This is a genomic window from uncultured Dialister sp., from assembly GCA_900314595.1.
GTDB lineage: Bacteria > Bacillota > Negativicutes > Veillonellales > Dialisteraceae > Dialister.
In genome coordinates this window covers 1-57,671 of sequence record OMVW01000006.1, presented here as the reverse complement: position 1 = coordinate 57,671, position 57,671 = coordinate 1, and the positions used below count along the sequence as shown (strand labels likewise).

At 47.5% G+C, this 57,671-nt stretch carries 51 protein-coding genes, 4 tRNA genes and 1 other annotated feature (1 of these 56 running past the window's edge); of the genes, 14 read left to right on the top strand and 41 right to left on the bottom strand.

Annotated elements, in window-relative coordinates; genetic code table 11:
• On the bottom strand, positions 1–1,125 hold the 5' portion of the coding sequence (locus tag QZN42_RS03750; protein WP_296954391.1) for a PFL family protein. Its footprint begins 234 nt before the window's first position; 1,125 of the gene's 1,359 nt are visible here — the first part of the coding sequence; the start codon lies at positions 1,123–1,125; the stop codon falls past the left edge of the window.
• A gap of 11 nt (positions 1,126–1,136) precedes the next feature.
• Complete coding sequence (locus QZN42_RS03745) at positions 1,137–1,409, bottom strand: ACT domain-containing protein (RefSeq protein ID WP_296954390.1); 273 nt, start codon at positions 1,407–1,409, stop codon at positions 1,137–1,139.
• A gap of 350 nt (positions 1,410–1,759) precedes the next feature.
• Between QZN42_RS03745 and QZN42_RS03740 the strand changes: the two genes are divergently transcribed.
• From QZN42_RS03740 to QZN42_RS03725, 4 genes are read left to right on the top strand one after another with little or no spacing between them, the layout of a single operon-like run.
• Complete coding sequence (locus QZN42_RS03740) at positions 1,760–2,512, top strand: exodeoxyribonuclease III (RefSeq protein ID WP_296954439.1); 753 nt, start codon at positions 1,760–1,762, stop codon at positions 2,510–2,512.
• Positions 2,513–2,515: 3 nt separating this feature from the next.
• Positions 2,516–3,658 carry a cell wall metabolism sensor histidine kinase WalK gene (locus QZN42_RS03735; RefSeq protein ID WP_296954389.1) on the top strand — a complete coding sequence of 381 codons (1,143 nt, stop codon included), beginning with the start codon at positions 2,516–2,518 and terminating at the stop codon, positions 3,656–3,658.
• A gap of 2 nt (positions 3,659–3,660) precedes the next feature.
• Positions 3,661–4,380 (top strand): response regulator transcription factor, encoded by a 720-nt coding sequence (locus QZN42_RS03730; RefSeq protein ID WP_296954388.1) that lies wholly within the window; start codon positions 3,661–3,663, stop codon positions 4,378–4,380.
• Between the two features lie 10 nt (positions 4,381–4,390).
• Positions 4,391–5,311, top strand: coding sequence for an NAD-dependent epimerase/dehydratase family protein (locus tag QZN42_RS03725; RefSeq protein ID WP_296954387.1), 921 nt, complete (start codon positions 4,391–4,393; stop codon positions 5,309–5,311).
• A gap of 167 nt (positions 5,312–5,478) precedes the next feature.
• On the opposite strand, the gene QZN42_RS03720 is transcribed toward QZN42_RS03725, so the two are convergent.
• Positions 5,479–6,279 (bottom strand): HAD family hydrolase, encoded by an 801-nt coding sequence (locus QZN42_RS03720; RefSeq protein ID WP_296954386.1) that lies wholly within the window; start codon positions 6,277–6,279, stop codon positions 5,479–5,481.
• 82 nt (positions 6,280–6,361) lie between these two features.
• Here QZN42_RS03720 and QZN42_RS03715 point away from each other — a divergent pair, with 82 nt between their 5' ends.
• Together QZN42_RS03715 and QZN42_RS03710 are read left to right on the top strand one after the other, a co-directional pair.
• A complete protein-coding gene (locus QZN42_RS03715; protein WP_296954385.1) occupies positions 6,362–7,240 on the top strand; it encodes a DMT family transporter in 879 nt (292 codons plus the stop codon).
• Between the two features lie 48 nt (positions 7,241–7,288).
• Positions 7,289–8,233, top strand: a complete 945-nt coding sequence (locus QZN42_RS03710; RefSeq protein WP_296954384.1) for an NAD(P)-dependent oxidoreductase — start codon at positions 7,289–7,291, stop codon at positions 8,231–8,233.
• Between the two features lie 120 nt (positions 8,234–8,353).
• Here QZN42_RS03710 and QZN42_RS03705 read toward each other — a convergent pair whose 3' ends face one another.
• The 8 genes from QZN42_RS03705 to QZN42_RS03670 all read right to left on the bottom strand — a co-directional run bounded on the left by QZN42_RS03705 (position 8,354) and on the right by QZN42_RS03670 (position 15,504).
• The gene (locus tag QZN42_RS03705) at positions 8,354–9,316 is read right to left on the bottom strand and encodes an RluA family pseudouridine synthase (protein ID WP_296954383.1); all 963 of its coding nucleotides are present in this window, start codon (positions 9,314–9,316) and stop codon (positions 8,354–8,356) included.
• A 2-nt stretch (positions 9,317–9,318) separates the two neighbouring features.
• Complete coding sequence (locus tag QZN42_RS03700; RefSeq protein ID WP_296954382.1) at positions 9,319–9,837, bottom strand: transcription repressor NadR; 519 nt, start codon at positions 9,835–9,837, stop codon at positions 9,319–9,321.
• A gap of 87 nt (positions 9,838–9,924) precedes the next feature.
• Positions 9,925–11,262 carry an AMP-binding protein gene (locus tag QZN42_RS03695; protein WP_296954381.1) on the bottom strand — a complete coding sequence of 446 codons (1,338 nt, stop codon included), beginning with the start codon at positions 11,260–11,262 and terminating at the stop codon, positions 9,925–9,927.
• Positions 11,262–12,470, bottom strand: coding sequence for a thiolase family protein (locus QZN42_RS03690; protein WP_296954380.1), 1,209 nt, complete (start codon positions 12,468–12,470; stop codon positions 11,262–11,264). The genes QZN42_RS03695 and QZN42_RS03690 overlap by 1 nt, the downstream gene beginning before the upstream one ends.
• Positions 12,467–12,970: a hypothetical protein gene (locus QZN42_RS03685; protein WP_296954379.1), complete on the bottom strand. Its 504-nt coding sequence runs from the start codon at positions 12,968–12,970 to the stop codon at positions 12,467–12,469. The genes QZN42_RS03690 and QZN42_RS03685 overlap by 4 nt, the downstream gene beginning before the upstream one ends.
• Before the next feature lie 54 nt (positions 12,971–13,024).
• On the bottom strand, positions 13,025–13,561 hold the full coding sequence (locus tag QZN42_RS03680) for a biotin transporter BioY (protein WP_296954378.1): 537 nt from the start codon (positions 13,559–13,561) through the stop codon (positions 13,025–13,027).
• A 126-nt stretch (positions 13,562–13,687) separates the two neighbouring features.
• Positions 13,688–14,983, bottom strand: coding sequence for a glutathionylspermidine synthase family protein (locus QZN42_RS03675; protein ID WP_296954377.1), 1,296 nt, complete (start codon positions 14,981–14,983; stop codon positions 13,688–13,690).
• Positions 14,983–15,504: a hypothetical protein gene (locus QZN42_RS03670; protein WP_296954376.1), complete on the bottom strand. Its 522-nt coding sequence runs from the start codon at positions 15,502–15,504 to the stop codon at positions 14,983–14,985. The genes QZN42_RS03675 and QZN42_RS03670 overlap by 1 nt, the downstream gene beginning before the upstream one ends.
• A gap of 140 nt (positions 15,505–15,644) precedes the next feature.
• Here QZN42_RS03670 and queF point away from each other — a divergent pair, with 140 nt between their 5' ends.
• The gene (gene queF, locus QZN42_RS03665) at positions 15,645–16,139 is read left to right on the top strand and encodes a preQ(1) synthase (protein WP_296954375.1); all 495 of its coding nucleotides are present in this window, start codon (positions 15,645–15,647) and stop codon (positions 16,137–16,139) included.
• 123 nt (positions 16,140–16,262) lie between these two features.
• Here queF and QZN42_RS03660 read toward each other — a convergent pair whose 3' ends face one another.
• The 15 genes from QZN42_RS03660 to rplM form a co-directional block, all read right to left on the bottom strand.
• On the bottom strand, positions 16,263–16,946 hold the full coding sequence (locus QZN42_RS03660) for an energy-coupling factor transporter transmembrane component T (protein ID WP_296954374.1): 684 nt from the start codon (positions 16,944–16,946) through the stop codon (positions 16,263–16,265).
• A complete protein-coding gene (locus QZN42_RS03655; protein WP_296954373.1) occupies positions 16,943–17,761 on the bottom strand; it encodes an energy-coupling factor ABC transporter ATP-binding protein in 819 nt (272 codons plus the stop codon). Before QZN42_RS03655 ends, QZN42_RS03660 begins: the two co-directional genes overlap by 4 nt.
• Positions 17,754–19,241, bottom strand: a complete 1,488-nt coding sequence (locus QZN42_RS03650) for a tryptophan transporter (RefSeq protein WP_296954372.1) — start codon at positions 19,239–19,241, stop codon at positions 17,754–17,756. Before QZN42_RS03650 ends, QZN42_RS03655 begins: the two co-directional genes overlap by 8 nt.
• A 53-nt stretch (positions 19,242–19,294) precedes the next feature.
• Positions 19,295–19,508 (bottom strand) — a binding site (T-box leader).
• 268 nt (positions 19,509–19,776) lie between these two features.
• Positions 19,777–20,196 (bottom strand): hypothetical protein, encoded by a 420-nt coding sequence (locus QZN42_RS03645; protein WP_296954371.1) that lies wholly within the window; start codon positions 20,194–20,196, stop codon positions 19,777–19,779.
• A gap of 736 nt (positions 20,197–20,932) precedes the next feature.
• Positions 20,933–21,805, bottom strand: a complete 873-nt coding sequence (locus tag QZN42_RS03640; protein ID WP_296954370.1) for a mechanosensitive ion channel family protein — start codon at positions 21,803–21,805, stop codon at positions 20,933–20,935.
• 109 nt (positions 21,806–21,914) lie between these two features.
• Positions 21,915–22,763 (bottom strand): bifunctional 5,10-methylenetetrahydrofolate dehydrogenase/5,10-methenyltetrahydrofolate cyclohydrolase, encoded by an 849-nt coding sequence (locus QZN42_RS03635; protein WP_296954369.1) that lies wholly within the window; start codon positions 22,761–22,763, stop codon positions 21,915–21,917.
• Positions 22,763–24,430, bottom strand: a complete 1,668-nt coding sequence (locus tag QZN42_RS03630) for a formate--tetrahydrofolate ligase (protein WP_296954368.1) — start codon at positions 24,428–24,430, stop codon at positions 22,763–22,765. The genes QZN42_RS03635 and QZN42_RS03630 overlap by 1 nt, the downstream gene beginning before the upstream one ends.
• A 234-nt stretch (positions 24,431–24,664) precedes the next feature.
• Positions 24,665–26,635, bottom strand: a complete 1,971-nt coding sequence (locus tag QZN42_RS03625; protein WP_296954367.1) for a penicillin-binding protein — start codon at positions 26,633–26,635, stop codon at positions 24,665–24,667.
• On the bottom strand, positions 26,632–28,182 hold the full coding sequence (locus tag QZN42_RS03620; protein WP_363916193.1) for a CCA tRNA nucleotidyltransferase: 1,551 nt from the start codon (positions 28,180–28,182) through the stop codon (positions 26,632–26,634). The genes QZN42_RS03625 and QZN42_RS03620 overlap by 4 nt, the downstream gene beginning before the upstream one ends.
• Positions 28,183–28,327: 145 nt before the next feature.
• A complete protein-coding gene (locus QZN42_RS03615) occupies positions 28,328–29,542 on the bottom strand; it encodes an NADP-dependent malic enzyme (protein ID WP_296954366.1) in 1,215 nt (404 codons plus the stop codon).
• A 30-nt stretch (positions 29,543–29,572) separates the two neighbouring features.
• A complete protein-coding gene (gene speD / locus QZN42_RS03610; protein ID WP_296954365.1) occupies positions 29,573–30,355 on the bottom strand; it encodes an adenosylmethionine decarboxylase in 783 nt (260 codons plus the stop codon).
• Between the two features lie 139 nt (positions 30,356–30,494).
• A complete protein-coding gene (locus QZN42_RS03605) occupies positions 30,495–31,091 on the bottom strand; it encodes an XTP/dITP diphosphatase (RefSeq protein ID WP_296954364.1) in 597 nt (198 codons plus the stop codon).
• A gap of 10 nt (positions 31,092–31,101) precedes the next feature.
• Complete coding sequence (locus QZN42_RS03600) at positions 31,102–32,577, bottom strand: hypothetical protein (protein WP_296954363.1); 1,476 nt, start codon at positions 32,575–32,577, stop codon at positions 31,102–31,104.
• Between the two features lie 235 nt (positions 32,578–32,812).
• On the bottom strand, positions 32,813–33,205 hold the full coding sequence (rpsI, locus tag QZN42_RS03595) for a 30S ribosomal protein S9 (protein WP_296954362.1): 393 nt from the start codon (positions 33,203–33,205) through the stop codon (positions 32,813–32,815).
• Between the two features lie 22 nt (positions 33,206–33,227).
• Complete coding sequence (gene rplM, locus QZN42_RS03590) at positions 33,228–33,668, bottom strand: 50S ribosomal protein L13 (RefSeq protein WP_296954361.1); 441 nt, start codon at positions 33,666–33,668, stop codon at positions 33,228–33,230.
• A 341-nt stretch (positions 33,669–34,009) separates the two neighbouring features.
• Between rplM and QZN42_RS03585 the strand changes: the two genes are divergently transcribed.
• Positions 34,010–34,945, top strand: a complete 936-nt coding sequence (locus QZN42_RS03585) for an AEC family transporter (protein ID WP_296954360.1) — start codon at positions 34,010–34,012, stop codon at positions 34,943–34,945.
• Positions 34,946–35,072: 127 nt separating this feature from the next.
• Here the strand turns inward: QZN42_RS03585 and accC are convergent, their stop codons facing one another.
• From accC to QZN42_RS03540, 9 genes are all read right to left on the bottom strand, one after another.
• Positions 35,073–36,443, bottom strand: a complete 1,371-nt coding sequence (gene accC / locus QZN42_RS03580; protein ID WP_296954359.1) for an acetyl-CoA carboxylase biotin carboxylase subunit — start codon at positions 36,441–36,443, stop codon at positions 35,073–35,075.
• Between the two features lies 1 nt (position 36,444).
• Positions 36,445–36,879, bottom strand: a complete 435-nt coding sequence (locus QZN42_RS03575; protein WP_296954358.1) for a biotin/lipoyl-containing protein — start codon at positions 36,877–36,879, stop codon at positions 36,445–36,447.
• 5 nt (positions 36,880–36,884) lie between these two features.
• Entirely contained in the window at positions 36,885–37,886 is a 1,002-nt protein-coding gene (locus QZN42_RS03570; protein WP_296954357.1) for a biotin-dependent carboxyltransferase family protein, read from the bottom strand.
• Positions 37,883–38,596, bottom strand: a complete 714-nt coding sequence (gene pxpB, locus QZN42_RS03565) for a 5-oxoprolinase subunit PxpB (protein WP_296954356.1) — start codon at positions 38,594–38,596, stop codon at positions 37,883–37,885. The genes QZN42_RS03570 and pxpB overlap by 4 nt, the downstream gene beginning before the upstream one ends.
• Before the next feature lie 26 nt (positions 38,597–38,622).
• On the bottom strand, positions 38,623–39,828 hold the full coding sequence (locus QZN42_RS03560) for an NRAMP family divalent metal transporter (protein WP_296954355.1): 1,206 nt from the start codon (positions 39,826–39,828) through the stop codon (positions 38,623–38,625).
• Positions 39,829–39,874: 46 nt separating this feature from the next.
• Entirely contained in the window at positions 39,875–40,636 is a 762-nt protein-coding gene (locus tag QZN42_RS03555; protein WP_296954354.1) for a LamB/YcsF family protein, read from the bottom strand.
• Between the two features lie 203 nt (positions 40,637–40,839).
• Positions 40,840–43,725 (bottom strand): UvrD-helicase domain-containing protein, encoded by a 2,886-nt coding sequence (locus tag QZN42_RS03550; RefSeq protein ID WP_296954353.1) that lies wholly within the window; start codon positions 43,723–43,725, stop codon positions 40,840–40,842.
• A gap of 2 nt (positions 43,726–43,727) precedes the next feature.
• Complete coding sequence (locus tag QZN42_RS03545; RefSeq protein ID WP_296954352.1) at positions 43,728–45,311, bottom strand: DUF6020 family protein; 1,584 nt, start codon at positions 45,309–45,311, stop codon at positions 43,728–43,730.
• A gap of 38 nt (positions 45,312–45,349) precedes the next feature.
• The gene (locus QZN42_RS03540; RefSeq protein WP_296954351.1) at positions 45,350–47,086 is read right to left on the bottom strand and encodes a DUF6020 family protein; all 1,737 of its coding nucleotides are present in this window, start codon (positions 47,084–47,086) and stop codon (positions 45,350–45,352) included.
• Positions 47,087–47,344: 258 nt separating this feature from the next.
• Here QZN42_RS03540 and QZN42_RS03535 point away from each other — a divergent pair, with 258 nt between their 5' ends.
• Positions 47,345–48,355 carry a uroporphyrinogen decarboxylase family protein gene (locus QZN42_RS03535; RefSeq protein ID WP_296954350.1) on the top strand — a complete coding sequence of 337 codons (1,011 nt, stop codon included), beginning with the start codon at positions 47,345–47,347 and terminating at the stop codon, positions 48,353–48,355.
• 163 nt (positions 48,356–48,518) lie between these two features.
• Here the strand turns inward: QZN42_RS03535 and QZN42_RS03530 are convergent, their stop codons facing one another.
• Entirely contained in the window at positions 48,519–49,820 is a 1,302-nt protein-coding gene (locus QZN42_RS03530) for a dicarboxylate/amino acid:cation symporter (protein WP_296954349.1), read from the bottom strand.
• A 777-nt stretch (positions 49,821–50,597) separates the two neighbouring features.
• On the opposite strand from QZN42_RS03530, the gene QZN42_RS03525 reads away from it, so the two are divergent.
• The 4 genes from QZN42_RS03525 (at position 50,598) to QZN42_RS03510 (ending at position 53,715) form a co-directional block, all read left to right on the top strand.
• The gene (locus tag QZN42_RS03525) at positions 50,598–51,269 is read left to right on the top strand and encodes an amino acid ABC transporter permease (protein ID WP_296954348.1); all 672 of its coding nucleotides are present in this window, start codon (positions 50,598–50,600) and stop codon (positions 51,267–51,269) included.
• On the top strand, positions 51,238–51,915 hold the full coding sequence (locus QZN42_RS03520) for an amino acid ABC transporter permease (protein ID WP_296954347.1): 678 nt from the start codon (positions 51,238–51,240) through the stop codon (positions 51,913–51,915). The genes QZN42_RS03525 and QZN42_RS03520 overlap by 32 nt, the downstream gene beginning before the upstream one ends.
• A 1-nt stretch (position 51,916) precedes the next feature.
• Positions 51,917–52,678: an amino acid ABC transporter ATP-binding protein gene (locus QZN42_RS03515; protein WP_296954346.1), complete on the top strand. Its 762-nt coding sequence runs from the start codon at positions 51,917–51,919 to the stop codon at positions 52,676–52,678.
• Between the two features lie 146 nt (positions 52,679–52,824).
• Entirely contained in the window at positions 52,825–53,715 is an 891-nt protein-coding gene (locus QZN42_RS03510) for a cysteine ABC transporter substrate-binding protein (protein WP_296954345.1), read from the top strand.
• Positions 53,716–53,820: 105 nt separating this feature from the next.
• Here the strand turns inward: QZN42_RS03510 and QZN42_RS03505 are convergent.
• The 4 genes from QZN42_RS03505 to QZN42_RS03490 form a co-directional block, all read right to left on the bottom strand.
• A tRNA-Val gene (locus QZN42_RS03505) sits at positions 53,821–53,896 on the bottom strand.
• Between the two features lies 1 nt (position 53,897).
• Positions 53,898–53,972: transfer RNA gene (locus tag QZN42_RS03500), tRNA-Glu, on the bottom strand.
• Positions 53,973–53,974: 2 nt separating this feature from the next.
• Positions 53,975–54,050, bottom strand: a tRNA-Asn gene (locus QZN42_RS03495).
• 158 nt (positions 54,051–54,208) lie between these two features.
• Positions 54,209–54,284 (bottom strand) — tRNA-Val (locus QZN42_RS03490).
• Between the two features lie 199 nt (positions 54,285–54,483).
• Here QZN42_RS03490 and QZN42_RS03485 point away from each other — a divergent pair.
• Positions 54,484–55,824: an MATE family efflux transporter gene (locus QZN42_RS03485; RefSeq protein ID WP_296954344.1), complete on the top strand. Its 1,341-nt coding sequence runs from the start codon at positions 54,484–54,486 to the stop codon at positions 55,822–55,824.
• A gap of 243 nt (positions 55,825–56,067) precedes the next feature.
• Here the strand turns inward: QZN42_RS03485 and larA are convergent, their stop codons facing one another.
• Complete coding sequence (gene larA, locus QZN42_RS03480) at positions 56,068–57,312, bottom strand: nickel-dependent lactate racemase (RefSeq protein WP_296954343.1); 1,245 nt, start codon at positions 57,310–57,312, stop codon at positions 56,068–56,070.
• Between the last annotated feature and the right edge of the window lie 359 nt (positions 57,313–57,671).

Here is a 57,671-nt window from a genome sequence, read left to right as displayed (position 1 = left end):
AGTATCCCCGGGGATAGCAATCATATCAAGCCCGACAGAGCAGACACATGTCATGGCTTCCAGTTTTTCCAGGCAGAGGCTTCCTCTCTGCACTGCCTGAATCATTCCCAAATCTTCACTGACAGGGATGAAAGCGCCTGAAAGTCCGCCAACGCTGGAAGAAGCCATAAGGCCGCCTTTTTTTACCGCATCATTCAGAAGTGCCAGAGCGGCCGTAGTACCCGGCCCGCCGCAGCTTTCCAGTCCCATTTCCTCAAGTACCTGGGCCACGCTGTCTCCAACAGCTGAGGTCGGTGCCAGAGACAGGTCGATGATACCAAATGGCGCGTGAAGTCTTTTGGTAGCTGCTTCTGCCACCAGCTGGCCAAGGCGGGTAATCATGAAGGCTGTATTTTTTATAGTCCTGGCAACCACATTCAGCGGTGCGCCCTTCACATCCTCCAGTGCTCTCTTTACCACGCCCGGTCCTGAAACACCTACATGGATAGCTGTATCCCCCTGGGTGACGCCATGGAAAGCGCCTGCCATGAATGGATTATCTTCAACTGCATTGCAGAATTCCACCAGTTTCGTACATCCATAAGCATCCTGGTCCTTTGTGAGTTCAGCAGTTTTCTTGACTACTTCTCCCATCTGTTTCACAGCATCCATATTGATGCCTGCTTTCGTTGAACCTACTGCCACAGAACTGCAAATGGATGATGTAGACGCCAGTGCTTCCGGAATAGAATCAATAAGGATTTTATCCGATGCTGATATTCCACGGTCCACAAGAGCTGAGAATCCGCCAAGGATATCCACCCCCACCGCATCGGCTGCTTTCTGGAGTGTCTGCGCGATAGGTACATAACTGGATACATGGAGCCCGCCGGCTACAAGAGCCACAGGAGTGACGGAAATACGACGGTTAATAATAGGCACACCGTATTCCCTGGAAATATCATGACTCACCTCAGTTAAATGTTCCGCTTTGGTGCAGATTGTGTCATAAATTTTGTCACACAATGTTTTTTCATCATCTGAAACGCAGCCCAGAAGGGAAATGCCCATGGTGATGGTTCGCACGTCCAGTTTATTCTGGTCAAACATGCGCTCCGTTGCGAGGATTTCTTCTATATCGAGCATGGCTCCCCCTTTCAGATACGGTGCATGGCGTAGAAAATATCAGCCAGCTGGGCACGGACATCGACTCCCAGCTCTTTTCCCAGCCTGCCCATATCGTCCTGTACATCTTTCAAAGTACCCCTGGCATTTTCCATATCGCAAATGAGGACCATGTCGAAAATGTCTCCAAGAATAGTCTGCGAAATATCAAGGATATTTATATTTTCCTCTGCCAGGGCAGTGGCTACGCCGGCAACAATACCGACCCGGTCAGCGCCAATTACAGTGATAACAATCTTTTTCATATTGACTCCTTCTCCTTCCAGGAAATCAGCCAGGAAGAAACTACGCCCTGCCTGCTTTAACTGCCTACATTATAGCACACCGGGCCAGGTTTCCACGATATTTACACAGTAAGTTAAAATATATCCGGTATTTATTTCTTTCTGCTTATCTTTTATATTTCATTTATACTATAAGCCATAAAATTTAAATTCGTTGACGGGATTTCGAGTTTAATATTTATGCGAAAAAGTTATAAATAATAATTTAACTATGTCATTCTGCCTTTTAAAACGGTCACGGAAAGTTTATAATTATGATTATAAGAAATCATTATTTTTATTCCAAGCAGAAGGAGATTCCTATGAAAAAACTGAAGTATATTTCCTGGAATGTGAACGGTCTCCGGGCATGTCTGAAAAAAGGTTTCATGGATGCTTTCCGGACGCTTGACGCAGACTGCTTCTGCCTTCAGGAGACAAAACTGCAGCCTCACCAGATTGAACTGGAACTTCCCGGTTACCACCAATACTGGAACAGTGCTGTCAAGAAAGGTTACAGTGGCACGGCCCTTTTCACGAAGGAAGAGCCTCTTTCTGTAACTTACGGGCTGGGTATTGCCGAACATGATCAGGAAGGACGCCTCATCACTGCCGACTTTGGAGATCATTACCTTCTCTGCTGTTACACGCCAAACAGCCAGCGAGGTCTCGCCCGTCTTTCTTACCGGATGAAATGGGAGGACGAAATGAAGAAATACATGACAGGATTGGCCGAATCCAAGCCTGTCATACTTTGCGGTGACCTCAATGTGGCTCATGAAGATATCGACATAGCCAATCCGGCCGCCAATCATAAAAATGCCGGTTTTACTGATGAAGAGCGGGGCAAAATGACAGACCTGCTTGCTGCCGGATTTACGGATTCATTCCGTTATCGTAATCCCGATGCAAGGAATGCCTATTCCTGGTGGAGTTACTTTGCTAAATCAAGAGAGCGGAATATCGGCTGGAGAATCGATTATTTCCTTGTATCTGATGGCTGGAAGGAAAATATCAGGGATGCCTCCATCCATCCGGAAATTATGGGCAGTGATCATTGCCCTGTAGAGCTCGATCTGGGGTAACTCATGGACAGGGCCGCCAGAAAGATGAAAGAGGCTCCCTTTTCATCCCCGGAAAGTGGAGACCCGGGCAGCATGCTCCGGCATAAGATCGTACTTAAAGCGCTATTCTACATCTGTATTCCCTCTCTTATATGCATTGTTTCTCTATTGTCTTTCCTCATTTATTCCGCATCTATCGGTATAATTTTTAATTCCTTTATTTATGGCCTTTCTGCCTTGTTTATCCTTTTAATCCTGATATTCAGCGCCAGAATCAATCTTTCTTTTTACCGGTACATGCAGCAATCTTTCATCATACCTCTGCAGCAGCTTTCCATGGCTGCCCGTGCCATTCAATATGGAAATTACAATATGGCGGTAGATTACTATAGCAACGACGAAGTCGGCGAAGCCTGCAATGCCTTCCGGACGATGCAGCTACACCTGAAAAATTCTATCGCCGAACGGGCTATGTCCATGACAAGCAGGAAAATTGTTTTTTCCGGTATTGCTCACGATCTCCGGACACCCCTTACCACCATCATGGGTTATACGGAAGCTTTGCAGCTGGGTATGGCAAAAACACCGGAAAAAAAGCAGCAGTACCTGGGTGCTATTGCTTCCTGCTCTGATGACCTGTCACGGCTGATTGATGAACTCTCTCTATACAACAAGCTTTCCACAAGCCGGGTCATCTGCCATCCCAAGCCCATGAATTTCAGCAGAGTCATCCGCGAATTTATCGATGATGACAAACAATATCTGGATTCACGAAATGTCTGCGTCACCTTCGATATGGATGAAAACATCACGGCACTGGTAGACGAAAAAGAATTCCAGCGGATTATTTTCAATCTATTGTCAAATACGATAAAATATAGAATAAAAGATGCTTCCGATGTTCTCATTACTATTAAAGAAAAAGGGAAATATGCTGAATTCTCCTATCTGGATGACGGACCAGGAGTCCCTTTGGATAAACTTCCCCATATTTTTGAAGCCTTTTACCGTACTGATGAAGCCAGGAGCCGTACAAGTAACGGCAGCGGCCTGGGCCTAGCCATTGTGGCGGAAATTATTACCGCCCACAAAGGCCGCTACCGGGCTCTTAGTGAAAACGGATTAAAAATTGTTATTGATATCCCACTCGCAGAAGGGAGTAAGTAAGAATGACCAATGTACTGATTGTTGAAGATGAACCCAAAATTGCAAATATGGAAAGAGATTTTCTGGAAGGTTCCGGGTACAGGCCTTATGTGGCTGCCAACGGAGAAGATGCATTGGAAATCATGCGATTGGAAAAGATTGATGCTATCATACTTGACATCATGCTTCCCGGCGAAGATGACGGATTTTCCCTTTGCCGCAAGATACGCGAAATGACAGATGCGCCAATCATCTTTGCCACAGCTCGCACGGAAGATGCAGACATTGTCCGTGGACTGGGCCTGGGAGCAGATGATTATATCGTAAAGCCTTTCCGGGGTACAGTACTTATCGCCCATTTAAAAGCCCAGCTGGCTACTCATAAACGGCTTCTGGGAAAAGATGATGATACACCGGTTCCTGCAGTTGAAAAAGGACTCGTTATCGGAAACCTGACCATCCGCCCCAAAGCACGCCAGGTACTTATAGACGGCGTCAATGTAAACCTTACAGGAAAAGAATTTGAGCTTCTTTACTTCCTTGCCCGTCATCCAAATGAAGTTTTTTCCAAGGACCAGCTTTTCCAGCAGGTCTGGAGTTTTGAACCGGTCGGAGAATCCTCTACCGTCACTGTTCATGTCAACCGCCTCAGGGATAAACTGAAACATGCCTCTGGCAAGCCCTATGAACAGATTGAAACCGTCTGGGGTTCAGGTTATCGTTTTCACGCAAATCAGCAGTAAGGAGCATATTTTGAAGATTTTAGTAACCGGCGGTGCCGGATTTATCGGCTCACACCTTGTTGATGCACTGATTGATCAAGGTCATGAGGTAACGATCATAGACAACCTTTCCACCGGTACAAAGGAGTTCATCAACCGGAAGGCGGAATTTATTGAGGCTGATATACGCCATACAGACCTCATGGAAATATGTAAATCCCATTGCTTTGATGTCATTTATCACGAAGCCGCTCAAACCATGGTGCCAGTTTCCATTACTGACCCCCGTTTCGATGCTGATGAGAATATCATGGGCCTTCTTGCCATTCTGGAAGCAGCCAGAAAGACAGGAGTCAAAAAAATCATATTTTCCTCTTCTGCCGCTATTTATGGCGATAATCCGGCCCTTCCCCTGAAAGAAACAGAAATCCCCGCCCCCACCTCTTTCTATGGTCTCACCAAGTGGATGACAGAAAGGTACCTTGCTCTATACCACAGACTATACGGTCTCCACTATACAGTGCTCCGATACAGCAATGTGTACGGTCCCCGTCAGGGTGCCCATGGGGAAGGCGGAGTTATCTACATTTTTGCCAAAGCGCTGGCACAAGGAAAGGATATTACCATCTTTGGTGACGGAGGACAGACAAGAGACTTTATTTCCGTTCATGATGTTGTTTCAGCCAATGTGGCTGCCCTCACAAAGGGTGATGCAGAAACCTGCAACATAAGCACGAAATCGGAAATATCACTGAACGAACTGGCTCATGAAATGGTACGTCTCGCAGGAAGAGATGAATCTGTCATCCACTACGGACCTGAAAGGACAGGAGACATTTACCGCTCCTCTCTTGATAATGACAAAGCTTTCCGTATACTTGACTGGAAACCATCCTATCCCCTTGCCAGAGGGCTGAAAGATACCATTGAATTCTTCCAGAAACGGCAATGACCACGATAAGGAAATATAAAACTGTGACTCTCCTTTGAGACTCACAGTTTTTTTATGCATTTCCATTTGAATAATTTTTTAAGAATAGAAGATTCCGGTGAAGAACTGACACCGGACCACGAATAATGTACAACAATAAATGAAAATGTTCCCCGTAGGAATAAAATTTATGACAGCAATTTTTCTATTTCTTTTGCCACGCCATCTTCTTCATTGGAAAGACAGATTCCTTTGGCCGCCTTCTTTGCCACCTCATCTGCATTGGCCACAGCAAAAGATTGGCCCGCATATTTAAGAAGGGGCACATCGTTTTCCGTATTTCCAAAAGCAAGAATTTCATCATGCCCTATCCCTGCTTTTTCCGCCAGAAAACGGACCGCCTGCGCTTTATTCACGCCTTTTTTATGAACATCGACAAAATCATCCCCCGGAAAGACAATATCTACTGCATCCCCGAATTCCTTCTCAATAGCTTTTCTGATAACCATTCGCTGCTCATAAGAAGGGTCAGCAAGAATAACCCGGGTTACAAGCTGTGTCGGATGGAAAAAAGCATCGCCCAGAAATACAGGTTTCTTAGAACGATATTTCTGATACTTGATTTCCGTGCCGTCCGGCTTTTCCATATAGATCCGGTCATCCATGAAAATAGTGGTTCCCCAGCCCTTTTCCTTCGCAAAGTATAAAATGCGGGATGCCAGTTCCGGATCAAGGCCCTGCTGAAGCACGGGTTTACCGGTTTCGCTCATCATAATCCAGGAACCGGTATAGCAGATAACCGGCACATTGCCCAGATCCAGCAAGTCCACTTTGATTTTGGCAGAATCCCACATGCGGCCCGTAGCCACTACGATTTTAAATCCTTTGTCAAGAGCCCGGCGGATAACGGAACGGGAATAAGGTGAAATAGTCATATCATCATGAAGCAGGGTACCATCGAGATCGATGGCAATCATACGGATGGACATAAATACTCCTTTTACTAATAATGGAAAAGCGTTCTGTTTTCTTTTATAATAATTATTATAACATTACTAAAAGGAGTTTTTTATGAAATATCGTTTCCTTCTGCTTCTGACCGCACTCATCTGGGGTTTTGCCTTCGTGGCCCAGGTAGTTGGCATGGATACGGTAGGACCCTACACATTTAATGGTGTCCGGTTCATTCTCGGCTCATTTGCCCTTCTGCCGGTGATTCATATTCTTCACGAAGAAAAACCGCCCCTGACGACGAAAATTCCACTCTGGGCGGCTTTCATCATGTGCGGAGTACCCCTTTTTGCAGGAGCCACACTTCAGCAGGTGGGTCTTCAGTACACGACCGCTTCCAAAGCCAGCTTCCTTACAGCCAATTATATTCTTCTGGTACCGGTCACAGGACTCGCTCTTGGACTTTCTCTTCACCGCAATCATCTCATTGGCGCCCTGCTTGCCATCATAGGGTCCTACTGCATGTCTATTACGGAAGATTTTACCATCAGCCTGGGAGATTTCCTTATGCTCCTCTGCGCTCTGGGTTTTACCATCCAGATTCATGCCCTGAATTACCTGACCCAACGCTTTCCGCCGGTTCTTCTTTCTTCCGGTCAGTTTTTCGTGGCAGGCATCCTGAATCTCCTGCTGGCTTTTCTTTTTGAGACTCCCACGATTTCGGGTATCGAAGGTGCTCTATGGCCTATTCTTTACACCGGACTCTTTTCTACCGGCGTTGCCTATACGCTGCAGGCAGTAGGTCAGAAATTCCTGCCTCCTACGGAAGCTTCCATGATTCTCAGCATGGAAATGGTATTTGGTGGTATTTTCGGAGTTCTTTTCCTGAATGAATCTTTCACCTCCACTCAGGCGGCAGGCGCCATTGCCATGATTGCGGGAGTATTTTTCAGCCAGCTTCCCAGCCCCGTACTGATCAAAGGTCAATCTATTTTCTGATTAAATATTTCTATTTAAAATTTTTCTCTTTCAGAAAGGAGAAATCACATGAAAGAAATCGTTATCGCCCAGCCTCTTGGAATTACAAAGGAAATGCTTGAGAGTCTTTCCGCAAATCTGGAAAATAAAGGCTTCCACATCACCGCCTATGACTCTCTTCCGAAAAATCAGGAAGACCTGGGAAAGAGGATTGAAAAAGCCGACCTTCTGGTCATTGCCAATTATCCGCTGAAAAAAGAAGCCCTCCTCAAAGCTGCTTCTCTCAAATATATCTGTGTCGCATTCACCGGTGTGGACCATGTGGATATCGATACCTGTAAAGAAAAAGGAATCTCCGTTTCCAACTGTGCCGGCTACTCCACGGAATCAGTGGCAGAGCTTGCCTTCGGCATGATTCTTTCCCTCTATCGCAAACTTTCTGAAGGAAACAAAGCCACTAAAAATGGAAAAAACAATGCGGGACTTGTGGGAATTGAAATAAAAGACCGAACAATCGGCATTATCGGTACCGGTGCCATCGGCTCCCGGGTGGCAGAGCTCGCAAAGGTTTTTGGCGCTAAAGTCATCGGATATAACCGCTCTAAAAACAATCCTTCTATTGACTACACAGATCTGGATACACTGCTCAAAACAAGTGATATCATTACCGTCCACCTTCCGCTGACTCCGGAAACCCGGCATATTCTGGATAAGGAAAAACTTTCCCTCATGCGGAAAGATGCCATCCTTATCAATACCGCCCGGGGCGGAGTCATCGATAATGCTGCCCTTGCAGAACTTCTGAAAGAAGGAAAAATTGCAGGCGCAGGCATTGACGTATATGACGGAGAACCTCCGCTTCCTGCAGATTATCCTCTCCTTTCCGCCCCAAATCTCGTCCTCACGCCCCACGTCGGATTTGACACAAAAGAAGCCATGGCCAGAAGGGCAGTCATCGTATTTGACAATCTGGAAAGTTACCTTGCCGGAAATCAGAAAAATGTGATTTGCTGAAGGGTCCAAGACTGGCAGTCAGCCATAAACTGTTCAATTCCTTCAAAATAAAAACCGTCTCATCATGAGACGGTTTTTTATTTTGAAGGAAAATAGAATAATTCATCTCTCTGCCCACAGCTATCGGCTGATCACTTTCACAAAATCTTCCGGCAGCGGGGCTTCCACCACTTTTCCGGACAAATTGGAAAAGTTTCCATCCATTTCAGGAAACTCCAGCTGAAAGGCATGAAGCATCTGCCGCTTAATATGAAGCTTTTCGGAGGCAGAAATGCCCTCAGGGCTGCCATATTTCTTTTCTCCCAGAAGCGGATGACCGGCCGCCTGAAAATGGACACGAATCTGATGGGATCTTCCGGTGACAAGAAGGATTTTCACCAGGGAAAAAGTAATACCCTCTTTCCTCATAGTTTTTATCCGTTCATAACGAGTCTCCACGGGAACGCTCCCTCTAACCTGTTTTTCAGACCAAAAGACCCGGTTCTTCTCTCTGTCTTTAACCATGTACCCCTTAAAAACGCCCGCACTTTCGACTGTTCCCAGCACAAGAGCTTCATAATATTTATGCACTTTTCTGGATCTGATCAGTTCGTTCAGGACCTGCAGGGCCTCCATGGTTTTACCTGCCAGCACGAGACCGCTTGTATTCCTGTCCAGCCTGTTGCATATGGATGGTTTGAAAGCAGGAGTCATGAAATCTTTCAGATAAGCAAGAACTCCATCATTGAGCGATAAGCTGCCGGATGAATCTCCCTGAGAGAGGATACCGGCCGGCTTGTTCAGGACAAGGATATTTTCATCCTCATAGACAATATAATCACTGAGGTGAAAAATCCCCGTATCCTCCGGTGCTGATGGACCATTTCCAATAAATTTTGTTAAAGTTTCATCAGAGAACCAGATGGAAATCGTATCCCCCGCCCTTAGATGCTCTTTCCCTTCCATTTTCTTTCCATTAAGGGTGATATTCTTTTTCCGGATACTTTTACGAATGAGCCCCATGGATGCCGAAGGCAGGAGACGGCACACATATTTCAGAGCAGTTACCCCTTCTTCCGAAGGAGTCACATTCCAGGATTTCATTTTTACTTACCTTCATACAGGAAACCTGCATCCCGCAGGGCCTTTTCGATCTCATCCAGCTTCTCTTCATTCTCCGCTTCAATGAGATGACTGTGAATACCACCGCTGATGGAAGAAAGAAGAGTAAAATGAGTCTCCCTCATTTTTTCAAGGAAGAAGCGGATATCCTCTTCATTTTCAATTTCCAGTGCCGCTGTAATAATGCCATACATTTCATGATCTATGGAAACATTATGAATGATTCCTCCATGAGCCACAATAATTTCAAGCTCCTTTGCGGTCTGTCTTTTCTGATGGATGCAGACCAGGGTTCTTTCTGCATGGCTGCTCTTCCCTTTTTCCACATAGTAGCCCCGCGGCGTGGATATCACCGGAAGGCCGGACGCTTTCAAAAGAGCCACATCACCCACGACAATCTGCCGGCTGACCTGAAACAGATCCGCCAGATCGTTTCCTTTTACTTTGCCTTCACTTTTGTTCAGTATTTCCCGGATTTTCTCACGCCGTTCCTTTGCATTCATGGCAGCCTCCTGTAGAATGAACGTATTTTTATATCGTGTTCTATATTATTATATTAACCGTTCTCTTCTGTAAAGACAATATAAAAATCATTTGATAAGACTTAATAGTTTCTTTTTATCCGTCTTACCGGTAGAAGTTCGGGGAATCACATCTACAGAAATAAACCGGGAAGGTATTTCCCAGAAAAAAAGATTTTTTGAAAGAAGTCGTACCAGGCCGGAAGAATCGGGAACATCTCCCGCAAGGAATGCGATCATCCGGTCATCCCCATGATCCTTTTTAATCGCAAGCACTTCAGCCTCTTCCACACCGGGAATCATGAGAAGATGAGCCAGTACCTTCTGCCTGGCCACATGGTTGCCCTGGATGAAGTACATATCCTCCCGGCGGCCGAGAAAATGAAGATATCCCTTTTCGTCCATCCTGCCAAGATCATGGCAGGTGAAAGGACGCTCAATTCCCTCTACTCCATAGGGCGTATCCACCCATATTTCGCCATCCTTTGTAGAGACGGATATCCCGGGGAATGGCTTTCCCACGGAATCCGGCGCATGAAGGATATCCTTTCCTTCAATATATGAGATATAACTGAGCTCGGAAGCTCCATAGTACAGAATAACTTTTGAACAGGGAAATACTCTTTCAAGCCTTTCAAAAAGAGCCGCCGTCATGAGCTGGGAACCGGTAAGGATATATTTCAGGGAATCAGCTTTCCCCTTTACTTTTGACAGGGGAGACAGTTTCGACGGGATGAGGTAAACGTGAGTGATTTCCTCATTTTTTATGGTCTGCAGCCAGGATTTTGGGAGGAGCCGGCCCGTGCAGTATAGAGATACACCTTCGGCCAGAAAAGCCATGGCCATATTCAGATTTCCCGTAAAAGCCAGGGACCCATGAAGAAAGAGCCGGGCCTTCCCATCTACTTCAAAGATACGGTTCTGAATTGGGAAGAAATCGGACCAGCTTTCCCCCTTCCGGAAGAAGATCTTTGGAATCCCGGTAGAACCGGAAGTAAGAACGCCGAAATCACTGTTCCTCTTCCCGGAATTTTTATTTTCGAGGATAAAAAGAGAATCTGACTTTATCATTGGCAATGCCGGGAAATCCTTTTCGGAAATAAAGAGGTCAATTGGTCTTTCCGTTAGAAGTTCCCGGATATCCTCTGCCTTCAGATATTCATGAACAAGGACCGGTATGCCTCCAGCCGCCTGGACAGCCAGAAAATAAAGAAGCTGATCGGCAGGATTGGTGAAATAAAGACCGCTCACTTTCCCTTCGACTGGTAGTTTTTTGAGAAAAGCGCTTCTCTTATTGATTTCTTCTGCCCCTTCCCGAAAGGTCATTTTCTTTTCATCACCGGAGAAAAAAAGAACATTTCCTTTTTCCCTGGCAAACCGGAAAATATAATCAGAAAACTTCATCATCAAACCTCGACTGGAAATGGAATTTCTGCGGCAGCCCTGAAAATGGACCGTCCTTTCCATGCGTTTTCATCCACATGGGAAACAAGGATAGCTTCCGCCACTCCCCCGGCCGCCGGAATGGATGCCATCCCATAGCGTCCATCTTCATGAGAGAGGATAGCCATGAGGTGAATCATGATTTCCGCACCGCTTGCCCCATAAGGATGGCCATAGGCCAGGGCTCCGCCCCAGCGATTGAGCCTCTCTGCCACATCGGGGTGATTTTTTCTGAAATCCGCAGAAATCACCGCAAAAGCTTCATTGTACTCAAAAGCGTCGATATCTTTATAAAATAAACCTTTTTCCGAAAGGAGGGCCGATACCGCACGGTCTGCGGATAAAGGCGGTACCAGCGGGTCACTGCCCATCATCTTCATACCCAGAATTTCAGCGGAAGGCAGAATGCCATGACGTTTGGCCCACTTTTCTGATACGAGAACTACAAAAGCCGCTCCGTCATTGATGGTGCATGTATTTCCCGCCGTCAGGATGCCATCTGTAAAATCAGTCACCCCGGGTGCACGGGCAAGAAGTTTTTTACTCATCCTTTTCCGAATCGCTTCATCCCGTCTGCTTCCATATAAAGGAAGAATGACTGAATTCAAAAGTCCTGCTTCTTCCACTTTTTTTGCCCGATTCTGGCTTAAGAGAGCAGCATCATCGGCCATTTCTCTTGTGATATGGGCTTCTTTGGCCGCCCGTTCAGCGCCAAGAAGCATAGCATCATCGGAAAATTCTTCCGGTATGAACTGGGCTGCTGTGAATTCAGGATTTCTTTCATGAGCCCTTTCATCATTTTCAGGATAAATCCGCCTCGGCTGGAGAGAGGCGGATTCCGCGCCTCCTGCAAAGACCACATCATTTTCCCCTGTCATGATGGAAAGGGCCCCCATATGAATAGCTGCAAGACCCGAGGCACATTGAAGATCGATGGTCAGGGCCGGCGTCCTTTCCGGAAGTTTCCCTTCCAGTGCCAGAAGTCTCCCGATATTTCCGCCCGGACCCACCGCATTGCCGCAAAAAAGCGCATCGGGCCCTTTGATTTCATATTTCTCGCAGAGGGCCTTTACGATTTGACCGCCGAGGACTTCGGGCCTTACTCTTTTGAAAATGCCATTTCTTACACCGATATGGGTCCGAAGTCCGCCCAGTATATAAACCCTGTTCATAATTTCTCCATAGTGAAACATAAAACATCCGTAAATCCCTGAATCCGTGATCCCTCTTCTTTCAGATACAGCGGTTCCCCGCTGCAAAGCGGATGATGGAAACGAAGCTTCACACTTTCTGCAGGATAAAGCTTTGCCAGTTCTTCCAGAATCTGAAAACCGCTGACCACAGGATGGGAAGACTGATGAATTTCATTGTGGTCTCCCATGGAAAGACTATAGGCACGAACCTCCCCGGGAGAAAATATCTTCCAGTACTTTCCGGCCGGTTCCGCCGGAAGTCCTTTCTGATTACCGGAAAAAGGAAAAAGAATAATGGAAATAGTTTCTCCGGTATCCCGGTCTCTCACAGAAAGCTTTACGAAACGTCTTTCCGAAAAAGAAGTTTCAAAATTTCCTCTGGAAATTCCATTTCCTGTATTATATTTCAGTTCTCCCATCACCATGCCCTGCCATTCCGGTTTCCACAGAGTGCAGAGCTTTTGAATAATTCTATGCATAAAATGCCTCGAATAAAAAAGGCGGAAAGCCTGCGCTTCCCGTCTTGAATCGGATCAGAAATCTCCCAGCAGTTTCCTGCGATACTTGCTGACCAGGAAGGACGCAAGAAGGATTTTTGCGAAATCCCCGGGGAGGAATGGGAACATGCACATCACCATAGCCGGCCAGATGCCCGTACCCGTCAGGAACATGAACCAGCCGATACCCATGATATAGCATACGGCAGTCCCTGCCAGAGTAGCAAGAAACATATTTTTGAAGGTATAACCCAGTTTTTCAGAAACAAGGCCCACTGCGAAAGCCATAGGCGCAAAGCCGATGATAAAACCGCCGGAAGGGCCGGCCAGTACCGAAATACCGGCACGCATCATGGAAAAGACAGGAACTCCTGCTGCTCCCAGAAGAAGATAAATGACGATGGCAAGGAAACCATACCGTTTCCCCAGAAATCCCCCTGCCATAAGGACCGCAAAAGTACCAAGGGTAATCGGCACCGGCTGGATCGGGATGGTCAGCTGGGAACAAACTGCAGTGACTGCAGCAAAAAGAGCACATAAAACCTGCATTCGAATCGTATGATTGTTATTCATGGAAATAATCCGCCTCCTGTATGGATTCATTATAAGAGGGGATGATTTATTTGTCAACTGTTTTCATTTGTGCGTTAACAAATAAAGTTCCATTTTTTGAGTTCAAAAGTATCCCAAATGTTCACTTCAGTACAATACAGGAATCCAATAGGCTTCATTGCCTGCAATCTTTTCTTCGCTGAACCGGGCATAGATAGCAGATGGTTTTTCACCCAGCATGAAACAGGAAAGAGTGATATATCCCTCCAGGATTCCCACATCCGTTTTCGTCACGATTCTCGGCTGGTTCACAAAACGCTGGACCAGGTTCGATCCGCCGTCCCGGCAGATCACATCTTCCGGTTCTTCCACTTTTTTCCGGTAAATGACCTGCCCCCTGCCATTGATGATTTCAATGCCCTTTCCCTCGCGGCCCCAGATAGGTTTTCGGATCCACTCCGAATCTTCCGGCATATCTCCCAGTCGGAAATCCCGCTGGAAATAACTTTCCGGGATGTATTTACGGATCGTTTCCTTTTCCTTTCCATTAAAGAAACTTCCTTCTTCCATAAGAGCATAGAGAAGGGCCTGAAATCCCTTCGACTGCATGATGAGACATTCCGGAGGATTCATCATTTTAAATCTGCCTGCCTTGTACCCGTCCATCATAAGCTCGCCCAGAGAAGAGCCATCCTGGTCCGCCGTTTCTTCAATGAGGATTTCCATGGGATGCATGCGATAGAGAAAAGAAACGGTCCTTCCATCAGGAAGAGCCACAGAGCCGTCAGGCATAATAGCCAGATTGTAGAAAGACTCAAAAAGGATATGGTCCCGCACATCCGGAGGCACCGCTTCCTTCATGGCATTCATGAGGAACAGGGTAGTCCCATAGTCTTCGATATAATCATCAAAGCAGCTGAAAAGGATGGGATGAGCCGAAAGGTCTGCCATACTCATGGTTCCGCAGCAGCGAAGGTACACATCCATCATGAAACTACGAAGACCGTTCATTTCAAAGGAATTGGGATTGTCCTTTTTGAAATATTTTGCCGCCACTCCATTGGCATAGTAAGCTTCGATTTCCGCGCAGGGTGTATCCGCATTGATTTCCACCATCTGAATGCGGCCTGACTTTTCATCAATGACGAAGTCAAAACGAGAAAGCCAGGTGGGAAGATCCTTCAGCGCATTTCCGGAATGGAGATAATGCTTCATTTTTGGCGGCATATCCATACTATCAAAGAAATCATCGCTCATTTCCTGAAACCGGCGGACTGCCTTCACAAAAATTTGAAAAAGGTCGCCGCTTACCCGCCGTATTTCTTCCAACTGTTTCCGTTCCATAATGAGGGGCAGGTGAGTGGGATAACGGAAAGGATAGCCCGGGTACTCCACGTAAGGAAATATTTCACGGTCTATATCATCCATAAAAGTCTTTTCCATCAGGACGCTCCCCCTCTCACGCCGGCCCCGCCAAAGCCTGTCTTTCCGCCGGCGGGTGCTTTTACTGTAGATTTATTGGACGAAGTGCCGGACTTATAGGAAGGATTTGCCTGCTTTGCACTATTGGTCGTTCCGTACTGCGGATTTTTCTGCTGCGTATAGGCAGGACGGTCATTGATGACAGTGCCTGAATTCCTGTCATAATGACCCGACCAGCCGCCCATGCCATGAAACATGAAATAACTCATCATCATGAGGGGAAGCAGATTGGACATGCCGGAAATATAATGAAGATTATCATTCTCATCCCTGCGGAAAGTCACTTCCTCCCCATTCTCATAGCGGGCCGTCTCCGTACCGTCCGGATTTTTAATAAGGTAATAAGTTCTCCCATTTTCATCGGTCAGCTTTTCTCCCTGCACCTGTTTTTCCTGCCCGCAGCCGGAAATCAGGACTGCCGTTCCGTTCAAAGCCATAAATGCCGCGAGGATGGCCGCTGTCTTTGCACTTTTATGGATCATACGAATCTCCTTTTATATAACCTTAAGCTTTTGATTCAATCATATCATATGAGAGACTGCGGGGAAAACTCTTTTCAGATGAACCCGGATGTGATATTCTTAGTACATATTACATAGAATTTTATTGATACGAGGTACTTATGACAGAAAAACGAGAAGGCCTGGATGAATTAAAACAGCTGGGCAGCAAAAACACAAAATACACGTATGATTACGATCCATCTCTTTTGGAAAGAATCCCTAACAAACACACAGACAGGGATTTTTTCATCAAATTCAACTGCCCTGAATTCACAAGTCTCTGCCCGAAGACGGGGCAGCCGGACTTTGCCACCATTTATATTTCCTATATTCCTGACAAGTACATGGTGGAAAGCAAATCGCTGAAGCTGTATCTTTTCAGCTATCGCAATCACGGCGATTTTCATGAAGACTGCGTCAATATGATCATGACGGACCTCATCCGTCTCCTCCGCCCGCGGTATATCGAAGTGTGGGGCAAATTCCTCCCCCGCGGCGGTCTTTCCATCGACCCCTACTGCAACTATGGCATTCCGGGGACTGAATGGAGAGATTTCGCAAGGTTCCGTCTCCTTCATCATGACATGAATCCGGAAAAAGTGGATAATCGGTAGTTGCCAGCGGTCAGCCGTTAGCAGTTAGCCATTAGCTATTAGCCTTTTGCCATTTGCAGTTAATTTTTCCAACACAAAAAGACTGTGGAAACATGGATTTCCACAGCCTTTTTTATTTCTATTTCAATATCCCAGTCTGATACGGGCATATATCACAGCCACAGTGATGAGGAAAGTAATGACCATGAAGAAATAATCTTTTCCTTTCGGAGCTACGCTTTCCATAAAGGTTCGTTTGGAGCCGCCGAATCCGCGGAGTTCCAGGGAGAGAGCCATAGTTTCGCTGCGTCCCAAAGAACGAAGCATAAGCGGACGGACGATGGACATGTACCGTTTGACCTGCTTGAAGAAATTTCCCTTCACCGCAAGGCCCCGGCAGGCCTGGGCTTCAGCCACGGCCCGGTTTTCCTCGATGAAATCGGGGATGAAACGGAGACCGGCAGTGAACATGAAAGCATATTCATAGGGTACTTTCAACTGACGTACCATGGAAGCGGTCAGATCCTGCAGTTTGACAGTTCCCAGAAGGTAGATGAAAATAATGGTCATGCCCAGCATGCGGAGTGCTGCCACGACGGATTCATACAAGGTACCTCCGCCTAAAACTTCAATAGCTGCCAGCATAACAGCAAAAACAATCAGCATGATAAGTGCTTTGAGATTTTTGAAAAGCTCTTTGGAAATCAAAAGGATCAGCACTTCCAGAATGCAGAGGGCCAGGAGGCTTTCCGGCCGTTTGAGAACGATAGCCCATACGGCAGTCCCTAAAGTCAGAAGAATTTTCGTAAGTGGTACAAGATTTCTCATCTGGAAGCACCTCCTTTCAGTTTCAGAAATTCTTTACAGAATGATTCCATATCCCTGCAGTAGGGAGAACCGGGAAGGCGTCTTCCCAGAAGGACGGCAGGCGGATAGGCCAGGCCCCAGTCTTCAGGCCGGTTGGCATCGGAGAAGAGGATGTCCGGCGTATCATCAAAAGCCACCTTTTTATTGGCAATAACGATGACTCTTGTGCAGTCTCTGGCCACGATATCCATATCATGAGTGACAAGGATGATGGTAATTCCTTTTTTCTGAAGACTTTCCATAAGAGATACCAGCCGTTTCTTTTCGCGCCCGTCCTGTCCGCTCGTCGGTTCATCGAGTACCAGATATTCCGTATTCATGGCAAGGGCAGAAGCAATGGCGACTCTCTGCTGATCGCCTCTGGAAAGGGTTCTTGGATATTCATCAGCCATGGCCGTAGTATCTGTATCTTCCATAGCCTTAGTGATAGCTTCTTCCAGTTCTTCTCCCCTTTTTCCCTGATGGAAGGGGCCAAAGGCGATTTCTTCACGGACTGTTGGCATAAACATCTGGCGGTCCGGCTGCTGGAACACATAGCCGATAAACCGGCTGCGGCGGGCCGCATCTTCCTTTGTCACGTCTTTTCCGTTAAAGAGGACTTTGCCGGATTCCGGTTTTTCAAGGCCTGTGAGAATTCTTGTAATGGTCGTTTTCCCGGAACCGTTTCGGCCGGTAATGGCCACGAATTCTCCTTTATCGAAGGTGAGATTCACATGATCCAGTATGATCGGTGTATTTTTTGTATACCGGAAGCAGATATCTTTCATCTCAAGCATGTGTTTCCCCTCCTTCTGCGAAATATTCATTCACCGAATACTGTGCATCCTTAATATTCAGGAATGGCTTGTCAAAAGTAATTCCTTCTTTTTCCAGTTCCAGCTGAGCCCTGTACATGTCGGGAATGGCCTCTTCGTAAATGTGATTTTCCGCCATGGCCCGCATAACTTTCTCGGGATTTCCCTGGCTCACGATTTCACCCTTATTCATGAGCACAAATCTTGTCGCATAGGGAAGGGCCGCTTCCAGATGATGTTCAGCCACAATAACGGTGAGTCCTTCTTTCTGATTGAGTTCGCCCACCATTTCATAAAATTCGCGAATTCCTTCCGGATCCAGGGCGGAAGTCGGTTCATCGAAAACCAGGACATCCGGTTCTTCGGCCAGAACTGCAGCCGCCACCAGTCTCTGGGACTGACCGCCGGAAAGGGTGGAAACTTTTCTTTCTTCCAGTCCGTCCAGATGGACTTTTTTCAGCGCTTCCCTGGAACGGCGCCTGATTTCATCCGGCGGGAAACCATGGTTTTCCAGGGTAAAAGCCATTTCCTCCCCTACCGTAAGGGTAACGATCTGGGCTTTATAATCGGAAAGAATGACACCGATAGAAGAAGCGAGATCAGCAATGGTATGCTGTGTCACAGCTTTTCCGTCAGTGAAAACCATCCCCTGCATGGTTCCCCCATAGTACTGGGGAATGGCACCTGCCATAGACATGAGAAGGCTCGTCTTTCCTGCGCCGTTTGGTCCGGTAATAACGATGAAATCTCCCTTTTCGACGGAAAGATTCACATCTTTCAGGGCCGGTTCCTTAGCGAAAGGATAAGTATGAGTCAGATGTTCCACACTGATGACTCCTTCCTTCTGCTGCTTTAATACCAGTCCGGAATGATCGCTGTCTTCCACATCCGATTCAGCCATGTAGTGCATGGACTTGAAAAGTTTCAAAGCCGGGAAATAAAGAAATGGTGTAATAACAGCATTGCCGATAGCAATGAAGAAAAGGGCCGGCATCATGCCATAGAGATAAACCTTGAGGGGAATCCCCATGACCAGGGTCAGGATGGACAGGAAAGTCCAGCCGGAAACGATGGTGGTCACAAAACCTGCCAGCATTGGGCGGAGAGAAAGCTTCCCGATTTTAATGGGCGGCACAGAGTGGACAAAGAAACCGGCCACATAGGCGCCGAAGAATTCAGAAGCAAAGTCGCCATAGGGGAAAGCAGATTTGGAAGTGAAGACTTCCATAAGGGCCGCTACCATACAGATTCCCAGGCACTGCTTGTAGCTAGGCTTTGTGAGAAGGATGGCCACCACATAGCAGGCAATCATCCAGTTCGGCGTAAAGCCGAAAACCGACGGTGATACAAGATGAAGAATCATGCCGATAGCCAGCATCAATGTAGAAATGGTGAGCCAGCGGAATTTACCCCCTCTCGCCTTGGTGTAGACAAGCTCTGATACATCCCTGACCTGTTCCATAATAACCTCCTGAAAAATAGAAATTAAAAAATCCCTTCATCCTCTGCTCTCAGCAAAGGGACGAAAGGAATATTTCCGCGGTACCACCCAAATTGACATAAGTCCGGCTCATTCTTGTAACGGAAGCTTTCCGTCAGCCTCTACCCCGCACGGCTCGAAGCTGCGCCTCCCGGGCCCATTCATAAAGACCGCCATGCCGGACTCCCACTCTCCCCGGCTCCCTTGAATGGCTCCTTCTTTACTACTCTCCCCGTTCATCGGTTTTATATTGATTCGAGTATAGCATTACTCCTTTAGGATGTCAATGAGAGGAAAAAAGTGGAAATACAGGTTCAAAATCTATAAGTAATGCAATCGTCCCCAGCACCAGGCCGACTAAACCAATGAGGCTGCCGGGGGTAAAATATCTATTCATAGAACTTCCTATCCCATACAGGATGACCGACAGTCCTTCAGATGATTCATCTCACCGGTTTCCATCTATCGGTCAGAGCGGTTTATTCCAACTTTTCATAATCATTGAATCCTCTACGGATCATTCATACAGTACCAAAAATAGTAAAAATACAATCCAAAGAACTATCGGTACCGCACTTATTTTCCCGAAGTCTACCCAGCGGCTGTAGTCCCGGGGCAAATCCATGCCCTCATATTTTTTCCTGTACTCTGCATTGAGTATTTTAATCCTGTTACCATACAAGACGGCTATCGGAAATAGTATGCCCCATACAAAGAAATATACGAAAAAAACAAACTTCCCGGTTACCTGGGAATAATTCATTTCATGCACAAGGCATCCCAAAAGTACTAAAGCGCTGAAAATCAGGCCGCAGCTGATATTGAGTCTGATTTTAAAGGCTCTCGATGCCATTTCTCCGTAGCACTTTTTCCATTCATAAAGCATGAAAATGCACGCCGTAAAGGAGCAAAGGTCCGGCATGATTTTCTGATCCATCTGATTTTATCCTTACCCGGTTCCTTCCCCTTTCATCACATTTTCACTTACTTGCTATAAATGAAAATGTGAAATGCATATAGAAAAATTTTATTTAAATTCTGCAAAAATATTTTCCTCTTTTTGTACTATATAGGCAGAGCGATGAGAAAGAGCTCCGGAGAAATTCTTCAAAAACCTGTATGTACACAAATCGATCGAAGCGGGCGGAAGGATGGATCCGATTAATTTTTTCAAAGCTCCCTTGCGCGCAAGAAACAAAAACCAAAACAAAATCCGGTCGAAAGACAGGAAATTCCAGAATTACACAGTTCTCTCACGACATGAAAAACTTGTCGGCCACCACTGTTCATACGGCAGCTCCGTCCCTGCATGTTCAGGCCAAAGTCCCTGCAGCCGATTGATTGCATACTGCTATTCCTGGATTTCCCGGTCTTTCGGCTGGATTTTTTGTGTTATTCATCTGTTTTATAGTTTGCGTCCATTTCCATTTTTGGATTGGAGATTTCGGGAAAGCGGCGCTGCTTTTGCAGTGCTTTTTTTATGGGACTTTTCCAGGCAGGTGGAAGATATCTCCTGACGCAATCCATAGCATGTCCCACATGATTATACCCGCTTTGCTGCTCCGATGGGAGTGGCAAAGCGGGTATAAGGATTGATCTGGTGATTTGTAAAATTTTTAACTCTGTCCGGATAGTTTTATGATGGTCAAAAAGATATCCGTCTCTATCCGGCTTTAGTCTTTTGCCTGATGGATGACCACCTGGGGGAAGGGAATATCGATACCTGCTTCATCAAAGGCCTCTTTGACTTTGATATAGAGATCATTCTGGGCATCGAAATATTTGACCCGGTCCACCTGGGCCCGTACGTAGATTTTGATGGAAGATTCTGCCATGGAATTCACGAAGATGGCAAGATTTTCTTTGTCTAGTACATAATCATTGGCGGTAAAGACTTCTTTCAGGAGGGCAATGCATTTACGAAGGTCCGTATCATAGCCTACGTCGAAAGTAAATTCCAAATTTCTCGTTTCAAAAGCGGAATAGTTGGTGATGACGCTGCTGATGAGTTTGGAATTCGGGAAGACGATCATCTGGTTGCTTAAGGTAGCCACATTGGTGTACATAATTCTGATTTCCTTTACCGTTCCCTGGGCGCCTCCGATAGACACATAATCGCCCACCTTGAAAGGCCGGAAGATAAGGATGAAAATGCCGGAAGCCACGTTTCCGATATTATCTTTAAGACCAAGGCCAATGGCAAGACCGATGCCGCCAAATGCAGCGGCCAGGGTCCCTGCGGCGACTCCGGCAGTCCCCAGGGCCACAATGGTCACAATCGCGAGGCAGAAGAAATAAATGATATCGGAAATAAATGTCTTTGCCGACGGATCCACCTTGGAGCGGTCCAGGATGTGTTCCACCACTTTTCTAATATACCGGCAGATGATGTAGCCGATACAGAAAAGGATGATGGCTTCCACGATGTCCATCCCCTTATTCAGGACAAACATTTTCATATCTCCGATAAATTTGGCGGTGATGCTGATTTCATCGGTCACCACTTTGGTCACTGCATTGGTTTCCATATATTTCCTTTCTATCATAAATGAAGAGAACTCCAGAAAAGTCCTATCCATTTTACCACAGAATACAAAGAAAAAGAATGTACCGAAGACAAATCGGTACATTCTTTTTGATTTCTTGGAGGAAATATTACTGTGCCAGCTGTTTCTCTCCGGCTGCAATGATATTTTCAATCACCATAGTGGTCGTAACGCTTCCTACTCCTCCGGGAACGGGAGTGATGGCTCCGGCGATTTCGGAAACTCCTTCGTAATCTACGTCGCCTACCGTTTTTCCTTCTACCCGGTTGATGCCTACGTCAATGACTACGGCTCCCGGTTTCACCATATCTTTTGTCACGCAGTTCGCATGACCCACGGCAGCTACCAGGATATCTGCCTCCCTGGTGATTTCTGCCAGATTCTTCGTATGGGAATGGCAGATGGTGACCGTGGCATTTTTCTTCAGGAGCATAAGGGACACCGGTTTCCCGATGACATTGCTCCGGCCGATGACCACTGTTTTTTTACCGTCAATATCGATATGGTAATAATCAAGAATGGCCATGACGGCTCTCGGCGTACATCCAAAGAGTCCTGCCTTTCCGCAGGAGAGACGGCCTGCATTGGTATCGGTGAGTCCGTCCACATCTTTATCCGGATGGATGAGGGCAATCATCTTTTCTTCGGAAATACCCTTCGGAAGAGGCATCATCATAAGGATGCCCGTGTATTTCCTGTCTTTAGACAAATCGGTAATGAGCTTTCCCAGCTCTTCTTCTGTCACGTCATCGCCTTTGCGGAAAATATCCGCTCCCATGCCATAGCCTTTGGCCACTTTCTGCATGAAGGACGCATACATGGCGGAAGGTTTGCTGCTTCCTGCCAGGATGATGGCCAGTTTGGGTTCATAGTCTCTGGCCCGCAAAGCTTCCAGTCTCTCTTTAAGAACCCCTTTCAGGTGCTCTGCGGTTTCTTTGCCATCCAGAACCAGTGCCATCAGAAGAGCCCCGTAATATTTCCGTCATCATCGACGTCAATCCGTTCTGCTGCAGGACGTTTCGGAAGTCCTGGCATGGTCATGACTTTGCCGGTAAGAACGACTACAAATCCTGCGCCTGCGGAAAGGCGGACTTCTCTTACATGAAGAGTAAAGCCGGTGGGTGCGCCAAGTTTTGTGGGATCATCGGTGAAGGATGCCGGAGTCTTTGCGATGCAGACAGGCACATCCCTGAATCCCATTTCTTCAATGTGTTTCAGTTCTTTTTCAGCAGCGCTGTCATACTGAACATTGGCTGCTCCGTAAATTTCTTTCGCAATGGTTTCAATCTTTGCCTTGAGCGGCTGGTTCACATCATAGAGCGGTTTATAATCGGAGCCTTTTTCAAGAGCAGCCAGGACTTTTCCGCCCAGTTCGAGTCCGCCTTTACCGCCGTTGACGAATACCGTGGATTCGGCCACTTCGACTCCTGCTTCTTTGCAGGCATCTTCGATGACTTTCTTTTCTTCCGGAGTATCAGCAGGGAACATATTGAGAGCTACCACTACCGGCAGGCCGTATTTCTTCAGGTTGGAAATATGACGCAGGAGGTTCGGCAGGCCTCTCTTCACGGCCTCCGGATCCGATTCGGTAAGTTCATTCTTTGCCTTACCGCCATTCATCTTGAGAGCCCGGATAGTTGCTACGAGGACAGCCGCTTCCGGTTTGAGGCCTGCAAAACGGCACTTGATATCCAGGAATTTTTCAGCGCCCAGGTCAGCGCCGAAACCGGCTTCCGTAACTACATAGTCAGCCAGGTGGAGAGCTGTTTTCGTAGCCAGGATGGAGTTGCAGCCGTGAGCAATATTCGCAAACGGTCCGCCGTGAATGAAGGCCGGTACATGTTCCAGTGTCTGGACGAGGTTCGGTTTCAGGGCATCCTTCATAAGGGCTGCCATAGCGCCCTGGGCATGGATGTCTCCTGCGGTAACCGGCTTATTATCATAGGTATAGCCGACGATAATCTTTGCAAACCGCTCCTTCATATCCCTGATGGAAGTTGCCAGGCAGAGGATGGCCATGATTTCAGAAGCTACGGTAATATCGAAGCTGCCTTCTCTGGGTACACCATCCGGATGACCGCCAAGGCCGACTACGATATGACGAAGTACACGGTCATTCATATCCATGACCCTGTTCCAGACTACTCTTCTGGGATCGATGCCAAGGACATTGCCCTGCTGGATATGGTTGTCCACCATGGCTGCCAAAAGGTTATGGGTAGCAGTGATAGCATGCAGGTCTCCTGTGAAATGGAGGTTGATATCTTCCATCGGTACGACCTGGGAGTAGCCGCCGCCGGCTGCGCCGCCTTTGATGCCCATGCAGGGCCCGAGGGACGGTTCACGAAGGCAGATCATGGTCTTCTTTCCAAGGAGAGCCAGTGCCTGTCCGAGACCTACAGTCGTAGTCGTCTTGCCTTCGCCTGCCGGAGTCGGGGAAATAGCGGTCACCAGAATGAGATGGCCCATCGGTTTCTTTTCCAGTTCCTTGGTAAATTTCAGAGAAATTTTAGCCTTGTAAGGGCCGTAATTTTCCAGATCTTCCGCCGGAATGCCGATGGAAGCGCCGATTTCCGTGATCGGCTTCATTTCTGCTCTCTGCGCAATTTCAATATCGCTTAACATTCTTACTTTCCCCCTTGAATAAAAACATGTTGAAATAAGAAAATAGCTATCTGTTTTAATTATAGCATAGTTATCATGGAATTTTACGAGCTGTAAAAGCCATGGCATTATTAAATTTTTCAATCTTTTTACATCGTTTTTCCCTCCATAAAAAATAAAAGCTGTGAAAATGTTCCTGCATCTTCACAGCTTTTTTGAAATTGAATTTTTTTAATTAATATTTCCATCCTGCCGTCAGTCATGATGGGTGAAATGAACTTTCACATTATCCCCTCTCCTGACTTTGGCGCCGATTCCCGGGGACTGGCTGTCTGCAAATCCGCTGCCTTCCGGCTGGAAGCCAAGACCTGCCCTGGTGAGCCATTCGCCCACATCCCGCATGGACCAGCCGGTAAAGCTGGGGAGGCGGAATTCTTTTGCATTTTCCGGTGGAAGTTTCGGCTTGTACAGCTCAATATCCCGGTTCTTCGGTTTTGCATGGACCTCTTTATCTTCAATCGTAGGCACTTTGAGGTAGCGCATGATCTGCGTCATGGCTTCCTTGAATACCGGCGCTGCGACCTGGCTTCCATAAAAGGCGCCTTTCGGCGTATCAAGGACTACAAGGCAGATGGCTTTCGGATCCTCTACCGGGCCAAATCCGCAGAATGAGGCGATATACTGATTCTTCAGATAACCGCCATACCGGGCATCGATTTTCTGGGCCGTACCTGTTTTGCCGGCCATATGATAACCCGGAACCTGGGCATTGTTACCGCCGCCTTCAGATATTTCCTTTTCCATCATATCTTTGACGTCATTTGCTGTTTTTTCAGAAACCGGTGTGCCGATGAAATCGACCGGTGTCACCTGATAATCGGTACCATCTGGATTTTTAATGGCATCGATGATATGCGGCTTTACCATTTTACCGCCATTGGCAAGGGCGCTGTAAGCCTGTACCATCTGGAGGGGAGTCACGGCTATGCCCTGCCCGATGGACATGGTCGCCACATCGATGGCCCGCATATCTTTCGGATTGAAAAGGATACCGCTTCCCTCACCGGGAAATTCAATGCCCGTAGGTTCACCAAAGCCAAAAGCTTTGGCAAATTTTGTCAAGGTTTCTCCGCCGGTCAGAAGACCGATATGGGCAAAACCGGTATTGATGGAGAATTTGATAATATCTACCAGCCGTACATCACCATAAGGTTCATCATTCCAGTTCCGGATGGCATGTCCGGAGGCCCAGACCTCACCGGGATCGTGCCAGACCCTTTCCGTATCATAGGTACCCGCTTCCAGAGCAGCGGCTGCAATGATCGGCTTGAATGTGGAACCGGGTTCATAAATATCCACCACTGCCCTGTTCTTGAATTCAGCCTCTGTCGCTTTATCAAAATGATTTGGATCGTAAGAAGGACGATTCCCCAGGGCCAGGATATCCCCGGTTTTCGGATCCATGACAATGATGATTCCCCCGTTGGCATGGGTGGAGGCCATAGCCCGGTCCAGGGCTCTTTCCGCATAAAACTGGATATTCTGGTCGATGGTCAGATATACGGACTTCTCTTTCTTTGCCTTGTAAGGAGCCATAGCGGATTTCAGGATCGGATTGCCTCTGGCATCGGTCAGGATTTTCTGTTTGTTTTCTCCGCCTTTAATGAGGGAATCGAGAGACATTTCCAGTCCATCCAGTCCCTTGTCATCAAGGCCTACAAAGCCAAGCACATTGGCTGCCATCGCACCGTTGGGGTAGAAGCGGCGACTCTCGTCCACAAAAGCAAAGCCCTGCCATTTATTTTTTTTGATCAGTTCAATGACTTTATCGGAATCTTCCGGATCCATCACCCGTTCCAGCCACACGAACCGGGTATCCTCCGACAAATCCCGGGCTAAACGCGCCTCATCTTTATGTAGAAGGGGAGCCAGTTCCCTGGCAGCTTCCTCAGGACTCACATTCATAATGCCGGGATCTGCAAAGAGGGATTTCACCATGACAGAAAAGGCAAGTTCCCTGCCATTTCTGTCATAAATCGTACCTCTCGGGGAATAGAGAGTCTGCAGGCCGGCGGTCTGATTGATAGCCATTTCCTCATAGCGATGTCCCTGCACCACCTGCACCCAGAGGAGACGCAATATAAGGGCAATCCCGATCAGGAAAAGAAATCCGTACAGCCAGATGCTCCTTTTCCTCATCAGTTTCCCCGGTGTGACTCTCTTCATGATCTCCTCCTCACATACCGCCTGGCCGCATCATACAGTGCTTCCGGCGTATTTTCCAGATCCCCGTTCTGCACGCGTAGAAGGAGATTGGCCATACCATCAGCTGCATGGCCTTCCAGTACCTTCGGTACTTCCTTATCGTAATTAAGCTCATGGGAAGAAACCGGAATGGTCATCGCCAGATCCTGCATATACCTGCCGAAAGCCGTATGACCTTCCGTCGCTGAAAGGGGACGGCCGCAGCCTATAATATCCGCGTTGCCCAGATCCGTCATCTCTTCAAAAGCTTCCGAGAGCTCCCGGGATGAGGGAAATGCTTTTTCCCTCGCCAGGGTGTGAACCCATTTCACCGCATTGGCTTCTTCAAAATTGGCAAAATAATGAAATTTCATATGATTTTCCACGAGCCATACCACATGATTCGTAAAACGGGCAGGCCTCTGCCAGCGGATAAGGATATCTCTCGCCATTTCGGCGCCTTTTGTATCATGCCCATAATCGGTATACCTGCCTTTGCGGATGGCCCGCACGCCGGGCATCCCTTTTCCCACATCATGAAGGAGCGCCGCCCAGCGGTTGAGAAGTACCGGTTTTGATGCTTCCAGCACGGCCAGCGTATGATACCAGCCGTCAAACTTATGAAATTCCTTCTGCTGCGGCAGACCTACCAGATGGGATAATTCCGGAAGGATGGGGATTTCCTTATATTCTCCATTCACTTTCAAACGGCAGGAAGTTTCATTGAGTCCCATGCGCACCATGAGATCAAAGCCCCGGGCCGCATGAGGAGAAACGATGAGTTTATCTATTTCATCTCTCACCCGCTCCAGAGAAAGTCCCGACACCCGCGGATAAGCTTCTTTCATACCATCCACGAGGGATTTATCTGCCATGAAGTCGAGCTGTCCCAGAAAGCGGCAGGCACGGAACAGGCGCAGCGCATCCTCCCGGAACCGCTGTGAGGAATCGCCTACGGTACGAAGCTTTTTATTTCCCAGATCTTTTAATCCGCCAAAGAAATCATAAAGCATGCCATGACTGTCAAGGGCCATGGCATTCACTGTAAAGTCCCGGCGGGAAACATCTTCCTTTAACGTTTCTGCAAAAGAAACACTCTCCGGCCGATGGGAATCAGCGCCATAAAATTCCTTTCGGAAAGTAGTCACCTCATAATTTCTCCCGTCCAGCACGATAATGACCGTACCAAACCGGCGGCCGCCCCCATCCACCGCTTTCCAGCCGCAATTCTCTGCCACAGCCATGGTTTCTTCCGGTCTGGCAGAAGTGGTAATATCCCAGTCATTGGGAGTCCTCCCCATGAAAAGGTCACGCACGCAGCCGCCCACCACATAAGCTTCTTTTCCGTCCTCTACAAGAGCGCGGAGAATCGCAAGGGCTCCTTTATCTATTTTTCCGGCCTTTTCTTCTTCCGGCATATACATACCGTCTTTATGAAGATAAGAAGAAATACGATTCATAAAACCCATGAGGCAGTCCTTTCCAACGAACACTTTTCCATTCTTTATGAAATCTATTATATACTTCATCGCCCCCTTGGGCAATGGCCCCATAAACTGCATCGTCAAACCAATAGTTTAAGCCGGAAGAACTCCTTAAATTTCCTGAAAAGGTAAAATAAAAAGCCGTAAGCAGGAATTCCTGTCTCACGGCTTTTTTATTTTTATTCAGAAATCAGTCTCTATATTTTTCCGGAAGTTCTTTTGCTCTTGCCACGCCGGAAGCGATAGCTGCTTTTGCTACAGCTTTGGCTACGACAAACGGTACTCTTTCATCAAATACGTCAACGACTACATGGTTGGCATCCATATATTCGCAAGTAGCTGCAAGATCAGCCAGCGCATGAGCGGCAGCCAGTTTCATCTCTTCATTGATCTGGCGAGCTCTTACATCCAGAGCACCACGGAAGAGCCCCGGGAATACGGAGGAGTTGTTAACCTGGTTCGGCATATCGCTTCTGCCGGAGCCATAAATGTAAACGCCTTTTTCCATTGCTTCTTCATACATGATTTCAGGCACCGGGTTTGCCATGGCAAATACGATGCTGTGGTCAGCCATGGTTCTGATAGCATCATTGTTGAATGCGCCGGCAGCGGAACAGCCGATGAGGACATCAGCGCCTTTGACTGCATCAGCAAAGGTTCCCTGTCTGTTTTCCGGATTGCATTTCTTAATCAGTTCCAGCTGGATACGGTCACGCTTGCCATTATCATAGAGGATGCCTTTGGAATTGAGGATGGTCATATTTTCCGGTTTTACGCCATCTTCCAGAAGGAGACGGGCAATAGCGCTGCCTGCTGCGCCTGCGCCATTCATGACAACTTTGATTTCATCAATCTTCTTGCCGGTGACTTTGAGGGCACCAAGGAGTGCTGCCAGGGCTGCAATGGCGGTACCATGCTGGTCATCATGAAATACCGGAATATTCATGGATCTCTTCAGTTCATCTTCGATATCGTAGCATTTGGGGGAAGAGAGGTCTTCCAGGTTGATGCCGGCGAAAGATTTTTCCAGAAGCTGTACGGTATGAATAAATTCATCCTTATCTTTAGTGTTGATTACAATCGGAATAGCGTCAATATTTCCGAATCTCTTATACAGAGCGGATTTGCCTTCCATAACCGGAATGGAAGCAGCCGGTCCGATATCACCGAGGCCAAGGACGCGGGTTCCATCGGAAATAACCGCTACGACATTGCCTCTCCAGGTCATTTCCAGAGAAAGATCTTCATCTTTCTTGATTTCGAGGCACGGAGCGGCAACACCCGGGGTATAAACAACTGCCAGATCATGGCCGTCGTTCATGGGGGCATTGAGAGCCGTAGTAATCATCTGGTGCTTTTCTTTTCTGAGCGCAATGGCTTCTTCCTTGAGTTTTGCTGTATCCATTTTTTTCCTCCTTAAAATAATATGGATGACTCAATCTCTGATAGCCGGCATATTTCTGCCGTTGAAAATTTCATACATTTCCTGCTTCAAAAGGCGGCGGATCTGTTTGACCTGTTTCCGGTCCAGATCCTTTTCCTTTACATCAAACAGGTAATTATCCAGCCGGAAATCATGAAGGATCATTTTGGTGTGGAAAATATTTTCCTGGTACACATTCACGTCAATCATGTCATACTTGTGACGAAGGTCCGGCGCCATATAATTCTGGATGGAATTGATGCGGTGATCGATGAAAATCTTTTTTCCGTTCACATCCCTCGTAAATCCCCGCACCCGGTAATCCGTGATGACGATATCCGCATCAAAGGAACGGAGCAGGAAATTCAGCGCTTTAAGCGGCGAAATCTTGCCGCAGGTAGATACGTCGATATCCGCACGGAATGTGCAGATGCCGTCCTGGGGATGCATTTCCGGATAGGTATGGACTGTGATATGGCTCTTGTCCAGGTGAGCCACCACATCCTGCTTCTCCGGTCCTGTCTTTTCCACTTCCTCCTCCGCAATCAGCATGGTCACGCTGGCCCCCTGAGGGTCATAGTCCTGCTGCGCAATATTGAGGATCTGTGCGCCGATCATGGAGGCCACTTCCTTCAGGACCTCTGTCAGCCGCGGGGCACTGTACTCATCATCGATGTAGGCGATGTATTTATTCCTCTCTTCTTCTGTGCTGGCATAACAGATGTCGTACATATTGAAGCTTAAGGTTTTTGTCAGATTGTTGAAACCAAAAAGTTTTAACTTGCTTTTTTTCATCAGTAGAGTGCCACCCCTTTTCAGTTCTGGAATGGAACATTCCAATTATACCATAAGGTTACCTGTTTTGAAAATACTTTTACAACATGTATACCTTTTATATATAAATAAGTGTAATCTCTATATGTTTTTAGAAATATCAGTTCTTCGGCTCATCGGCCAGTTTTGCGAGAAGCCTGCGGAGTGCCCGGCCGCGGTGGCTGATTTTATTCTTTTCCTCCATGGGAAGTTCTGCCATGGTCTTGCCATATTCAGGAAGATAAAAGAGCGGGTCATAACCGAATCCGCCGGTTCCCTGATAAAAATCGCGGATTATGCCATAGCAGCTGCCTTCGGCCGTCAGTTCCTTCCCGTCCGGCCACACGAGAGCCACCACGCATACATAATGACCTTTCCTGTCTTCCCCGGAATAAGGAGCAAGGTCCTTAATCAGTTTCTGATTATTTGCTTCGTCATCTCCATGATGACCGGCATAACGGGCGGAATAAATGCCCGGTTTATCGCCAAGGATATCCGCCACGATTCCGGAATCATCAGAAAGCACGGGAAGGCCTGTGGCTTTTGCATAATAATGAGCCTTCTGCAGTGCATTTTCTTCAAAAGTAGTCCCTGTCTCCTCCGGATCCGGCGCGTCGGACACATCCGCTACCGGCACAGCCTCCCAGCCGATTCCGGCAAAAGCTTTCTGAAATTCTCTGATTTTCCCTTTATTGTGAGTCGCAAGAACCAGTTTCATAGAAGCCTCCTCAGAATTTATTTCCCATCATAAGTCCCACAGAAAGACGTTTGGCGTCTTTCCATTTCTTTTCTGCCGCTGCCAGGGCGGAAATCGTATTTCTGCAGAGAATATCTGCTTTATCAATGATTTCTTTGTCCACGGAAGGAAGGGGCGTCCGAAGGATCCTTGACTGCGTCACATTATACCCTTTTCCTGCTTTCATATTTTCCAGGAAAAGATGGCCTACCGGTCCGTCAAGATAAAGTTTCAGGAAATTGGCCGTATACGCATGGCGGCTGCGGAATCCATAAATCCCATCGCCTGCGAGAAGCTGCAATCCTTCAGGTACCACCGCCATAATAAATTTTCCACGGTAAAGGGTAAGAGCCAGATCTCCCCCTTCAAGAAGTACTGCTTCATCTCCCTCATCCAGGGTACCTTCTATTACCCCGGAAAGGTCGATGCCGTAATCTTCCATATTTTCCGCCTGCAGCAGGGCATAGGTTCCGGCTGTAAGAGGCTTTGCTCCGACCGGTGCAAATTCATCTTCCACCGTATGCTCCATCTGAAGCACATTGGCTGACAGAATGGCCTGAATGGCAGGAGAGCCATTGAAAGCATAGACGTCATAATTCCATTCCCCTGCCTCTTTAAAAGATTCATAGGGAAGAGAAAGTTTCTCATCAGTCTTGAAAGTACCTTCTGAGAAATCAGCTTCCCCGAAGGAGACTTTTTCTGACTGAGGGATAAAGCGGAGGAAATCATATTCTTTACCCCCGGCCTCGAGATTATAGAAGCCCGAAAGTTTTCCCGAATCTGCCATGAAGTCTTTTACGGTCGGAGTATCATCCTTCATATCCTCAACAGGAATAAGCGTATCCAGTAATCCTTTTGCGGAAAGAAGGTTCAGCTCTTCTTTTGTATTTTCCAGCTTTTCCGTTTCCAGATTGAAAATATAGTCATATTTCTGGGTATCTTCTGAAAGTTCACGAGTCAGCATGAGGCGGCATCTGGGAAATACAAGCTGGAGCCGTTTCTTCCATATTTCATCTTTTACGGCAAAGGCAAGACGCTTATCCGGCAGCTGGTCCGCAATATGGGCCAGGTAGATCATGTACCCTTCAACTCCGCTGAAAAGCACCGTACTTTCCGCCTTCTTTGCCTTTTCCACCGCTTCTGCCAGAAGGAGCTGAAGCTTTTCATTTCCTTCCGGAATGTCCGGCGCAAAGACCATGGGATCCACCCGGAGAGCCAGCGTATAGGCTTTGACATACGTATCCTCATCGCCTTCATACATGCCGAGGCGGTCTGAGGTTTTCTTCATATTTTCATACAGATCATCGATGGAAATGCCATACTGTACATTTTCAGGATTTAAAAAAAGAACGTAGTCCAGATACCTCGCACGCATGACCTCATTAAATATGCGGTCAGCAGGCACACCATATCGGGCAAACGTCTCTGTAGCATCATGTATATCTTCTGCAGACATAACCGGTACCATATTATACCTCCTGGAATTATATTTCCTTTTTATTATACGACATGAATACCATTTATGGCTACATTGCGAAGCGGCAGAAATGAAAGGGATAACAAACCGGGTATCCTGCCAGGGGCACCACCTCCACGAATCACGAACCACGATTCACGAATCACGATCAGCACGAATGCCTCTATTTTATCCAGTAAAAAAGGACACCCAATCGGATGTCCTTTTGAAGTCTGTATTCCAATGATTAACGTTTGGAGAACTGGCTTGCTTTTCTTGCTTTTTTGAGACCGTATTTCTTACGTTCTTTCATTCTCGGATCACGGGTCAGGAGACCTGCGCTCTTGAGAACTTTTCTGTAGTCTGCATCAACGTCAAGCAGTGCACGGGAGATGCCATGACGGATGGCACCTGCCTGACCTGTACGGCCGCCGCCTTTAACGTTAGCGATCACGTCATATGCGGAAGTAGTGCCAGTCAGTTCCAGCGGCTGTTTAATAATCAGTTCGAGAGTAGCCAGATCGAAGTAATCCTTCAGTTCACGGCCATTGATAGTGATGTTACCCTGTCCCGGTACCAGACGGACTCTGGCAACGGATGTCTTTCTGCGGCCGGTGCCGTAGTATGTAGCTTCTGCCATTTCTTATTTCCTTCCCTTCCGGTTAACGGATATCAAACTTTAATTCTTCAGGTTTCTGAGCTGCATGCGGATGTTCTGCGCCTGCATAAACATGAAGCTTACGATACATCTGAGCGCCAAGCTTGTTCTTCGGAAGCATGCCGCGGATTGCGTGTTCTACAACCCAGACCGGTTTTTCGCGGAGAGCGTCGCCAGCTTTCTGGTATCTGTCACCACCGATGTAACCGGTGTAGTGGAAGTAAACTTTCTTCAGTTCTTTCTTGCCGGTGAATACGACTTTGTCTGCGTTGATTACAACTACATTGTCGCCGGTATCCACATGAGGTGTATAAGTTGGTTTATTTTTGCCGGACAGAACTTTGGCAACGTTGGCAGCGAGGCGGCCTACGGTCAGTCCTGCAGCATCTACGATATACCATTTACGGGTAATGTTTCCCGCATTGGCCATAAATGTCGTTTTCATTATGAATGATTCCTCCTGAATAAAAAACAGAGCCGCAAGTCTGTCCTTCCTCCGGGGCTAGTGGTTTCCGGACAAATCTCACAAGGAGTATTATACCCTTTTGAAAGGGTCATGTCAACAGAATTTTTTATAATTTTTAAAAGAAATTTTATTATACCGGGCCTTGATTTTCCCCTGTTTTTACCGGTAAAAAAGGCCCTCCATCCGGAGGCTGGAAGATCCCGGATGGAGATAGAATATATGTATTATATATAATAGGAACAAAAAATGAAAGCCCTTCTTGCGCTCAAATTTTAAAAGCCGTATCATTAATGTTAAATTCAGGAAAGGGAGGTGAAACCATGGGGGTTCTGATCATCATCGACATTCTGGGGCCACTGGCTCTGGGATACCTGCTCAAACGGGCCGGAATCATCAATGATGTATTCTGCGACCGGCTCATCCGTTTTAATGTACTTGTGATGATGACGGTACTGAATATCATGAGTTTCTGGGTCCTTCCCATCAGCGGAGCCCTCATCGTGGTTCCTCTCCTCTCCGTTTTCATGTGCTTCATTTCCTGCCTGATGGCTTCTCATTTTTTCTCCTCTATATTTTCCGATGAGCGGGATAAAGGAGCCCTCGTCATTTCGACCATGCTTGCCAACATTGGGACCATCGGAGGTATCTGTGCTTACATTATTTATGGAGAAGAAGGATTTGCCTATGTCCAGCTCTTTGCCATGCCCCAGAATGTGCTTATGGTAGCCTGTGCTTTCCCTCTGGCCCAGTATTATTATGGGAAATATGCATCCAATGCGTCCGACATGCAGTGGTCTTTCAATTTCCGGCAGATGTTTCTCACCAGGAATCAGATTTCCGTTCTTGGCATGATCCTCGGTCTTGGCTTTCAGTTTTTTGAAATAGACCGGCCTGCCGCAGTGGGCTGGTTTTTCCACTACCTGGTCCATATCCTCGCCTGGGTCTCTCTCATGCCCGTAGGCTGTCTCATCGATTTTCACGGAGCCTCCCGGTACCTTAAAAAGTCCTGTGTCCTGATCCCATTGAAATTCCTCATTGTTCCTGCCATCATTACCGGTATAGCCCGGCTCTACACGAATGATTCCATCCTCCTGGGAGCTATCCTTATTTCCTCGGCCACCCCTTCTGCAATCAATGCGGTCATTACGGCAAGGCTTTTCAAACTGAACGTCAATATCACAATCGCTGCCTTCCTGGTGACTACCCTGTTTTTCGTCTGTATCCTCTTTCCGGTCTATTTCCTTTATGCGGGATGAAACAGCCGGCCCTCAGCTCCCGGTCTTCTAAAAATCAGCGTGCCTTTTTACTTTCTTGCGCCGGCTTCACTTGCCGCTAATACGCAGCAAAAAATCCGTGAACCAATGGTCCACGGATTTTTTTATTTCAATAACTTTCCGCCTTTTTCAGCAGTTCTTCCAGATGATGCTCCACATACATGGTATCCACTTCTCCTTTGATAAATGCTTCCGAGGAAAGAATGGCCCTGTGAAGAGGAATAGTCGTTTTCACGCCGGTAATTTTAAAATTGTCCAGGGCAGAGAGCATTTTATTTCTTGCATCTTCCCTGTCTTTTCCATGAACGATGAGCTTGGCAATCATGGAATCATAGTAAGGCGGGATTTCCGCCCCTTTACGCATGGCAGAGTCCACCCGGATACCTTCCCCGTAGGGCGGGCGGTAATCGATGAGACGTCCCGGAGAGGGCGCAAAATGATGCAGCGGATCTTCCGCATTGATACGGCACTCCATGGTCCAGCCTTCAGGAGTGAGATCTTCCTCCCAGGGAAGTTCTTTTCCATCGGCAATGGAAATCATGGTTTCTACCAGTTTCGTTCCTATAGCCTCTTCAGTCACTCCGTGTTCTACCTGTATCCGGGTATTCATTTCCATGAAATAGAAATTCTTCTCCGGAGTCACGATGAATTCAATGGTTCCGGCTCCGGAATAATGACAGGCAAGCGCAGCTTTCTTTGCAGCTTCACACATGGATTTCCGAAGATAGGGCGTCATAAGGGGAGAAGGCGATTCTTCAATGAGTTTCTGGTGTCTTCTCTGGGAGGAGCAGTCCCGTTCACCCAGGGCTATGACATTTCCAAAGTGATCTGCCATAATCTGTATTTCCACATGATGGACTTTCGTGAAGAACCGTTCGAGATAAATGGCATCATTGCCGAAAGCTTTACCTGCCTCCTGGCGGGCTTCCTTGATCTCCTTTTCCAGTTCTTCCCTGTTCTCCGCCAGGCGCATGCCTTTCCCTCCGCCCCCGGCAGTTGCTTTGATGAGGACCGGATACCCGATCTTCTCAGCTACAGCCAAAGCTTCTTCATAGGAATTGACAACTCCGTCGCTTCCCGGAATGACAGGAACCCCCGCCTTCTTCATGAGGCTTCTCGCCGATGCCTTATCCCCCATCTGTGAAATGGCTTTCGAGGAAGGCCCGATGAAGATGAGTCCCCGTTCTTCACAGAGATGGGCAAACTCCGCATTTTCCGAAAGGAAGCCATAGCCCGGATGGATACCATCGGCATTGGTGAGCCGGGCTGCCGTAAGAAGGGCTGGAATGGACAGATAGCTCTGATCAGCCGGCGCCGGACCGATACAGACAGCTTCATCTGCTTCCGCCACCGGTTTCGTATTGCTGTCAGCCGACGAGTAAACAAGAATTGATACTTTATCCGTTTTCCGGCAGGCACGGATAATACGCAGGGCGATTTCTCCCCGGTTGGCTATGAGGATCCGATTGATTTTACCCATATTACTTCAGCGTCCTGATCTTGAAGAGCGGCTGATCGTATTCCACAAAATCGCCGTTATGTACAAGGATTTCCTCCACCACGCCGGATACGCTGGACGGAATTTCCGTGAATACTTTCATGGACTCGATGAGACAGAGGGTGGAATTTTCAGAAATCTTGTCTCCTACAGCCACGAATGGATCATCATCCGGCGATGGAGCGCTGTAGTAAATCCCGACCAGCGGAGCCGTTACCGTGATGAGTGCTCCTTCTGATTCCGGTTCTTCTTTCTCCGGAGAAGGAGTTTCAATGGCTGGCATCGGGGCAGCTGTAAAAGCACCTCCCTTTTCCAGTTCCACTTTCAGTCCGTCACAGGAGACTTTCAGACGATTCAACTGGGATGACTCAAAGAGAGCCACTATTTCTTTTAATGATTCCAGATTTTCTTTTTCCATATAACTTACCTCCTGGAAGCCAGGAAGGAAATGGCTTCTCTGATTTCCCTCATTTTCTGTTCCATGAAAATATATTCATCTTCCGCTTCTTCACGACTGATTTTTTTGAAGGAAATCATATCCTTCGGCCCTTTCTGGGCCACTTTGCCTATATCCACCAACGCAACCTGTCCGATTTCCGGATAGCCCGCACAGCTCTGGTGATCCGCCATAAGAACGATGGGATACCCTTCCGGCGGTACCTGGATCGTTCCCAGGGCACACATTTCAGAAATCATTTCCACCTGTTCCGTCAGACCCAGTTTCGGTCCCTGAAGACGATAACCGATTCTGTCCGAATTGGTGGTCACAATGAAATGACCTTCGTCAAGAAGCTGTTTACTCCGTTCCGTAAAAAGCTGGTACTGGAGACCTTCCGTATAGCGGATGGGTTCCTTCAATGCGCTTTCATACATATAGAGACGGCCCGCAAACCAGTCAGTCCAGGCCACCGGCTTGTCTTTTGTCAGCAGTTTCTTTAGAAGTTTTTCTCCCAGTTCCGTCGGTTTCCCCGTAGGCACCGTATCACCGGAACGAATCGGACGGCCTTCAAAGCCTCCGATACCTGCTCTCGGATAGGTACTCTGGCTTCCCATGACCTTCGGTACATCAAATCCTCCGGAAATGGCAAGATACGCACGGACTCCAAGCTGAGGACGTCCAAAGGAAAGAACTGTACCTGCTTTCAGTGCGACCGGCCGGTACATGGGCACGGGCACCCCGTTGACCGTAGGAGATAAATTCGCCCCCGTAATGGCAAGAAGCGTATCTTCTTCAAAAGTCACATCCGGACCAATCACCGTGATTTCCACGGCACCCGTATTTTCCGGATTTCCCACCAGAAGGTTGGCTGCCCGGAGAGCCCAGGGATCCATAGCCCCTGATACATTAACCCCGAATTTCTGATAGCCTATACGGCCCAGATCCTGAATGGTGGTAACCAGGCTATGGCTCATTGCATGCATCATGGCTGATCACCCCGTATTTCTTTATACTGCTCTTCAGTGATCGGTTTAAATTTCACCCGGTCTCCTGCTTTCAGAAGAGTCGGCTCATCCGCATTTCCCGGCCGGAACATATCCACCGGTGTCCGTCCGATCAGCTGCCAGCCTCCCGGGGTGGCAATAGGATAGCCGCCGGTCTGTTCACCGGCAATCCCTATGCTTCCTGCAGGTATTAAGAGTCTTGGACTGGCACGTCTCGGTGTGGCAATTCGTTTATCCATACCGCCCATGTAGGGGAAACCGGGACAAAAACCAATCATGTATACCAGATATTCCGTGCCTGAGTGAATTTCCACCACTTCTTCCTCAGACATGTGGTGGTATTCAGCGACGAAAGAAAGATCAGGACCATAAATTCCGCCATAGCAGACGGGTATTTCTATATGTCTTGGTTCATGGAAAGAATTAAAATCAGCTGCTTTGATATAGGACTCCACCAGTTCACGTACCGTTTCTCCGGGCCGTTTTTCGCGATTTTCATTGAAAACAAGCCAGGGATCATAGTATACCGTGAGTCCCGTGTAGGAAGCCACACATTCCATAAAGCCTGTAAAAGGATGGGCTTCCGTGTATTCCTGCAGTGCCTGTATTTTTCTCTGGATATCCGCACTGATCGTATTTCCAAAGACCACAAGTACCGCAGCTTCGCCTACATTCTGTAATGTATATTCCATAAAAGCCTCAACTTTCGCAAATTGCCTTACAGGGCAGCGATGATTTTCGGCAGGTTATTAATAACAGTCATAATACCCATGTAAGCAGTCATAATGACAACCACTGCGCCAAGAGCAGTCATCCAGATCGGATGGTGGTAATCACCGACAACTTTCTTATTGTGAGCAGCCAGCAGGATGACGCCCAGGGTAATCGGAAGGATCAGACCATTGAGAGTACCTACGATGACAAGGACTGCTACCGGACGGCCAATGACTGCAAAGACCAGTGTGGAGAATACGATGAAAGCGATAATGACTTTCTGATAGTTCACATCAATGGTTTTGCTGAAGGAACGCAGGAAAGAAACGGAAGTATAAGCTGCGCCGATGACGGAAGTGATGCCGGCTGCCCAAAGAACGATACCAAAAAGTTTATAACCCACGATGCCTGCGGCCAGCTGGAATACAGAAGCCGGAGGGTTCTTTGCATCGAGAGTAAGACCTGCAGCTACTACGCCCAGGGCTGCCAGGAAAAGGAGGACACGCATAACACCGGTGACAAGGATACCGGTGACAGAACTTTTTGTAATCTGGCCGATATTTTCTTCGCCGGTAATGCCTGCATCAATGAGTCTGTGACCACCGGAAAATGTGATATATCCGCCTACGGTACCGCCTACGATGGTTATGATCGCCATGAAATCAATGGTTTCCGGGCTGACGCTTCTGACAATGGCTTCGCCCACCGGAGGTTGGGAAGTGATGGCTACATAAAGAGTCAGGAGAATCATCACAGCCCCTGCACAGGTAGTCAGTTTATCCATGGCCTTTCCTGCTTCTTTAACAGAAAAGACGATGACTGCAATAACTGCCGATATGACAGCCCCTATTTTCACATCAACACCAAAGAGAACGTTTAAGCCAAGGCCTGCTCCGGCAACATTACCGATATTGAACGCCAGACCACCGGCTACAATGAGGAGTGCCACGAAATAACCAAGTCCCGGAAGTACGGCATTTGCGATATCCTGGCCCCGCTTGCCGGAAATACCGATAATCCGCCATACATTCATCTGTGCAATGATATCCAGAATAATTGTGAGCAGAATGACAAACCCGAAACTTGCTCCCAGCTTCTGGGTAAATACGGTGGTCTGTGTCAGGAACCCCGGACCGATTGAGGATGTAGCCATCAGGAAGGCTGCCCCCAGCAGGACCTTCCACTGTGCTTTTCTTTTTTCGTCATTCATAATTTTCCCCTCCCCCGATTTCTTTTACTTAGGGATATCAGAAATACTAGTGCAGGAAATTCTTTATGCCTATACCCTCGGCTTCCAGAGTTTCCCGAATCTTCTGTGTGAAAGCCAATGCCTTCACTCCATCGCCGTGAACGCAGATGGTTTCTGCTTTTACATCAATTACTGTCCCATCGGCACAGGTGACTTTTCCATCTTTCACCATCGAAAGCACCTGGGCCAGGGATTTTTCTTCATCCGTAATGACCGCTCCCGGCCGGCTCCTCGGTGTGAGACTGCCGTCAGGCTGGTAGGTCCTGTCTGCAAAAACTTCGCTGGCCGTGGGGATGCCCGCCTTTTCGCCGGCTTTGATGATTTCACTGCCCGCCAGTCCATAAAGAACAAGCGTGGGATCTACATCGTGTACGGCACTGGCAATGGCTTCAGAAAGAGCCGGATCTTTGGCTGCCATATTGTAAAGCGCTCCGTGCGGTTTCACATGCTGCAATTTTGCCCCCTGTGTCTTTGCCATGGCCATGAGTGCACCCACCTGGTAAACCACCATGGTGTAGGCTTCTTCCGGTGTAATGGCCATCTTTCTGCGTCCAAAACCAACCAGATCTGGAAGTCCCGGATGAGCGCCAAGCGCTGTGCCGCAGGCAAGAGCCGTTTTTATCGTCTTCAGCATTACCTTCGGGTCGCCTGCATGAAACCCGCAGGCAATATTGGCTGAAGAAATAAATTTCAGCACTTCACTGTCACAGCCAATCGTGTAGGCGCCAAAGCTTTCCCCCAGATCACTGTTCAAATCTACTGTCTTCATGAAATTCCCCCCTTCAGACAGGAAAGGCCGCAGGATTTCCTGCGGCCTTCGCTGTCCAACTAACACAAAGAGGCATCGATGACCCGATGCCTCTTTGCAACTTTAACTTACTTTAAATAATAAACATAAGTAATTACATTGTCAATAGGAAATGACAAAATAATGTACTCCGGATATATTTTAAATCAATTATTGGTATATTTTTATTCATGTCTCCAGCAATATTTCTTCCATTCACAGTGCCTGCAGGTATCCGGCAGTTCTTTTCCCGGCCTCTGTGCTTTATGGTTGAAGTCTTCCGAAAGGATCCGCTTTGCAGTCTCATCAAAAGCTTTCATGCGCTTTTCCACTTCAAAGTCGTCACCGGGCACTGTAAGAAGGGGATATTCTTCTTCTCCCGTGAAATAGAGGAAAAGATTTCCCACAGGTCTTTTCATCTTCTGCTCCACCAGATAAGCATAAATCTGGAGCTGGCTGGTATAGCGTTTCAGAAGATGGCTTCCTGCAGCAGGTTTAGATCCGGTCTTGAAATCGATGATGTCAACAGATCCGTCCTGCTCCTGCAGAAGGTCGATTGTACCGTCCATGATATAATCATCTTTCACCAGTTCCAGCGGGAATTCCGCTTCCCTGATCATGGACCAGTCCCCTTCCCGGAAAGAAACGTAACCGAGTATTTCCTGAAAGGCTCTGTCAAGCTCGGCTTTGGGAAGCCAGGTGTTTTCAGTCTTTGCAAGGGCCTGGTAATCAGCCATCATCCATGCGTAAATATTCGCCGGAGTCAGGGCCGCAGTATCTTTACGAAGTACAGTCCGGTGAATATCTTCAATTGTCTCATGGACAAGGGTACCATACAGAAGGCCTTTCCCCGGGACCGGAGCAAACCGGTAAATTTTCATTAATTTATATTTCCTTGGGCAGTCCTCATAAAGAGCCACCTGGGATGTAAATGCGAACCGCGGCTTAAAGTGCGTCCTTTCTACCGGCTGGAAATGAAGTTTTCTGAAATCTACGGCGGGATCGTCCCATTCGGGAAGGCTTAAAAGAGGTTTCAGAAATTCTGCTGCCGGTACTTTCCCGGGTTTCCTGTTGCAGGCAAGGACGAGAAGGGTCTCCGCCCTGGAGAAAGCAGTGTAATATTTCCTTCGGAAATCAAAATCCTTAATATCTTTTTTGGGTTCATAGGAGGAACGGCCGGTGAGATGAGTCACCACGTCAGAAATAAGTCTGCTTTCCGGCCTGGGCGTCTCATGAAGGGAGGCACTGATGACTACAGGATATTCCAGCCCTTTCGACTGGTGGATATTAAGGAAGGATACCTGTCCGGAAGGCGCATAAGCTTCTTCATCCTCGTATTCTCCGACTCCGTTTTCAAACCAGAGACGAAGATACCTGGAAAAGAAGAGCATCATGTCCTCCATGGTCTCCCTGCCGTGGCCGTGATTTTCATCAATAAAGCAGTCATACCGGCTGATCAGCCTGGTAATGGTGGAAAGATTTCTCGCTTCAGGTGATTCCCCCTCTACGGCTGCATCAAGTACATCCGTAAAAGGTCTATGGCAGAGGATTCCATAGGATAATGTGAGAAGACCTTCAGGAAGGATTTTCGATTTTTCTATTTCCTTTTTCTTCTCTTCCAGCCAGGAGGCAAGGTCCTTATTTGCTTTGTCCTCCAGCATGACTTTCGTCATGGAAAGGAAGGTTAAATATTTTTCCTCAATCCCTGCCGTTTCAGCAAGTACCCTTGTCCGTTTCATGTAATCTATGGCTTTAGGGAAAAGGAGGAGCAGGCACCCGAAAAACCAGGCCACTTCCTTCCTTTCAAAGAAGTGCCCGGACCTGGGCGCATAGACCGGGATACCCCTCCTCTGCAGGGCATACTGCAGACGGGTGGACGTATCGCCCTTTACCGAGTCAAACAGTACAGCCACCTGATTGTAATCGGAAATACAGCCGTCAGTTTTCAGTTTCTGAATGAAATCTCCTACTTTTCTGGCAAATAAAGGTTCATTATTTTCAGCAGTAATACGGACTACTGACGGAGTATCCACCGGTCCTTCTGCCGAGTGGACCTTTCCTTTGAGGTACCGGTACATGGTACCGTCCCTTTTCCATGAGAACCAGTCAGGCTTTGCCATCCATTTCATACAGAAGGTTACAATCCCCTCATTGGACCGGTAATTCGTATTCAGCCTGATCACGCGGCAGGCATCCCCATAGTGGTGCCGGAAAAGAAGGATATTCTTGACAGTGGCCCCCCGGAAACGGTAAATGCTCTGATCATCATCACCAACTACGAATATTTCCCCATCCAGTCCCGCCAGCAGCTGCACCAGTTTTTCCTGGATGTAATTGGTATCCTGGTATTCATCAACCAGAATGTAGCGGACCCTTTCGCGCACCCGGCGAAGGACGTTTTCTTTTTCTGAAAGGATATAGTATGCCTCAGTCTGCAGTTTTGTGAAATCAAGGAAATTCTTCGCCCTGGCCAGCCGGTCATATTTCATCATCATCCGGCCCAGCACCTGTTCCCGGATGTCACTGCTCTGCGCCAGTTCTACGGGATTGATGAGTTCTTCTGAAAGACGGTTCACGTATTCGCAGATAGTCCGGCAGCGGCGCCAGGGGGAGCGGATGATTTCCTCTCCTTTATAATTCGTCCAGGATGAGGGAATCACTTCTTCGAAATGATCGATCTTTTCAAAATCTTCCAGATTTTCATAAACCAGATACTGCTGTTCAAACTGGTCTGTTTCGATATAATTCCTTTCGAGCCTCGTATATTCACGGAATTCCTTGAGAAGCCGGCGGCAGATATGGTGAAAAGTACCGATGTACATTTCGTGAAGATTGACTTCTATGCCCTGCGAGGAAAGTTCATTGGTCAGCCTGGTGATGAGCTCCCTGGATGCTTTCACCGTATAGGTGACGATCATGATTTCCTCCGGCTTTACCTTTTCATCCCGGATGAGATGGAGCACCCGCTGAATGATCGTATACGTTTTACCCGTTCCCGGACCGGCTATAACCAGTGTCGGCCCTTTTGTATGAATGGCTTCCTGCTGGGAAGCATTATTGACAGGATCCATAGTCACCTCGAAGAAGAATTATCCTGATAAAGGAAATAAATCAGAAGAACAGGAAGTCCCAGCACATAGGCAAAGGAATACCGGAAAACTGCAGATGCAGGCGTTGAAACCAGAAGCGTCAGTGTATTGGCAAGGAGAGGCACTGCTGCAAGGATTCCCTTCCGGTTTCCCCTGCCATAAAATAAAAGGCAGAGAAGAAGTGTCAGCCACTGACAGAGCCCCGGTCCCATGAAATGGCTCCCTTCCCACTCCAGATTGACAAGGAATGATTTTAATGTCATGGCCATGGGGAAAGAACCCACCGCCAGATTGTCATTATCCGCCGGTTTCATATTCTTCGTATTTTCGTCAGAAAGAGCCCAGCCGAAACGGGACTGCACATCCGGTGCATCAGGAATTACATTCCATAGGGAATAAGTTTCCGTCATCCATCCTTCCATATAGATACGGGGGTTATGAAGGCCCGTATCCAGCCAGCACAGAAGGAATCTCTTCTTTTCCCGATTCAGTGAATTTCTGCGAAAATCGTCATGCCATTTCACGAAATCCACAGTTTCCGGATAATAATTTGCCTTCCATTGATCCTCCGCCAGTAGTTCATTCATCAATGCTTTCGTTTCCTCGCTTCGGTATCCGTCCATCACCAGCACCCGTCCCAGCTGCTGCAGGGGAACAGCCATGGATTCCTGGAAATGAGGTTCCCAGTCATGATAAGAAAGAATGGCCCTCCCGGGGACAATGGAAACAGCGGCACAAAGGAGGAACAGAAGCAGAGGTTTCTTCCATTTTTTCAATAGATAAATAACTGCCCCGCAAAGGAAAAAGGATATAAAAATGCCATTGCTTCTGAGCAGCATCATCCCCAGAAACGACAAAGACAGCAAGATATACTGCTTTTTCCCCCATTCCTCTTCATCGGCAATGAGAATCACGGAAAGCAGCAGGGCAAGAGAGAAAAGTCCATCCCTCACGGCAGCAATGCCATAATTCCCAATCATGGGGAAAAAAGCAAAATAAGCCCAGAGAAAAATCCCCGGGATTTTTCCGAATTTACGCCGGACCCGGAAGGCAATGCCTGTAAGCCCATAATCATACACCAAAAGCTGCAATAAAGACAGGATGAAAATAACCGACTCTCTTGAACCGAAAAACTCTTTTCCCCACTGGCTGCCATAACCGTAAATGACGGAATAAAGCCAGGGAAACTGCACGGCTCCCCATAGAGGATTATCCATCATGAAAACCGTATCATTCATGCCCGGCGCCGGATAAAAAGCTAAAAGGAAGGGAAAATTCCAGAGTACCATGAAAAAGAAACAGGGAAGGAAAAATTTTCGGTCTTCATCAGGCTCCGCAAGGAATCTCACCGGAAGAATCCGGTGAAGCAGGCAGGATAAAACTCCTGCGGAAAAAATCCAGATGACCAGAATGGCAGGAATATCGGACAGATAGAGAAACTGCCCTTCCGGAGTGCCCAGCGTTTTTCCCATCTCTTCGATACGAAATGTATACCATATGGCCGATGCCAGTGGAAGCGTATAAGCCAGAGCGCCTTTGGAAACCCTTTCACGGGAAAAAATTTTCATGGATTCACCTCCTGCCTGTCATTTAAAAAGACGAAAGCTTACTCCTTCCAGTGAGTATATCCGTCATCAGAGTGAAAGATTTCCCGGGCATCCCGTTCTTTTTCCACTTCTTCCCGGTCCATCATGACTGTCTCTTTCCACTTCGTCTCTCCATATTTCCCATTCGGGAGAAATGGAAGAAGGACGAAGAAGGGAATACACAGCGGGAAGAAATAAACATACCTGTACACGAAAGCTGCCGGCGCCGCAAGAATCAGCGTCCCCCAGAGGAGACAGGATGGCAGCAGGACAAGAAAGCGGGTATACTGTTTCCGGTAAAAAAGAAGAAGGCCGATGGAGAGTGTCAGCCACAGGCAGGTTCCAGCGCCGGGGTATCTGCTGTGTTTCCGGAGATACTGTCCCAGTTTTTCCTGTGTTTCTTTCTCAAAGAAAGGATGAATAGTGCCTGTCTGATAGCCATTGTTATGGTCCGGGGAGAGGCCATTCTTTAAATCATCCTCCGTAAAAGCCCAGGTGAAGCGGGACTGGGTCATCTCATCAGGAGCAGGAAAAGCCCAGAATCCGTAAGTGGCATAGAGCCAGGCATCGGCGTAAATATCTTTATTTCTTCTGCCCAGGGATTTCCAGTTTTTCCAGAAATCATCGGGATGGCTGTTGAAAAACTGAAAATTGAAATTGCTGTTCCATTTAATGAGATCCACTGTAAACGGATCATACCATTTCTCAATCATACCGGGCACCATCATACGGATTGCGTACTCCTGCTCTTCCGGCGTAAGAGGCGCTCCCACCGCCACGGCCCTTGAAAACTGCTGAAGGGGAATCCCCACCCTTTCCTGAAAAAGCTGGGGGAGATTCAAGACTTGTTTGATGGCCACATCGGGCGTAATGGCAAGAGCAATCATAATGACTGACGTCAAAAGAAGATTGATGCGGATGTTTTTCATTAGAAATAACAGAATCAAAAGCATTACAAGAAATACAAAGATCCCATTATTTCTCAAAAGCATCATGCCAAGGCCCGCCAGGATAAAAAGGCGTTTATTACCCAGCCATGCATTTTCCTTATAGCCCGAGACAAAGGATGTAATAAGAGGCACCCAGAGGAGAATTACTACGGAGAAAAGGACATCCTTCACATTGGAAAAGGACATGTTGCAAATCATCGGAACCATTCCGTAGTACAGAGAAAGGACAATGGAAATCCACATACGTCCTGTCCTTCTGTAGAGCCAGGACAGGCAGTAGGCAATACCTGCGGCAAAGAGAATCATCTGGATCAGCGATGCTGCTGCCAGTCCGTAGGATGCCGTATGGAACAGGAAGTCCGATGCCTGGGTCAATCCATAAATATACATGCAGTAAATAAAAGTATGCTGTCCCGTGGCCCAGATACCGGCTCTCATAATATCAGTGGTATCATTCATGCCGGTCCCCGGATAAAAGACGAGAAAAAAAGGCATCCAGCAAAGGAGTAAAAAGGCAGCGATAAAAGCAAAGGGCGCATCCGTCGGCTTCCCGTCAGGCCCGGGCTTTTCGGATAATACAGGGACCGGTCCCAGGATTTTCAAAAGGACGGAAATCACCAGAAATGTAAGGCACCCCAATGCTGCGATAAAAGGCACGTCGGAAATATGAAGCAGCGCTTCCCGGTTCCAGGGCGAAGACGCAGGATGCCAGCCGATACGAAATGTATAAAATTCACAGAAACCCATAAGCAGGGATATCCATCCTGCAAGCGCCGCCAGCCAGAGGCGGCCTTTATACAGATTCATTACATAATCACCTTCAACTGGAAATATTATACCTTTTCAGAAAAACCATATCTACTGAAGATGTGAATTTAGTGACCAGCCGCCAGCGGCCGGTTTTCCGTTTTCAATTTTTAACAGCTTTAAAGCGAAAAAACCTACTTTTGGCAGACTGCTTTTTGAGCAACAGTACATAAGAGTTTCACCAATAAAAATTCCGTACTCTTTACACAGTTATGCTATAATAAACCAAATAAACTGATTTTCGAAAGGAGAACCGATATGACTAGAGAAGAACGCGTGAGAGCAGCCATCGAAGGCAAGGACGTAGACCATGTACCGGTAGCCGCATGGATGCACCTTTCCGAATTCGACCAGGATCCCATTTCCCTGGCTGAAGCAGAAGTAGAACTCACAGAAAAATATGATTACGATTATATCAAAATGATGCCCTTCGGTCTGTACAGCACCCAGGACTTCGGCAACCAGATTACCATTTACTGCGATCCGCATAAAGAACCGATTGTCAAGAGATTTGCCATTCAGGCTCCGGCAGATTACGATACACTGAAAGCCATTCCGGCCATCATGGGCACTTACGGCAAACAGATTGAATTTGCAAGGGAGCTCTCAAAGCGCAGGACCCCGGGCACTCCAATCATCCAGACCATTTTCAGCCCCTTCTCCACACTGAAAAAAATGGCCGGTGACCGCCTCCTTACAGATATGATCAATTTCCCGGAAGCTGTCCATCATGCCCTGGCCGCCATCACTGCCACAACCATTGACTTCATTCATTACAATATCGAAGCAGGGGTAGACGGATTCTTCTTTGCCACCCAGAATGCCTGCAAAAGTATAATGAATCTCAAAGAATTTGAAGAATTCGGCGAATTCTATGACCTGCAGGTCATCAATTCCTACGTGAAAAAGACCTGGTTCAACCCCGCCCATATTCATGGCAGTGATATTTATTTCAATGAAATTGCCGAATATCCTGTAAACTGCATCAACTGGCATGACCGCCATACCTGGCCAACCCTGAAAGAAGCCAGGGCTCTTACCGGCAAATGTCTTCTGGCAGGCATCAAGTCCGCCCCCTACTTTGTAAACGGAGTCCTTCAGTATGATGATATTATCCTGAACGGTACACCGGAGGAAATCACCGCCCATGTCAAAGATGCCATTGGGCAGGTAGACGGTAAAGGCCTCATCCTCGGTCCGGGCTGCGTAGTCAATCCGAAAGCGCCGGAAGAAAACCTCAGGGCTCTTAGAAAAGCAGTAGAACTGTAATTATGGAAATATAAAAAGCACTGATTGCATCATAATCGGTGCTTTTTTGACTGCAGTTGTCAGGAATCAGCCGCCAGTTTTCATATTTATCTCAATAATATAAAAATGGCCCCCTTTCCAATTATCAGGCGGGCCACCTTCACTTATCACTTATCTCTATTTCTTATGCTGCTTTCCCCTGCACTCTCGGGTCATCGATTTTCCCCTTGAGGTCATGATCCGTCATGGCGCATACACAGGAGTCGGACCATACATTTTCAGCAGTTTCAATCATATCAATAATCGTATAAATCGGAAGGATGACCCCCATGACACCAATGGGCGCTCCGATGCCGCTCATGAGGGAGAGAGTCAGGAAATAGCAGCCCATAGGGACACCGGCATTTCCTACAGCCGCCAGGACGGCCACAAAAAGCCAGGTAATCATGGTAGTCATGGACAGTTCAAATCCTGCATTCTGCATGAGGAAAAGAGAAGTGACGAGGATAAAAGCCGCACAACCATTCATATTAATTGTTGTGCAGATAGGAAGGACAAACCGGGAAACGGACGGATTGGCCTTCATATTATGTTCCGCCGATGCCAGGGTAACCGGAAGAGTGCCGGCAGAGCTCTTGGTGAAAAGGGCTACTGCAATGGCCGGAGACATTTTGCGGAATACATCCAGTGGATTAAGTCCGCGGAGGATGAGGAAAATCGGAAGCACAATGAAGAACTGAATGCAGTTGCTGGCCATAATGACCAGAGTATATTTTCCCAGAGCTCCCACAATGACGCCTGCTTCAATCTGGGCGGAAAGCTGGGCAGAAAAAGCCAGAATCCCCACAGGCAGTACAGAAAGCAATGCCCGAATGAGCGTGAAAAGAAGTTCCTGGAAGCCAAGGATGCCTTTCATGAGGACTTCCCTGTTTTCCGTCTTCGGCATGAAAGCAAGGCCAAGGCCAAAGGATGCGGCAATGAGCATCACGGCAAGGACATTGCCTGACAGGAACGGCTGAAGCAGGTTATTCGGGATGACAGAAAGGATATGGTCATAATAGGAGAGATGACCCAGATTCTTCGGCACATTGGATGCACCGGCTCCCACAATATCAGCCGGAAGATTTCCCGGAGCAACCCAAAGATACATGGCAAGGCCGATGGCTGCCGCACAGATGGTAGTCAAAAGTGTGTAAGTCACGGCATGAGCAAAAATGCGGCCCGTTTCTTTTTTAGCCCCCAGCTGGGCCAGAGTCGTAATGACGGCCAGCGCAATGGTAGGAACTGCGATAAACTGGAAAAGACGCGTAAATACGGTAGCAATAAAAGTAAATAAATCATTCAGCGGTTTGATGCCGAGCCACCCCAGAGCGGCACCGACAATCAAAGCCAGTATCCACAGAATAAACTGGCGTCCCTGTTTTTTCTTTTTGTTTGCGTCCATCGCCTTTTTAGCAGCTGCCTGGACTTCCCCATTTTCCTTCATGAAAACCTCCTGAAGAAATGAAATAGATTCACCGGGAGATTCTATTTCCAAAATAAAAACTCCCGTCCTTTCGGGACGAGAGACTCGTGATTACCACCCGGATTTGCACAGATGTCGCCATCCATGCCTCCACAGGTTTCTTCTGAAACCTTCTTCTGTATCGGGAAGTCCCGGGAAGACATACTTATTTCCGCCTTCCATGCTCGGAAATGCACTTCAGAATCCCTGCCCGCTTTCACCCTCCGGGCTCGCTGATTTTTCGGGGTACCTACTCTCTTTCTTCATTGCATCAAGCTTAAATAATATAGCACGTTAACATTTCCCTGTCAAGCGCCCCGTCTCCCGGACGTCTTCAGGGCTGAAACCGCCGGACCCCGGTCTCCTTTCATTACTGCCAGTTTGCAGGTAACAATAGTCCAAATTTCAATCATGATTATCTTCGATAAATTCCTTTGCGTTTCATTCTTTCAAATCATATCTCTCTTTTTCCGTTTACAATGGATTACAAAATCCGTCTTGACAGTGCAAAATCATCATGCTATGATGAGGTCAACTTAAAGGAAATGAAAGGAGATCCATTTATGAGCTTTGAAGCATACGCAATTTGTTGCTGCTGTCCTATGGCTTGCTGCTGCTGCCATAGTTTATTTGCGTGTGCCTCTGAATCAAAGCCTCATAAGAGGTTTTCTAAGGAAATTCATGTGACATTGTAAGGTCACCACAGGATTCCATCCCGGAAGCGCACGCTTCCGGGATTTTTTTATTCCGGAGGACATTTTGGACTTTGATTACATGATTGAATACGCTCCCCTTTTTGTGGAAGCGGCGGGAATTACCCTTTACATCGGTCTCACTGGAATTTTTATATCCCTGGTGCTCGGTCTGGCCATGAGCATCATAAGGTACCACAAAGTGCCGTTTCTTACAGAAATATGCGGCGCCTATATCGAGCTTTCGCGAAATACGCCGCTTCTGGTGCAGCTCTTTTTCCTCTACTTCGGCCTTCCAAAACTGGGCATTCATATTTCCGGAGAAGCCTGCGCCACCATCGGCCTCGCTTTTCTGGGAACTTCCTACATGGCAGAAGCCTTCCGGAGCGGTCTGGAATCGATTCCTTTCTCACAGACCGAATCAGCTGAAGCTCTGGGGTTCACGAAAGTCCAAATCATGCGGTTCATCATCATTCCCCAGACTTTCACTGTATCCATCCCGCCGCTCTGCGCCAACGTGCTATTTCTCATCAAGGAAACATCGGTCTTCTCAGTCTGTGCTGTGCCGGACCTCATGTACATTGCCAAGGATCTGATCGGACTCTACTACAAAACCGATGAAACCCTGTGGATGCTTGTCATCGCCTATCTCATTATCCTGCTCCCCATCTCCATTGGGGCCAGCATTCTGGAAAGGAAGCTTCGCTATGGAAGATTTGGGAATTCGAGTGCTCTTTGATGGGTCCAATGGTATCCGCCTGCTGGGAGGCCTATGGATTACGGTGGAAGTTTCCCTCCTTGCCGTAGCAGGCTCCATCATACTGGGCCTTTTTACAGGTCTCATTATGGCAATGAAAAACTGGCCGGCCCGCATTATTTCCAGAATCTATCTGGAATTCATCCGGGTCATGCCCCAGCTGGTCCTTTTATTTATCGGCTACTTCGGCGTTACAAAGGCGCTGGGCATTGATATTTCAGGATTTAAAGTGGCTGTGGCCGTTTTCATCCTCTGGGGAGCGGCAGAAATGGGAGACCTTGTAAGAGGTGCGCTGATTTCCATACCGAAAAGCCAGTATGAAAGTGCGGAAGCTCTGGGCCTTTCCCGGTGGCAGATGTACCGCTTTATCATCATCCCCCAGTCCTTAAGACGCCTCATCCCGCCTGCCATTAATCTTTTCACCCGTATCATCAAGACCACTTCCCTCATCGTCATGATCGGAGTGGTGGAAATGCTGAAAATCGGCCAGCAGATTATCGAGGCCAACCGGTATACAGTCCCTGATGCGCCCCTGTGGATTTACGGGACCATCTTCTTCCTTTACTTCATCGCCTGCTATCCACTCTCGAAAGCAGCTCAGTATTTAGAAAAGAAATGGAATGAATAGTATGAGTGAATCTCTCCTTCATATCGAACATCTGAAAAAAGCTTTCGGTCCCCACGAAATATTGAAAGATATTTCCCTGGACGTCCACAAAAGTGAAGTCATCGTCATCATCGGCCCCTCGGGCTGCGGGAAATCCACCTTCCTCCGATGTATCAACGGACTCGAGCCCCTGAGCGGAGGGTCAGTCTCCATGGATGGAAAGGTCATTTCAGGCGGCAAAGTTTCCAGAAGTGAAATCTGCCAGAAAATCGGCATGGTTTTCCAGAGCTATGACCTTTTCAATCATCTGAATGTCATTGACAATATTACCCTTGCCCCCATCCAGGTGCAGCACAGGAAAAAAGAAGAAGTCCTCCGGGAGGCAAGAAAGATGCTGGCCCGGGTAGGACTTTCCGATAAAGAGACAGCCTGGCCAAGAGAGCTCTCGGGCGGCCAGAAACAGCGAATTGCCATGATCAGGGCCCTCATCATGAAACCGGAAATCATTATGTTCGACGAAGTCACGGCTTCCCTGGACCCGGAAATGGTCCGTGAAGTACTGGACGTCATCATAGAGCTGGCTAAAGAAGGGATGACCATGCTCATCGTCACCCACGAAATGGCCTTTGCCAAAGCAGTGGCAGACAGAATCCTGTTTTTCGACCAGGGTTTCATCGAAGAAGAAGGAACCCCGGAGGAAATATTTGATCATCCGAAGAAAGAAAGGACCAGGAAATTCCTGGATTCCTTCCGTTTTGACGATTTGAAGGAAGGTGAGAAATAGATGTCCGATCCCGATTGTCCCTGTTGCAATCCTGCCCTCTCCCCTGAGGCAGCAAAAATCAGAAGCGGGAATATATTTCAAAGGCATCTCCTCTCCTTCAAAGGAAATAAATGAGGCCTGCCTGATTAAAGAAAAGAGGTAAACCCATGTCACTACTGAAAAAAATTATTTATGCCATCCTGGCAGTCACTGCCGTATTTACTTTAGCCTTTACCGCAGGCTGCGGCAGCAAAAATCAGGAAGCCAGGCCCGCAGCCGGCTCATCTTCTGCCCAGAAAGGCAACTTCCGTTCCCTCGATGAAATCAAAAAGAGCGGAAAACTCATCATCGGCGTATTTTCCGATAAAGCTCCTTTCGGCTATGTGGATAAAGAAGGCAAGTATCAGGGCTATGACGTATACTTCGCAGAACGCCTGGCTAAAGATTTGGGCGTAAAGCCGGAATACGTATCCCTGGAACCGGCCAACCGTGTGGAATACGCGAAAACAGGCAAAGTGGATATCGTCCTTGCCAACTTTACGGTAACCAAAGAAAGAGCAGAACAGGTGGACTTCGCCCTGCCCTATATGAAAGTGGCCCTCGGCGTGGTATCTCCTGAAAAAGACAACATTACCTCCGTGGAACAGCTCAAAGGCAAGACCCTGATCGTTGCCAAAGGTACCACCGCTGAAACCTATTTCACCAAAAAACATCCGGAAGTGAAACTCCTGAAATTCGATCAGTACACTGAAACCTACAATGCCCTCCTCGACAAGAGAGGAGATGCCTTCTCCACCGATAATACGGAAGTCCTCGCATGGGCTATGCAGAACCCGGGATTCAAAGTAGGCATCCCATCCCTGGGCGACCTCGATACCATCGCTCCGGCCGTTCAGAAAGGAAATAAAGAACTCCTGAACTACATCAACGATGAAATCAAAAAACTGGGCAAAGAAAACTTCTTCCACAAAGACTACCAGGAAACACTGGCTCCCGTATATGGCAGTGCAGTGGATCCGGAAAGCCTCGTTGTTGAAGGAGGAGAAGTGAAGAAATAACTCTCTATAATGAGTAACAAAACCCGTTCCGAAAAATCCGGAACGAGTTTTGTGTGTCTCAGGAACGAAAAAGAGTCACACGGCAATAACCGTATGACTCCATCCTGGTGGGCGATAACAGGATCGAACTGCTGACATTCTGCTTGTAAGGCAGACGCTCTCCCAGCTGAGCTAATCGCCCATGGTGACCTGTGGGGGATTCGAACCCCCGAACCCGCCGTGAAAGGGCGGTGTCTTAACCGCTTGACGAACAGGCCACTGGCTCCTGAAGCAGGGTTCGAACCTGCGACATCGTGATTAACAGTCACGCGCTCTACCGGCTGAGCTATTCAGGAATCTGTACGTGAGTACGTGAATAATAATAACAAATCCGAAGAACCTGTGCAACCATATTTTTATTAAAATCTCATTAGATAAATTTGATTCATAAAAGGTCCGATATCATAATTCGTTTCATAAAAAAATCAATCCGGTTCACCGGATTGATTTTTTGTGGTGGGCGATAACAGGATCGAACTGCTGACATTCTGCTTGTAAGGCAGACGCTCTCCCAGCTGAGCTAATCGCCCATATTTCTGACGCATTCTATTATGCCCTATTTACAAAAATTTTGCAACCCCTTTTACGAAACTTTTCATATTTTCGCAAAGACTCTTCCATTGAAAGATATTACCTTTAGTGGTACCATATATAACCGTTCCATAAAAAGTAGATACTTATCTGCATTCATAAGTGCAGACCAGGATATTCCTTCCAAAGGAGAATCATTTGAGACCCCATACTTTATACCGGAGCAGATGGACTGTCTTTTCCATGTCCCTGCCCATTTTCATAGAAACTGCCCTGCAGATGATGGTCCCCAATGTGGACCAGTTCATGCTGAGTCATTACTCATCAGAAAGTGTGGCTGCTGTCGGAAACGACAATGTAGTCTTCAACCTGGTAGTGCTCACCCTGGCCGTTCTCTCCCAGGCTTCCACTATCCTTATCGCCCACTACCGCGGGGCAGGAGACATGAAAAAAGTCAGCGAAGTCTGCACGGTGGCCCTTGCCACAAACCTGACACTGGGTCTCCTGATAAGTTTTGCCCTGTTTATTTTCGACGATTTCTTTCTGGACATCCTGGGTATCCCGGAAGAAATCTGGTCCGATGCCTCCATGTATATCCGCTGGATCGGGCTTTTCGTCTTTATTCAGGCCATGTACATGGCTTTCATTTCCTTTCTCCGGGGCTTTGCCCAGCTGAAACTTACCATGCTCTGCTCTATGGTGATGAATATCATGAATATCAGTGGAAATATGGTACTCATCCACGGCCTTGGACCCATTCCCTCGCTCGGCGTCACAGGCGTCTGTATTTCTACCAATATTTCCAAATTCGCCGGGTTCTTCCTCATCATTTATCTTTTCCACCGGTATACGCCGGCCCGTCTTTCCCTCTCTTACCTGAAACCTTTTCCGGAAGATACCTTTCACAAGCTGCTCTACCTTGGTATTCCTTCCGGAGGAGAGACATTCTCGTACCAGTTATCCCAGACGGTAATTATGAAATTCGTGAACATTTTCGGTGTAGCAGTCATCACCGCAAAAGTATACTGTTACATCATTGCCATGATGAGCTATGTCTACTCCCAGTCCCTGGCCATGGCGACCCAGATTCTTGTGGGTTATTTCAAAGGAGCCGGAAATAATGAAGAAGTAGACAAACGGGTGAAATTCACTATTTCCGTGGCCATGGTCCTTTCCGGCTCTATCGCCACCCTCCTCTATCTCAATTCTGATTCCGTCCTTTCCATTTTTACTTCGGACCCTGAAGTACTGGCTTTAGGCAAGACCATTCTTTTCATAGAAATATTTCTGGAAATAGGACGGGCTGTCAATATGTGCATGGTTATGGCCCTCAATGCATCCGGTGATGTCAGAGCTCCCGTAACAGTGGGAATCATCTTTATGTGGTCTGTAGCCACCTTTGGCGCCTGGCTGCTGGGCGTCCATCTCTACTGGGGCCTGGCAGGCATATGGATCGCCATGGCCGCTGATGAATGCACCAGAGGCTTCGTCTTCTTCTGGCGCTGGCACAAGGGAGTCTGGAGAAAGAGACTGGTTTAGAAGAAATACTTTCTCTCACTCATTCTTCGAAAACTATGGGAAACAGTTATCGGTTCTCAGCAGTTCACCTTCGGCGGGAAACCGGGCTCTCACTTCCAAACGATTCAAAACAAAAGCTGTGAAACCTTCGTGATTTCACAGCTTTTATTTTTCTAAAAAATTTACCGGCAATAATCGTGATTCTGATCACTGCGAACTGAGAAGTTTCTTAAAGTCAGGCAGCCTGTACCGGCTTCCGGTTTCTCACTCCATAGGCAAAGTCGATCCGCCAATCGGTATGACGTAAACGCTGGCATCTTTTCCCATTTTATCCAATGCTCTATCCACTGCAGTCTGAAGATCATGGAAAGGAGTCATATTCGCTTTGGTGACGAGGGAATCGTCCATATCAGTGACGAGGTATATATCGCATTTCTTCTGTACCAGGGCCAGGGCTGCCGATTTGTGGCCGCCCAGCTCGAAATGTTCATGAATGGCCCTGATCCTGTCATCAGGGGTATCGTAGTCCTGAATCCAGCGGCCGAACACATCACTTCCATAGTCTTCTTTGCAGGAGGCAGCCACCACCATGATGCCTCCCTCTTTCACTGCATGCTTTGCATTATCGATGGATTTCTGGGCCTGATAAAGGTTGATATCCTTAGGATAGCCGCCGGTGGAAACGATGACCACATCTGCAGGCTTATCGATTTTAATCTTATAAATGGAGTCCAGGAATCTGCAGGCTTCCCGATGAGCCAGGATTCTGTCCCCTGCAGCCGCAAAGGCCACCTGCTTATGGTCATCCAAAGCTACATTGACAATGAAATCCACCGGCAGGAAATCATAGACTTCTTCGATATCCTCCCGCACAGGATTGCCTTCCAGATTCCCTGCATAAGCGCCGGGGCGAATCATATTCTTATGGTTCGACTGGATGGCTTCTCTTGAAGAGACCCCGGGCATAATGGCCTTCATTCCACCGGAATATCCCGCAAAATAATGATATTCCACGTTGCCTGTCAAAATGATTCTGTCTGCTTCTGCCACCGGTTTGAAAATATCCACGGAAGTCCCGTTTTTACAGGTACCCATGTGTTCACAATTGTCCGGATCGCTGTCGATGCATTTCACGCGGGAATATACTTCTTCCCCGGCCAGCCGTTTCTTTTCCTCTTCCGTCTGGCTGCGATGGGAACCGAGTCCGAAGACCACCGTCACATCTTCATCTTTCACTCCCGCTTTTCCCAATTCCTCCAGTACACAGGGAAGAATGACCCAGGAAGGAGACGGGCGGGTCACATCGGATGCCACGATGACGATTTTTTCTCCCGGTTTCACGATTTCCGAAAGTTTCGGCGTACCGATGGGGTTTGCCAGAGCCCGGCGCACTTCTGCCGCTTCCGATTCCACCTTCGGGCATTCCTTCGGGTTCAGTTCGATGGGATGATGACAGTCATCCACATGAAAGGGAACATAATCTTTGAAATATTTGACCTTGAATTCCATTTGATTCCGTCCTTTCTATAAAAATAGATTCGTACAATTCTATTATCTTAATTATACAATACCCATCAAAAAAATGCCTCCAGGGGACATAAAAGAAAGTCATTTCACCGGCTTCGAAGAAATATTTCTTCGCTCCCGAAGGCATCTTCAAAATAGAAGTCAATGCTATTATAAAAAATGGCGCCCCCTCTATCCCAAAGGGCGCCACCATCACTTCTCACTTACCACTTTTATTACAGTTTAAAGACTAACTTCTAACTGCAATATCATTAACTTAACAGCTGCTAAAGTGCTTCCAAATCGAAATTTCTCTATTGCGTTTAAAGGAAATAGGGCCTTATTCACCCTGTTCGGAGTAA

Excerpts from the sequence above, each read along its gene's own strand:
- QZN42_RS03745 (WP_296954390.1), bottom strand. The coding sequence starts at position 1,409 with ATGAAAAAGATTGTTATCACTGTAATTGGCGCTGACCGGGTCGGTATT.
- QZN42_RS03735 (WP_296954389.1), top strand. The coding sequence starts at position 2,516 with ATGGACAGGGCCGCCAGAAAGATGAAAGAGGCTCCCTTTTCATCCCCG.
- QZN42_RS03730 (WP_296954388.1), top strand. The coding sequence starts at position 3,661 with ATGACCAATGTACTGATTGTTGAAGATGAACCCAAAATTGCAAATATG.
- QZN42_RS03720 (WP_296954386.1), bottom strand. The coding sequence starts at position 6,279 with ATGTCCATCCGTATGATTGCCATCGATCTCGATGGTACCCTGCTTCAT.
- QZN42_RS03715 (WP_296954385.1), top strand. The coding sequence starts at position 6,362 with ATGAAATATCGTTTCCTTCTGCTTCTGACCGCACTCATCTGGGGTTTT.
- QZN42_RS03710 (WP_296954384.1), top strand. The coding sequence starts at position 7,289 with ATGAAAGAAATCGTTATCGCCCAGCCTCTTGGAATTACAAAGGAAATG.
- QZN42_RS03705 (WP_296954383.1), bottom strand. The coding sequence starts at position 9,316 with ATGAAATCCTGGAATGTGACTCCTTCGGAAGAAGGGGTAACTGCTCTG.
- QZN42_RS03700 (WP_296954382.1), bottom strand. The coding sequence starts at position 9,837 with ATGAATGCAAAGGAACGGCGTGAGAAAATCCGGGAAATACTGAACAAA.
- QZN42_RS03695 (WP_296954381.1), bottom strand. The coding sequence starts at position 11,262 with ATGATGAAGTTTTCTGATTATATTTTCCGGTTTGCCAGGGAAAAAGGA.
- QZN42_RS03690 (WP_296954380.1), bottom strand. The coding sequence starts at position 12,470 with ATGAACAGGGTTTATATACTGGGCGGACTTCGGACCCATATCGGTGTA.
- QZN42_RS03685 (WP_296954379.1), bottom strand. The coding sequence starts at position 12,970 with ATGCATAGAATTATTCAAAAGCTCTGCACTCTGTGGAAACCGGAATGG.
- QZN42_RS03680 (WP_296954378.1), bottom strand. The coding sequence starts at position 13,561 with ATGAATAACAATCATACGATTCGAATGCAGGTTTTATGTGCTCTTTTT.
- QZN42_RS03675 (WP_296954377.1), bottom strand. The coding sequence starts at position 14,983 with ATGGAAAAGACTTTTATGGATGATATAGACCGTGAAATATTTCCTTAC.
- QZN42_RS03670 (WP_296954376.1), bottom strand. The coding sequence starts at position 15,504 with ATGATCCATAAAAGTGCAAAGACAGCGGCCATCCTCGCGGCATTTATG.
- queF (WP_296954375.1), top strand. The coding sequence starts at position 15,645 with ATGACAGAAAAACGAGAAGGCCTGGATGAATTAAAACAGCTGGGCAGC.
- QZN42_RS03660 (WP_296954374.1), bottom strand. The coding sequence starts at position 16,946 with ATGAGAAATCTTGTACCACTTACGAAAATTCTTCTGACTTTAGGGACT.
- QZN42_RS03655 (WP_296954373.1), bottom strand. The coding sequence starts at position 17,761 with ATGCTTGAGATGAAAGATATCTGCTTCCGGTATACAAAAAATACACCG.
- QZN42_RS03650 (WP_296954372.1), bottom strand. The coding sequence starts at position 19,241 with ATGGAACAGGTCAGGGATGTATCAGAGCTTGTCTACACCAAGGCGAGA.
- QZN42_RS03645 (WP_296954371.1), bottom strand. The coding sequence starts at position 20,196 with ATGGATCAGAAAATCATGCCGGACCTTTGCTCCTTTACGGCGTGCATT.
- QZN42_RS03640 (WP_296954370.1), bottom strand. The coding sequence starts at position 21,805 with ATGATAGAAAGGAAATATATGGAAACCAATGCAGTGACCAAAGTGGTG.
- QZN42_RS03635 (WP_296954369.1), bottom strand. The coding sequence starts at position 22,763 with ATGGCACTGGTTCTGGATGGCAAAGAAACCGCAGAGCACCTGAAAGGG.
- QZN42_RS03630 (WP_296954368.1), bottom strand. The coding sequence starts at position 24,430 with ATGTTAAGCGATATTGAAATTGCGCAGAGAGCAGAAATGAAGCCGATC.
- QZN42_RS03625 (WP_296954367.1), bottom strand. The coding sequence starts at position 26,635 with ATGAAGAGAGTCACACCGGGGAAACTGATGAGGAAAAGGAGCATCTGG.
- QZN42_RS03620 (WP_363916193.1), bottom strand. The coding sequence starts at position 28,182 with ATGAAGTATATAATAGATTTCATAAAGAATGGAAAAGTGTTCGTTGGA.
- QZN42_RS03615 (WP_296954366.1), bottom strand. The coding sequence starts at position 29,542 with ATGGATACAGCAAAACTCAAGGAAGAAGCCATTGCGCTCAGAAAAGAA.
- speD (WP_296954365.1), bottom strand. The coding sequence starts at position 30,355 with ATGAAAAAAAGCAAGTTAAAACTTTTTGGTTTCAACAATCTGACAAAA.
- QZN42_RS03605 (WP_296954364.1), bottom strand. The coding sequence starts at position 31,091 with ATGAAACTGGTTCTTGCGACTCACAATAAAGGGAAAATCAGAGAATTT.
- QZN42_RS03600 (WP_296954363.1), bottom strand. The coding sequence starts at position 32,577 with ATGGTACCGGTTATGTCTGCAGAAGATATACATGATGCTACAGAGACG.
- rpsI (WP_296954362.1), bottom strand. The coding sequence starts at position 33,205 with ATGGCAGAAGCTACATACTACGGCACCGGCCGCAGAAAGACATCCGTT.
- rplM (WP_296954361.1), bottom strand. The coding sequence starts at position 33,668 with ATGAAAACGACATTTATGGCCAATGCGGGAAACATTACCCGTAAATGG.
- QZN42_RS03585 (WP_296954360.1), top strand. The coding sequence starts at position 34,010 with ATGGGGGTTCTGATCATCATCGACATTCTGGGGCCACTGGCTCTGGGA.
- accC (WP_296954359.1), bottom strand. The coding sequence starts at position 36,443 with ATGGGTAAAATCAATCGGATCCTCATAGCCAACCGGGGAGAAATCGCC.
- QZN42_RS03575 (WP_296954358.1), bottom strand. The coding sequence starts at position 36,879 with ATGGAAAAAGAAAATCTGGAATCATTAAAAGAAATAGTGGCTCTCTTT.
- QZN42_RS03570 (WP_296954357.1), bottom strand. The coding sequence starts at position 37,886 with ATGATGCATGCAATGAGCCATAGCCTGGTTACCACCATTCAGGATCTG.
- pxpB (WP_296954356.1), bottom strand. The coding sequence starts at position 38,596 with ATGGAATATACATTACAGAATGTAGGCGAAGCTGCGGTACTTGTGGTC.
- QZN42_RS03560 (WP_296954355.1), bottom strand. The coding sequence starts at position 39,828 with ATGAATGACGAAAAAAGAAAAGCACAGTGGAAGGTCCTGCTGGGGGCA.
- QZN42_RS03555 (WP_296954354.1), bottom strand. The coding sequence starts at position 40,636 with ATGAAGACAGTAGATTTGAACAGTGATCTGGGGGAAAGCTTTGGCGCC.
- QZN42_RS03550 (WP_296954353.1), bottom strand. The coding sequence starts at position 43,725 with ATGGATCCTGTCAATAATGCTTCCCAGCAGGAAGCCATTCATACAAAA.
- QZN42_RS03545 (WP_296954352.1), bottom strand. The coding sequence starts at position 45,311 with ATGAAAATTTTTTCCCGTGAAAGGGTTTCCAAAGGCGCTCTGGCTTAT.
- QZN42_RS03540 (WP_296954351.1), bottom strand. The coding sequence starts at position 47,086 with ATGAATCTGTATAAAGGCCGCCTCTGGCTGGCGGCGCTTGCAGGATGG.
- QZN42_RS03535 (WP_296954350.1), top strand. The coding sequence starts at position 47,345 with ATGACTAGAGAAGAACGCGTGAGAGCAGCCATCGAAGGCAAGGACGTA.
- QZN42_RS03530 (WP_296954349.1), bottom strand. The coding sequence starts at position 49,820 with ATGAAGGAAAATGGGGAAGTCCAGGCAGCTGCTAAAAAGGCGATGGAC.
- QZN42_RS03520 (WP_296954347.1), top strand. The coding sequence starts at position 51,238 with ATGGAAGATTTGGGAATTCGAGTGCTCTTTGATGGGTCCAATGGTATC.
- QZN42_RS03515 (WP_296954346.1), top strand. The coding sequence starts at position 51,917 with ATGAGTGAATCTCTCCTTCATATCGAACATCTGAAAAAAGCTTTCGGT.
- QZN42_RS03510 (WP_296954345.1), top strand. The coding sequence starts at position 52,825 with ATGTCACTACTGAAAAAAATTATTTATGCCATCCTGGCAGTCACTGCC.
- larA (WP_296954343.1), bottom strand. The coding sequence starts at position 57,312 with ATGGAATTCAAGGTCAAATATTTCAAAGATTATGTTCCCTTTCATGTG.